Raw genomic sequence first — 48,358 nt, 5'->3', positions numbered from 1 at the left:
GAATGCCTGCGGGTCCGTGGGGGCCGGCCCTGTACGAGCTGGGCCGGCTAGCCCTTAGGCAGCGGCCTTGGGGGCGTTGACGTCGGCCGGGAGCGCCTTCTGCGCGACCTCGACGAGCGCGGCGAACGCGTTGGCGTCGTTGACGGCCAGCTCCGCGAGGATCTTGCGGTCCACCTCGATGTTGGCGGCCTTCAGACCCTGGATGAGGCGGTTGTACGTCATGCCGTTCTGGCGGGCAGCGGCGTTGATGCGCTGGATCCACAGCTGACGGAAGTCGCCCTTGCGCTTCTTGCGGTCGTTGAAGTTGTAGACCAGCGAGTGGGTGACCTGCTCCTTGGCCTTGCGGTACAGGCGCGAACGCTGACCGCGGTAGCCGGAGGCCGCCTCGAGGATCGCCCGGCGCTTCTTGTGGGCGTTTACTGCCCGCTTGACGCGTGCCACTTTTTAACTCCTTGTAGCGGGGCCGTGGGTGTCTTCACACGGCCCGAATTCGATGGGGTCCCGGTCCGACGTCCGCTCCCTGTCGGGAGCGGAGGACGTCAGATGCCGAGAAGCTTCTTGATCTTCGCGGCGTCGCCGGGGGCCATCTCCGCGTTGCCGGTGAGGCGGCGGGTGACACGGGACGACTTGTGCTCGAGCAGGTGGCGCTTGCCGGCGCGCTCACGGAGCACCTTGCCGGAGCCGGTGACCTTGAAGCGCTTCTTGGTACCGCTGTGCGTCTTGTTCTTCGGCATGGCGCCGTTATCTCCTCGTCGGTGGCGCTCCCGCCGGTCCTGGGGGACCGGCTGACGGGAGCGTCATGTTGTGTCGGTGATCCGAGACGGGCTGCCTCGGAATCAGGCCTCGGCGTTCGCCTCGTCGGCCGGCGCCTCGTCGGCAGCGGCCTCGGTGGCCTCGGCAGAGGCGACCTCGGTGGTGTCATCGACCTCGACGGCGGCGTCCTCGGAAGGAGCCTCGTCATCGGTGTGGGCGACACCCTGGCGCTCCGCCTTGCGGGCGGCCTGCGCCTCGCGGGCTTCGGCCATCGCCTCGGTCTTCTTCTTGTGCGGACCGAGGACCATGATCATGTTTCGGCCGTCCTGCTTCGGGTTCGACTCGATGAACCCGAGGTCCTCGACGTCCGAGGCGAGACGCTGCAGCAGTCGGTAGCCGAGTTCCGGCCGGGACTGCTCGCGACCACGGAACATGATCGTGATCTTGACCTTGTCGCCCTGCTTGAGGAACCGAACGACGTGACCCTTCTTGGTGTCATAGTCGTGCGGGTCGATCTTCGGCCGGAGCTTCATTTCCTTGATGACCGTGTGCGCCTGGTTCTTGCGCGCCTCACGGGCCTTCATGGCCGACTCGTACTTGAACTTGCCGTAGTCCATGAGCTTGCAGACCGGCGGGCGTGCGGACGCCGCGACCTCGACCAGGTCGAGGTCGTACTCCTGCGCGAGCTCAAGCGCCTTGGCAAGCGGCACGATGCCGACCTGCTCGCCGCTGGGACCGACAAGCCGTACCTCGGGAACGCGAATCCGGTCGTTGATGCGGGGCTCGGTGCTGATGGATCCTCCTCGGTAGCACCACACGGCTGCCTGGCAGACAGCCGCTGACGTGTATTTCCGTCAGACCGACCGCGGCGGGAGAATCAAAAAAGCCCCGCCGGGCACAGGCAGGGGCTCCAAAACAACCGGAACACCGCCGCATGCGAACGCGGGGCGTAAACTCGGGCAGCTTTCCATCGTCCGTACGGAACGATGGATGCCACCTGACCGGTGACCCGCCGCCCCGGAGGGCAGTCAGGTGGGAGAACGGAGCCTCCACTTGTGGGCCGGGCACAGAAGTGTCCGGCCGGTCGAAGTACATACTAGCACCCGTGCCGCAAGCCCGCCGCACGGCATATCGTGGGACGCATGACTGACGCGACACCCCCCACCGAACCCGCTGCCGACGGCGCCCCCGACTACGACACCATGACCCGCGACATCGCGGACGTGCCCGCCGTCGAGGTGATCACCACGGTGGCCGTGCACCTGCTGAGCGCCGCGGCGGTCAACCTGGGCCTGGACAAGCCGGACTCCGAGCACAAGGACCTCGACGAGGCACGCAAGCTGATCACGGCCCTGGCCGGCCTGGTCACCGCGAGCGCCACCGAGATCAGCTCCTTCCACGCCGCCCCGCTGCGCGACGGCCTGAAGTCGCTCCAGCTGGCCTTCCGCGAGGCCTCGATCGTCCCGGACGAGCCGGGCCAGGGGCCGGGCGAGAAGTTCACGGGCCCCGTCTTCGGCTGAGTCCGCACACGTAAGGACACGTGACGACGGCCGGTGCACCCCTCGCGGGGTGCACCGGCCGTCGTCATGTCCGGGGTCCGCGCGGCCGCCGTACGGTCAGGGCCGCGGGTCGAGCAGGTCGGCCCGGCGGTGCAGTTCCTCGGCCTCCTCGTCCCGGTCCGGGCCGAAGGCGAGGAGGTCGTCGGCGGCCTCGCGCAGCAGGGCCGCGTCGTGCGGGCGCTGCAGGCAGACCAGGCGGTAGGCGAGGTTGCGGGCGTACGGCGGCAGGCCCGGCCAGTACTCGCCGATCACCTCGCGGAGCGCCGCGAGCAGCTCGTCGGGGTCCGCGAAGGTGACCGCCTCGACGAACTGCAGGATCGCCCCCATGCATTCCTGCGCGGTGGCATCGGTTCGGTACTCGGGGACGGCCTGGCGCATCCGGTCCGGCAGATCGCTCACGGGACTCCCCCGGTCAGCGGGTGAAGAGGGGCTCGCCGGGCGGGGCCGGGGCGTCCGACGGGAGCAGCGCCAGGTCCAGGCCTCGGACCAGCCGGGCCCGCAGGGTGGTGTCCGCCGCCAGCGCCTCGGCGACGCTCCGGGCCGCCGCGGGCGCCTGCGCGCCCTCGGCCAACACGATCGCCAAGGTGCCGTCGGAGTCGGCGCCGCCCGGGACGAGGTGGGCGCGCAGCACGGCCGGCTCGGCGGACACGGCGGCGCGTACGGCCTCCCGTACGGCGGGGTCGGCCAGGGGGCCCGCGTCGGCGCGGCCCTCGGCGAGCGCGAGCAGCGCGGAGCCGGTCAGCTGGTAGGTGACGGGGCCGGCCAGGTCCAGGACGACGGTGTCGGCCTTCTCGTGCGCGGCCGCCGCCAGTGCCTGGTGCAGCGGGACGGCCACCGGCCGGGCCGCGGGGTCCCAGAGCGCGAGCGAGGCGATCGAGGTGAAGGCGGGCAGGGCCCGCCGGTCGCCCGCCCGCAGGGTCGGGACGGCCATGTCGCTGGTCTTCTCGCGCTTCAGGCCCGTCTCCGGGTCGGTCTCCACCTCGCCGAGGACGGCGACCACCGGGACGAGCAGGCGGGCGCCCTTGAGCGCGGCCAGCACCTCCGGCTCCTTGGCCCGGTCCTCGGACCAGGCGGCCAGGGCCGCGGTCAGCCGGGGATCGGCGGAGCCGTCGTCGTCGGAGAAGCCCGGGTCGGGAATGTTCTTGTTCGCCATGTTCGCCACAGTTACCCGACCCTACTGTGCCGGGTACGGGTCCTGGTCGCGGCCCCGGGTGCCCCGGCGCGGGCGCCTGGCCAGTACGGCGGCCAGTGCGAGCAGCACCGCCCCCGCGACGGCCGCCGCCGGGGCCCGTAGGCGGGCGCCGCGCTCGGGCGGGCGGACCGGTTCGGGGCCGGGGCCGAAGTAGGTGCTCCCGGCCGCCGCGGGCGCGGGCACCGGGGCTTCCGGGCGCACCTCGTCGGCGGCCTGGAGGGCGGCGACGGGATCGACCAGCCCGTGGCCGCGGGCGTCGTCGCGGCCGCCGGCCGGGGAGTCGGAGGCGGTCGCCTCCAGCAGCTTCTTCACCTGGGCCGGGGTCAGGTCCGGGTGCGCGGCCAGGAGGAGGGCCACGGCGCCGGAGACGAAGGCCGCCGCGGCGCTGGTGCCCCAGCCCTCGTAGTACGAGCGGTCGGGGTCGGCGATGACGACGTCCACGCCGGGGGCCGCGACGGTCGCGTACCAGTTGCGGGTGGAGAACGTGGCCTTCTTGCCGCGCCGGTCGACGGCGGTGACGGCGATGACCCCGGGATAGGCGGCCGGGTAGGAGACACGGTCGCCCGACTCGCCGCCGTTGCCCGCGGAGGCCACGACGACCACGCCCTTGGCGAGGGCGTACTGGACGGCCTCGTCCTCCCCCGCCTCGTGGTGGGCGGAGTCGCTGTCGTCGCCGAGCGACAGGTTGATCACGTCGGCGCCGTGGTCCGCGGCCCAGCGGATGCCCTCGGCGAGGGCTCCGCCCTTGCTGTCGCGGGCCTGGGCGCGCCCCGGGTCGCCCTCTTCGAGGATCACCCGGACGGGCAGGATCCGAGCCTGCGGGGCGATGCCGAGGACGCCCTGACCGCGGCTGGGGCCGTGGCCGTGCCCGGCGATGATGCTCGCCATGGCGGTTCCGTGGCGGGCCCAGGCGCGGTCGCCGGGGCCGGCGCCCATGCCGATGAGGTCGGTGCCGGCGAGGACCTGACCGGAGAGGTCGGGATGGGATGCGTCGACGCCGGTGTCGAGGACGGCGACGGTCACTCCGGCGCCCCGGGTGGTACCCCAGGCCTCCTCGGCGCGCAGGGTCAGCAGGCCCCACTGACGGTCGCGGATGTTGTCGGCGGCGGCGGGGGTCGCGGTGGCGGACACCAGGAGGGTCGCGGCGAGCAGCGCGGCGGCCGCCTGCCCGGAGGCCCGGCGGATCATCGGGTGGGCTCCGGGGTGGGTGTGGTGGCGACCGGCGTGGTCGGTGCGGGCGGTGCGGCGAGGAAGGCGAGGCCGTGGCCGACGCGGTCGGCGAGCGCCCGGGCCTCGTGGCCGAGGCCTGCCTGGGCGGCGGCTCCGGTGGCGTCCTTCTTCATCAGGTCCTCGGCGGGGCGGGGTGCGTCCAGGCGGCGGCCGTCGGCGAAGGCGGAGACGGTGTAGACGACGACGGGCGCCTCGGGGGGTACGAAGGTGGCCCAGGCGGCGCGCTGCGCGTCGGTGAACCCGTACGCGGGCGGGGCGGGGATCCTCGTCTTGAGGGCGGTCATCGTGGCGGCGTCGGCGGGGGTGAAGACCATGCCGACGGTGATCAGGGAGCTGCGGGTGGCGTCGGTGTAGGTGGCGCGCAGCACGCGGGTGCAACCGGCGGCGGCCAGCAGGGCCTGCCAGTCGGCGGCGAGGGCGGCCGAGCAGTCGGCGTCGGGGGCGAGCGCGACCCGGGTCCAGGTGCGGTCGGAGCCGCCGGGGCCGGCGGAGGGGCCTGTCAGGACGGGCGGGAACAGGCTGTCGACGGGGGCGGCGCGCCACAGCGACCCGGCCTTGCGGTAGGCGGCGTCGGCGGGGAGGGGGCGGGCGGCGGCGCGGTGTTCGGCCCAGGTGGTGAGGGCGGCCCCGCCGACGAGGCCGCTGCCGAGGAGGACGCAGAGCGTGGCGGCGAGGACCCGTACGGGGTGGCGGCGGGGGTGGGCGTGCGCGGGCTGTGGCTGTTCGGGCTCGCCCAGGATCTCGGTCCGCGGTGTCGTCGTGGTCATCCGGCGGCTCCGCCCCCCGTTCCGTACGGCTGCCTCCCCGTACTGTACGGCGTCGCCGACGCGCGATGCCCCCGGTGCCCGCACAACGCCCCAGCCCCGAACGGGCCCCGAAACAGCCCCACCGGGGACAACCCGGCCCCGCCGGCGTTCGAGGCGCGGGGCCGGGGGGCGGAGCCCCGATCCTCGAGCCGCACCGGCGCGGGCAACCGCACCACCCGAGGCCGTCCACCCCCGCCGGGCCCCGAAATAGCCCCGCCGGCGTGTGAGGCGCGGGGTCCGGGGCGGAGCCCCGATCCTTGAGCCGCACCGGCGCGCGCGGCCGCACCACCCCCGCCACCACCCCCCGGGGGGAAAGGGCGGGTGAGCGACCTCTACCCACCGGTAGATACCTCTGGCAAGCTGCCGCCCATGAACTCCGCCGCCACCGATCGCGCCCGGTACGACCGGGCGACCGCGCACCTGGACGCGCCGCTGGCCATCGTGGATCTCGACGCCTTCGACGCCAACGCCGACGACCTTGTCCGCCGCGCCGTCGGCAAGCCGGTCCGGGTCGCGAGCAAGTCGGTCCGGTGCCGTGCGCTGCTGGAACGGGTCCTCGCCCGCCCCGGGTTCGCCGGGATCATGTCGTACACCCTCGCCGAGTCGCTCTGGCTGGCCCGCTCCGGGTTCGAGGACGTGCTCCTCGCCTATCCCTCCGCCGATCGGGCCGGCTTCGGTGAGCTGGCGAACGACGCCAAGCTCGCCGGCGCGGTCACGGTGGTGGTGGACGATCCCGCGCAGCTGGACCTGATCGACGCGGCCCGGGACGGCGGCGCCGAGGAGATCCGGGTCTGCCTGGAGCTCGACACGGCGCTGCGGCTGCTCGGCGGCCGGGTACGGATCGGGGCCCGCCGGTCTCCGCTGCGCGAGCCCGCCCAACTGGCCGATCTGGCCCGGGCGGTGGCCGCCCGGCCCGGGTTCCGGGTCGTGGGGCTGATGGCGTACGAGGGTCATGTCGCCGGGGTCGGGGACTCGTTGGCTGGTCGCCCGCTGCGGTCCCGGACGATCCGGCTGATGCAGGGCGCGGCCCGCAAGGAGCTGGCGGCGCGGCGGGCCGAGGTGGTGCGGGCCGTGCGGGCCGTCGTACCGGATCTGGAGTTCGTCAACGGTGGCGGTACCGGCAGCGTGCAGCAGACGGCCGCCGAGGACGCGGTGACCGAGATCGCGGCGGGTTCGGGCCTGTACATGCCCCGGCTGTTCGACAACTACACGTCGTTCAGCGGGCGTCCGGCGGCCCTGTTCGCGCAGCCCGTGGTGCGCAGGCCCGGGGTGGGTGTGGTGACGGTGCTCGGGGGCGGGTATCCGGCCTCCGGTGCGGCCGGGGCGGACCGGCTGCCGGTCCCGTACCTGCCCCAGGGGCTGCGCTACGACCCCCAGGAGGGCGCGGGCGAGGTGCAGACCCCGCTGCTGGGGAGCCCGGCCGACGATCTGCTGATCGGCGACCGGGTCTGGTTCCGGCACGCGAAGGCGGGCGAACTGTGCGAGCGGTTCGACACCTTGCACCTGATCGAGGGCGATCGGGTCACCGAGAGCGTCCCGACCTACCGCGGCGAGGGGCGGACCTTCCTCTAGAGGGGTGCCTTGCCGATCAGGGCGGGCTCGCCGCGGCCGGCACCGCTCCTGATCCACCCTGATCGACAGGACTCCCCTAGTACACGGAGTCGATCTGGTCGGGGACGACGCTGCGGTCGTCCCGCAGGACCGGGCCCTTGGTGCCGTCGTGGTCGACGTAGCCGGTCGTCGCGCACGGGTAGGGGTCGGTCTTGTGCTTCTTGGGCTCGATGAACATGGGGTTGACGATCCAGCGGCCGTCGCTGTTGTCGTATGCCCGGCACATCAGCTCGTTCTTGTTGCGGTTCACGACGAGCCGTAGGGCGGTGGCGTCGCGCAGGAAGGAGATGTCGGTGTCGGAGTCGCCGGCGGCGAACACCTGGCGGCGGGCGGCGGGCCGGACCCGCTCGGCGGCCGCGCCGCGTACGCCGAAGATCTCCTTGTTGATCCAGCAGCGTTTACCGTCGATGTAGGTGATCATCGTGTCGGCGCCGTCCCGGACGGATCCGCAGCCCTGGAGGTGGGCGGTGAACCTGCCGCCGTACGTGGTGGTGTTGCGGATGCCGATGACGTGGTCGGCCTCGATGCCGGCGCCCTGGGCCCAGACCTCGACCACGGGCTGCGGGGAGGCGGAGCTGATCCAGACGTCGAAACCGGCCTTCTGCAGCCCCTTGATCAGGTTCTTCTGCTGGTCGTAGTAGCGGACCCAGCCGGTGGCGGTGGTCGTGGTGCCGACCCGCTGCGTGGCGCCGATGGGCGCGGCGAGGTTCTCGGTGCGGGCGGCGGCGGCGAAGCCGCGGATCTCGCGGGCGGTCCAGCCCTGCGTCAGCTGGGACAGCCAGGCGTACGAGGGTTCGGTGGTGCGGCGGTCCCAGCCGGTGAAGGCGGGGGCTCCGGCGCGGGTCGCGGCGGTGCCGTAGACGGCGTTGATCTCGTCGGCGCAGGCCGCTCCGGCGGGGGTGCCGGTGGGGAGGGGGGTGCCGGGGCGGGCGAGGGCGTCGCAGGCGTCGGCCAGGGCCTTCGTGGCGGCGGGGGTGAGGTGGCGGCTGGTGGTGGACCAGTCACCGGCGGCGGGCCGGCGGATCCGGCCGTTGCGCAGGAGCCAGAACATGGTGGCGTCGCCGACGTCGTTCTTGACGACGGTGTTGTCCCAGTCGAAGACGGCGACGGGCTTGGCGCGGCCGGGCCGGTACGGGCCGCAGCTGCCGTACCGGTCGATGAGCTCCTGGAGGCGGGTCCGGTTGTCCCCGTACCAGCCGGATCCGATGGTGACCCGGGGACAGGGTGTGTGCGCGGCCTCGGCGGGTGGGGCCGCCAGGAGGCCGGATCCGGTGATCACCACGAGTGCGAGGGGGGCTGCCCATGTTCTCTGCATGCTGCTCCTTCGAGGATCGGGACAGCCCGAAGGGGCCGGCCGGGATGCGGTGGTGGCGGGGCCTACAGCGGGGTCACGTACGCGCCGGAGATACCGCCGTCGACGAGGAAGTCGGTGGCGTTGATGAAGGAGGAGTCGTCGCTGGCGAGGAAGGCGACGGCGGCGGCGATCTCGGTGGGCTCGGCGAAGCGGCCCAGCGGGATGTGGACGAGGCGGCGGGCGGCGCGCTCGGGGTCCTTGGCGAACAGTTCCTGCAGCAGCGGGGTGTTCACGGGCCCCGGGCACAGGGCGTTGACGCGGATGCCCTCGCGGGCGAACTGCACGCCGAGCTCGCGGGACATGGCGAGCACCCCGCCCTTGGATGCGGTGTAGGAGATCTGGGAGGTGGCGGCGCCCATGATGGCGACGAAGGAGGCGGTGTTGATGATGGAGCCGCGGCCCTGGCGCTGCATGTAGGGCAGGGCGGCCTTGCAGCACAGGTAGACGGAGGTGAGGTTGACGTCCTGGACGCGCTTCCAGGCCTCCAGGCCGGTGGTCAGGATGGAGTCGTCGTCCGGGGGCGAGATGCCCGCGTTGTTGAAGGCGATGTCCACGGAGCCGTAGGTGTCGAAGGCCGTCTTGAACAGCGCCTCGACCTCCTCGGGGCTGGTGACGTCGACCTTGACGAAGGTGCCGCCGACCTCTTCGGCCGCGGCCTTGCCGGCGGTCTCGTCGATGTCGCCGCAGACGATGTTGGCGCCTTCGGAGGCCAGGCGCCGGGCGGTGGCGAGGCCGATGCCGCTGCCGGCTCCGGTGATGACGGCGGTACGGCCGACCAGGCGGCGGCAGATGATCTCTTCGTTGGACATGTGCTTCAGGCCTCCGTGCTGATGAAGACGTTCTTGGTCTCGGTGAAAGCGGTGAGGGCGTCGGGTCCGAGCTCGCGGCCGAGTCCGGACTGCTTGTAGCCGCCGAAGGGGGTCCAGTAGCGGACGCTGCTGTGGGAGTTGACGGACAGGTTGCCGGCGGCGACGGCGCGCGAGACACGCAGTGCGCGCCCGATGTCGCGGGTCCACAGGGAGCCGGAGAGGCCGTACTCGGTCGCGTTGGCCAGGCGTACGGCGTCCTCCTCGTCCTCGAAGGGCAGGACGACGGCGACCGGCCCGAAGACCTCCTCGGCGGCCACGGGCGCGGTGGGGGCGACGTCCGTGACGAGGGTCGGCGGGTACCAGAAGCCGGGCCCCTCGGGGGCGGTGCCGCGGATCGCGGTGAGGTCGTCGGTGACGAAGGACCGTACGCGGTCCAGCTGGGTCCGCGAGATCAGCGGGCCCATCTGCGTCTTCTCGTCGAGCGGGTCGCCCACGGTCACGGCCGCGATGCCGGGGGCGACGAGCTCCAGGAAGCGGTCGTAGGCGGAGCGCTGTACGAGGATCCGGGTGCGGGCGCAGCAGTCCTGGCCGGTGTTGTCGAGGAAGGCCATGGGGGCGGCGCCCCCCGCCGCTTCGAGGTCGGCGTCGGCGAAGACGATGTTGGGGCTCTTGCCGCCGAGTTCGAGGGTGACGCGCTTCACCCGGTCGGCGCACTTGGCCATGATCTGCTTGCCGACGCGGGTGGACCCGGTGAAGACGATCTTCGCGACGCCGGGGTGTTCGACGAGCGCGTCGCCGGCGACGTCGCCGTGGCCGGGGAGCACCTGGAAGAGGTGTTCGGGGATCCCGGCTTCGAGGGCGAGTTCGGCGAGGCGCAGCGCGGTCAGCGGGGTGGTCTCGGCGGGCTTGAGCAAGACGGCGTTGCCGGCGGCGAGGGCCGGGGCCAGGCCCCAGGCGGCGATCGGCATCGGGAAGTTCCACGGGGCGATCACGCCGATGACGCCGAGGGGTTCGAGGAAGGTGATGTCGATGCCGCCGGCGACGGGGATCTGGCGGCCGGAGAGCCGTTCCACTCCCCCGGCGGCGAATTCGAGGAGGTCGCGTACGTTGCCGGCTTCCCAGCGGGCGTTGCCGATGGTGTGCCCGGCTTCGCGGACCTCCAGCTGGGCCAGTTCCTCGATGTGGCCGTCGACGACCGCGGCGAAGCGGCGCAGCAGCCGGGCCCGGTCGGCGGGGGCGGCCGCCGCCCAGGCACGCTGGGCCGTGGCGGCCCGGGCGACGGCGGCGTCGACATCGTCCCGTGTGGCGGCCGGGACGATGGCGACGGTTTCCTCGGTGGCCGGATTCAACACTTGCAGATTGAAGGGGGCCAGCGCATCGGACACGTGGTGCCTCACAGTTTCGTTCGGTGGTGTGCGGTGGCTACAGGCGTTCGAAGGAGCGGCGCAGCTCCCAGTCGGTCACCGCGGAGTCGTAGGCGTCGAGTTCCACGCGGGCCATGTTCCGGTAGTGCGCGACCACTTCGGGGCCGAAGGCGGCCTTGGCGATCTCGCTGTTCTCCCAGAGCTCGGCGGCCTCGCGCAGGGTGGCGGGGACGTGGGCGTAGTCGGAGGTGTACGCGTTCCCGCCGCAGGCCTCGGGGAGCTCCAGGCGGTTCTCGATGCCGTAGAGCCCGGCCGCGACCAGCCCGGCGACGGCGAGGTACGGGTTGACGTCGCCGCCGGGGAGGCGGTTCTCGAAGCGCATGGAGCGGCCGTGGCCGACCACGCGGAGGGCGCAGGTCCGGTTGTCCACGCCCCAGGCGACGGCGGTCGGCGCGAAGGATCCCGGCCGGAAACGCTTGTACGAATTGATGTTGGGGGCGTAGAGAAGGGAGAAGTCGCGCAGCGCGGCCAGCTGGCCGGCCAGGAAGTGCCGCATCACCGGTGACATTCCGCCCGGGCCGTCCCCGGCCATCGCGTTGCGTCCGTCGGCGTCGCCCAGCGAGAGGTGGATATGACAGGAGTTGCCCTCGCGCTCGTCGAACTTCGCCATGAAGGTGAGCGAGACACCTTCCTGGGAGGCGATCTCCTTGGCTCCGGTCTTGTAGACGGAGTGCTGGTCGCAGGTGGTGAGCGCCTCGTCGTAGCGGAAGGCGATCTCGTGCTGGCCGAGGTTGCACTCCCCCTTGGCCGACTCGACGATCAGGCCCGCGGCCTGCATCTCGTTGCGGATCCGGCGCAGCAGGGGTTCGATGCGGCCGGTCCCGAGGACGGAGTAGTCGATGTTGTACTGGTTGGCCGGGGTCAGGTCGCGGTAGCCCGAGTTCCAGGCCTGCTCGTAGGTGTCCTGGAAGACCATGAACTCCAGCTCGGTGCCGACCATCGCGGTGTACCCGGCCTCGGCGAGGCGTTCCAGCTGGCGGCGCAGGATCTGCCGGGGCGCGGCGACGACGGGCGAGCCGTCGTTCCAGGCCAGGTCGGCCAGGAGGAAGGCGCTGCCGGGGTTCCAGGGGATCCGGCGCAGGGTGGCGAGGTCGGGGTGCATGGCGAAGTCGCCGTAGCCCCGGTCCCAGGAGGACATCTCGTAACCGTCGACGGTGTTCATGTCGGTATCGACGGCGAGGAGGTAGTTGCAGCCCTCGGTACCGTGCTCGAGGACCTCGTCGAGGAAGAACTGTGCGGCGAACCGCTTGCCCTGGAGCCGCCCCTGCATGTCGGGGAAGGCCAGGACCACTGTGTCGATCTCACCGCTGGCGACGAGGGAGCGGAGCTCCTCGGGCGCGAGCGGCGGCTTGCGGTCTACCACTGGAATCTCTCCTTCGGTGAGCCGAGGAGGCCTAAGGTATTGAATAGAACCATTGCTTGGGAAGGGGAGGAGCCGAGATGACCGATACGGCGAGCGAAGGCGACGCCATCGCGCGACTGAATCCCGTACTGCGACAGGTGCGGGCGGGCAACGGTTTCGAGGAGGCGCTGGAGCAGATCCTGCAGGTGGTCCGACTGGGTCTGGTGCCGGGCGGCGAACGGCTGCCGCCCGAGCGTGAGCTGGCCGAACGGATGGGGATCAGCCGCGTCACCCTGCGCGAGGTGCTGAAGGTGCTGCAGGACCAGGGGCTGGTGGAGGCCCGGCGCGGGCGGTACGGCGGAACGTTCGTGCTGCCCCGGCCCGACACCCCGGCCGGTGGCGCCGAGGAGGAACTGCGCCGGCGTGTCGCGGGGGTGGACATCGAGGACGTCCTGCGATTCCGCGAGGTCCTGGAGGTGGGGGCGGCCGGACTGTGCGCCTCCCAAGGACTGACCGAGGAGGGCACCGAACGACTGCTCGGCGCCCTGACCGCCACCCATGACGCCCCGCTCGCCGACTATCGCCGCCAGGACACGCTCTTCCACCTGACCCTGTGCGAACTGGCCGGGTCCGCCACCCTGACGGCCCAGTACGCGGCCGTCCGGGCCGGCGTGAACGACCTGTTGGACTGCATCCCGCTGCTCGTACGCAACCTGGAGCACTCCCAGCAGCAGCACAGCACGCTGGTGGGGGCGGTGCTGGCTGGCGACGCGACCAAGGCCCGGGAGACCATGCGCGAGCACTGCTGCGGCACGGCGGCGCTGCTGCGCGGATTCCTGACCTGAGCCGCGCCGGGAGGCGGCCCGAGAGGGTTTCGTAACTTCTGTTTAACGCAGAGGTCTTGCGCACTCCCCCGCTCTAAGGCAAAGGTACGCCCCACAACCATTGCCCTGAGGCAGGAGCGCACGATGGCCGACGACATCGAGGCACGGCTCGCCGCCGTACCCGCACCCACCACATCCCCCGACGGCGGGGACAGCCCCGACGAGTACCTCGCGCGCCGGACGCTGCGCCGTGGCAGCGCCGGCTGGCTGCTCCTCACCGGTCTCGGCGTCGCCTATGTCGTCTCCGGGGACTTCTCCGGCTGGAACGTCGGCCTCGACAAGGGCGGCTTCGGCGGCCTCGCCATCGCCACCGTCCTCATGGGCGCGATGTACGCCTGTCTGGTCTTCTCGCTCGCCGAGCTGTCCACCATCCTGCCGACCGCGGGCGGCGGCTACGGTTTCGCCCGCCGCGCGCTCGGCCCGTGGGGCGGTTTCCTCACCGGCACCGCCATCCTGATCGAATACATCCTGGCCCCGGCCGCGATCGTCATCTTCATCGGCGACTACGTCGAGTCCCTCGGCCTCTTCGGACTCACCTCCAGCTGGCCGGTCTACCTCGGCTGCTTCGTCATCTTCATCGGCGTCCACCTCTGGGGCGTCGGCGAGGCACTGCGCTTCAGCCTCGTCGTGACCGCGATCGCGGTCGCCGCACTGCTGATCTTCGCGGTGGGGGCCTTCACCGAGTTCGACGCCTCCGGCCTGAACGACATCCCCGTCGACGCGAACGCCTTCGGCTCCAACTCCTGGTTGCCGCTGGGCGTGCTGGGCATCTGGGCCGCGTTCCCGTTCGGCATGTGGTTCTTCCTCGGCGTCGAGGGCGTCCCGCTGGCCGCCGAGGAGGCCAAGGACCCGGTCCGCTCGATGCCGAAGGCCCTCTCCATCTCCATGGGCATCCTCGCGCTGCTCGCCCTGATCACCTTCTTCGCCGCGACCGGCGCTCAGGGCGCCGACGCCGTCAAGGCCGCGGGCAACCCGCTGGTCGTGGCTCTGGAAGGGGACGGCGGCCCGACCGCGCTCAGCCGCTTCGTGAACTACGCGGGCCTGGCGGGCCTGGTGGCCTCCTTCTTCTCCCTCATCTACGCGGGCTCGCGCCAGCTCTTCGCCCTCTCCCGGGCCGGCTACCTGCCCCGCTTCCTCTCGCTCACCTCGAAGCGCAAGGCCCCGTACCTGGGCCTGATCATCCCCGGCGCCATCGGCTTCGCCCTCGCCGCGGCCACCGGCAACGGAGCCCGCATGCTCAACATCGCGGTGTTCGGCGCCACCATCTCCTACGCCCTGATGGCCCTCTCGCACATCGTGCTGCGCCGCCGGGAGCCGGACCTGGAGCGCCCGTACCGCACCCCGGGCGGGATCCTGACCTCCTCGGTGGCCTTCGCGCTCGCCCTGTCGGCCCTGGTCGCCACCTTCCTGGTGGACAAGGACGCCGCGCTCATCGCGCTCGCCGTGTACGCCGTCGCCCTGGCCTACTTCGCGCTCTACAGTCGCCACCACCTGGTGGCCTCGGCCCCGGAGGAGGAGTTCGCGGCTCTCGCGGAAGCCGAGGCGGAACTGACCCGCGACTGAAACCCTGATCCTGCCCCGCTCCACCCCTGTTGGAGGTAACGAACGTGCCCAGGCCGCTCATCGGCATCACCACCTACGTCGAGGATTCCACCCGCTACGGCGTGTGGGACCTCCCGACATCCCTCGTACCGACCGGGTACTACGAACTCGTCCAGGCGGCGGGCGGCGCGGCCGTGCTGCTCCCGCCGGACGAACCCGGGTCGGCGGCGGAGGTGCTGAGCCGGGTGGACGGCCTGGTCGTCGCGGGCGGCCCGGACCTGGACCCGGTGCACTACGGAGCCGCGCGCGACTCCCGTACGGGAGCCCCCGCCACGGTTCGCGACCACTGGGAGCTGGCCCTGATCGCGGCGGCGCTGGACGCGGACCTGCCGGTCCTCGGAATCTGCCGGGGCATGCAGGCCCTGAACGTGGCCCTGGGCGGCACGCTCGTCCAGCACATCGACGGGCACTTCGAGACCCCGGGGGCCATCTCCTGGCACCCGGTCCACCCGGTCCCGGGCACCCGCTACGCGGACCTGGTCCCGGAGGAGGCCCAGGTCCCGACCTACCACCACCAGGCCGTCGACCGGCTGGGCCGGGGCCTGGTCGTCTCGGCCCACGCGGTCGACGGCACGGTGGAGGCGATCGAACTGCCCGACCCCGAGCGGTGGGTGCTGGGCGTCCAGTGGCACCCGGAGCGGGACACGGACACGCGGGTGATGTCCGCCCTCGTCGACGCGGCCTCCGTCCGTACCGCGGTACCGGTGGGCTGACGGCCCTTCCCCCTCCGCCCCCGTCCCCACGCGCCCGACCGGCGCCCGGGGACGGGGGCGTGCGGGGCAGCCGTGCTCGAATGGCCGGTCGTTCGCCGGGCGGGCAGGCTGGAAAGGTGCGGACCGAGGCAAAGGGCACGGCATCCGGCCCGGTGTCCGGGTTCCTGGAGAACCCGATCGTCGGAATGGCCCCGTGGATCGTCTTCTCACTGCTGGTCGGCCCGGGGCGGTTCGAGCTCTCGGTCGGACTGGCACTGGCCACGGCCGTCGCGCTCATCGCGGCGAGCCACCTGATCAACCGCGGCAGCAGCTGGAAACTCCTGGAACTGGCCGACGTGGTGTTCTTCGCGTCGATGGCCGTCGTCGGAGCCCTGGCGAGCGAGGGGACGCTGCGCTGGCTGGAGACGTACGCGGGCGAGGTCTCCAACATCGCCCTCGCCGTCATCGCCTTCGGCTCGATGGCCGTGGGCATGCCCTTCACCATCCAGTACGCCCGCGAACAGGTCGATCCGTCGCACTGGCACGCCCCCGGCTTCGTCCGCGCCAACTACGTGATCACCGGCGTGTGGGGGGCGGCCTTCGTGGTGGCGGCCCTCGCCGGCGCCTACGGGGACCTGGTCCTGCACAACCCGAACAACATCTGGACCGGCTGGATCATCCAGATCCTGGCCATCGTCGCCGCGCTGAAGTTCACCGTCTGGTACCCGGAGGTCGTGCGCGCCCGCGCGGTCCGCGAGGCCACCGGCGAGGGCCCCGAACCCCCGGGCCCGGCCGGGCTGCTGCTGCCGCTGGCCGGCCTGCTGGTGCCGATCGGGATCGCGGTCCTCATCTTCGACGACATGTGGTGGCTGGGCGTCGCGCTGATCGTGGTGGGCTCGCTCCTGACGAAGCGGCTCAGCTCGGAGAGCGGAACCTCCCCGCGCGGCTCCGGGCCCGGCAGCCGTTCCTCACTCGGGCCGGACGAAGACCACCGACCGCAGTTCGAGGCGCTCCGAGCCGTAGCCCGTCCGCGGCCGCAGCGCGAACTCCCGGCCCGTGCAGTCCGGCTCCGTGAACACGAGCGCCACCTCGTCGGTCCGGTTGCGGGGCGAGTGCGCCGGGGAACTGGCTGCGGGGTCGGCCACCTCGGGCAGCGTGATGCACTCCCCGCTCGGCGGGTTCTCCAGTACGACCCTCAGCGGCGTGCCGTCGAGACCGGAGACCGTGTACTGGAACTGTCCCTCCGCGGCCGAGGCCGACGTCGGAATCGTGAGCAGCAGGGTGACGGCGCCGAAGGCGGCGACGGCGGCATGGCGAAGACGCATCTGGGTTCTCCTCGGGAGAGCGACAAACGTGCACGAGCCACCTTTCCGGCGTCGCGCACCTCGGTCACCGACCGCACCGCGCCGAATCGATCCCTCCTCGCCCGAACGGACCAGGGCGGCGACCTAGATCCGCCGGTGGGTGAGGGACAGCAGGTCACGGGCCGGGCCCGCCGGCCGGGAGCCCGTCGGCCAGACCGCCCGTAGGGCCCGGTCGAGCGGCGCGCCCGACACCGGGACCTCCACCAACCGCCGGGCGCCCAGCTCGTCCCCGACCGCCAGCTCCGACAGCACGCACGGCCCCGCGCCGCTGAGCGCCGCCGCCTTCACCGCCGTGGTCGACGCCAGTTCCAGCAGCGGCTCGGCCAGCCCGCCGGCCGAGACCAGCGCGGCGTCCAGGACCTGCCGGGTGCCCGACCCCCGCTCGCGCAGGATCAGCGGGGTCGAGGCCAGCTCCGCCGCCGACACCCCCCGGGCTCGGCGCGCCCACGGGTGACGGGGGGCCACCGCCACCACCAGGCGGTCCTGCGCGATCACCGCCGAGTCCAGTCCCTCGGGCACGGTCAACCCCTCAACGAAGCCGAGGTCGGCCTCGTGCGCGAGGACCCGTTCGGCGACCACCGCCGAGTTCCCGGCGTGCAGGGACACCGCCGTGTCCGGGCGCTGCCCGCGCAGGGCGATCAGCCAGCCCGGCAGCAGGTACTCCGCGATGGTCATACTGGCGGCCACCCGCAGCCGCGAGTCCCGCCGTCCGCGCAGCGCCTGCGCCCCCGCGTCGAAGGCCTCCGCGGCCTCCACCACCCGCCGGGCCCAGTCCGTGACGAGCGCGCCCTCGGCCGTGAGCGTCGAACCCCGCGGGGAGCGGTCCACCAGGGCCACGCCGAGCCGGGTCTCCATCGCCCGGATCCGGCTGCTCGCGGCGGGCTGGGTGATACCGAGACGCCGGGCCGCGCCGCTCAGGCTGCCGACCCGCGCGACCGCGAGCAGCAGTTCCAACGCGCCCAGGTCCGGTACCCGGTGTGCCAGCGGAACCCACTCCTCATTACCCATAACATCAGTTTATGGCCTCATAGAGAGATGGCCTCTGCCGCCCCGTACGCCCCGGCACGAGGCTGGAGCCATGGCCACCACCCTCGTGCGACCCCGCACCCAGACCACACCCGCAGTCCGGGCCCACAAGGCCCCCGCGCTGCGGCATCTCGGCCCCAACTGGTACGCCTGCGTCATGGGTACGGCGATCGTCGCCAACGCCGGCACGACCCTCCCGTACCAGCTCCCCGGCCAACGCGTGGCCTGCCTGCTCGTCTGGGCGCTGTCCGCCGTCCTCCTCGCCGTCCTGCTCACCGCCCGGGCCGGGCATTGGCTCCACCATCGCGACCAGGCCCGCGCGCATCTCCTCGACCCGGCCGTCGCCCCCTTCTACGGCTGCCTCTCGATGGCCCTGCTGGCCGTCGGCGGCGGCACCCTCATCGTCGGCAAGGACCTCATCGGGACGGGCGCAGCCGTCGCCGCGGACGCCGTGCTCTTCACCGTCGGTACCGCGATCGGCCTGGTCACGGCCGTGGCCCTGCCCTACCTGATGGTCGTACGCCACAAGGTCGAGCCCCAGCAGGCCACCCCCGTCTGGCTGCTCCCCCTGGTGCCGCCCATGGTCTCCGCCGCCCTCGGCCCGCTGCTGATACCCCACCTGCCCGCGGGCCAGCCCCGCGAGACCCTGCTGCTCGCCTGCTACGCCATGTTCGGCCTCAGCCTGCTCGCCACCCTGCTGATGCTCCCCCTGATCTTCGGCCGGCTGATCGTGGGCGGCCCCCTCCCCCTGGTCCTGACCCCCACCCTGTTCCTGGTCCTCGGCCCCCTCGGCCAGTCCACCACCGCCGTGAACCAGCTCGCCGATGTCGCCCCCGGGTCGATCGACGGCACCTACGCGGGCGCACTGGGCGCCTTCGCCGTGGTCTACGGGGTCCCGGTGATGGGCTTCGCCCTGCTGTGGCTGGCCCTGGCCACGGCCATGCTGATCCGGGCGGCCCGGAACGGCATGGGCTTCGCGATGACCTGGTGGGCCCTGACCTTCCCCCTCGGCACCTGCGTCACCGGAGCCACCGGCCTGGCCCACCACACCGGCCTGACCGCCTTCGCCTGGCTCGCCGCCGCCCTCTTCCTGGCCCTGCTGACCGCCTGGCTCCTGGCCGCCGCCCACACCCTGCGCGGCCTGCTCTCCGGCCGACTGCTCGCCGGCTGACCGATCCCTCGGCGGGGCGGGCGGGTCCGAGTCGTCCTGCGCACCGGGATCCGGGCGCGGTGCGGGCCGGTCCGCGGGTGCCGGCGGTGCGGGCCGGTGCGCGGGGCCGGGGAGGGGTGTCTCCTCGGCTCGCGCGTGGCGGGCATGTCTCGGCTGTGCGCGGGGTTGCGCGCTCGTCCTGCGGGGACACCCCTCCCCGTCCCCGCTCCCCACGCGTCGGGGCGGCTTCGGGAAGGATCCTGGGCGGTCCGTGGGTCCAGGTCGCACTGTCGGAGCCCTGCCGTGGGGCGGGGACACGGTGGAGTGTCCCCGCAGGACGAGTGCGCACCACCGGCTACGGCCGAGACATGCGGTACCGCGCGAGCCGAGGAGACACTCCGGCGGGGCACCGCCCCACACCACCCAGCCCCGCCGGCGTTTGAGGCGCGGGTCCGGGCAGCGCCCGGCGGGGTCCGGGGCGGAGCCCCGGCAACGGCGCCGCACACGCCGAGCGGCTACAGCTCTTTGCGGAGGGAGGGGCCATCCAGGGGCCGCTTGCGCTTCTTGACCTTGACCTCCACGCCACCCCAGAAGGCGAAGCCCGTCACCACCACCCGCGGCGCGCCCGGCTCGGCCGGGCCGGGGTTGTCACGCTGGTCGAAGGCGCCCATGAAGCCGAAGCCCCGGACGTCCACCTCCACCCCCGGCGGCACCGTGATCTCGATGCCGCCCATGACCGCGACGCAGTTGATCACCACCTCGCGCTGCGCGAACTCCGCCTCGCGCAGGTCCAGCTCCCCGCCGCCCCAGAACGCCACCGCGTCGAACCGCGCCGGCACCGTCCAACGGCCCTTGCGCTGGAAGCCCGACATGACCGCGACGGCCGTCGCCGAGCCGCCCGCCCCGCCGATCCGGCCCGTCCAGGGCTCGGCGGCCGCCGTCGCAGGGGCCACCGACCCGCCCGCCGGGGCCGGCAGGTCCCGCGTCAACGGTTCCAGTTCCGCGTACGTCCGCGACTTGTAGGCCGCCTCCAGCCGCTCCTCGAATTCCTCCATGTCGAGCCGGCCCTCGGCGACGGCGTCCCGCAGACGCTCCACCACCCGGTCCCGGTCGGCGTCCGACGCCCTCAGCTCCGGCAACGGCTTCTCCGGCCGCTCGTCACTCATGTGGACCAGACTAGGCAGGGTTGTCCGGTAGTTGTATGGCTCGACCCCTGAGATCGTCCCCGGATCGTCCCGGGCTTTCCCCTGACCTTTCCCGCCCGACGCCCCTGGTTCGGGCACCCTCAGCCCCGGCCCGCGTACATCCGCGCGATCACGTCCTCGATGTCCGGCTCCCGCACCGACAGGTCCACCAGCGGATAGTCCGCCGCCACCGCCGCCACCAGCGGCGCCGCCGAAGCCCCCGCCGGGAACGCCAACCACTGCCGCGGCCCCTCCACCTTCACCACCCGCGCCCCCGCCACACTGATCGGCGCGAGCTCCCGCTCCAGGTCCACCACCAGCGTCCGCTCGCTCTCCCCCACCGCCCCCGCCGCGTGCAGCCCGCCCAACGGCCCGTCGTACATCAACCGCCCGTGGTCGATCACCATCACCCGCGCGCACAGCTGCTCGATGTCCTGGAGGTCGTGCGTCGTGAGCAGCACGGTCGTGCCGAGTTCCTCGTTCAGCTGCCGCAGGAAGCCCCGTACCTTCGCCTTGCTCACCACGTCGAGCCCGATCGTCGGCTCGTCCAGGTACAGCACCTCCGGGTCGTGCAGCAGCGCCGCCGCGATGTCCCCCCGCATCCGCTGCCCCAGCGACAACTGCCGTACCGGTACGTCCAGCAGCTCGGCCAGGTCGAGCCGCTCCACGCAGCGCTCCAGGTTCTCCTCGAACCGCGCCCGCGGCACCCGGTACAGCCGCCGCATCAGCCCGTACGAGTCCTTCAGCGGCAGGTCCCACCACAGCGTGGTGCGCTGCCCGAACACCACCCCGATCCGGTGCGCCAGCCGCATCCGCTCCCGCGCCGGGTCGATGCCCGCGACCCGCAGCCGGCCGCCGCTCGGGGTCAGGATGCCGGTCAGCATCTTGATCGTGGTGGACTTCCCCGCGCCGTTGGGCCCGATGTAGCCGACCATCTCGCCCCGAGCGACCTCGAAACTGATCCCGTCCACCGCCCTGACCTGGCGTTTCTCCCGGCGCATCAGGCTCACCCGGCGCCGTACGTCAAAGACCTTCTCGACCCCGTCCAACGAGATCAGCACATCCGCCACAGCTCTAGCTCCCCGTGCTTCGGTACGAACGGACTCCCGCGCGCCACGCCAGCGACGCGGGCAGGAACACCACGAAGGCCACCAGCGGGCTCAGGTACGCGACCCACCCGGGCAGTCCCAGCGGATCGGGCCGCCCCAACACGTGCAGCGCGGGCAGCCAGTTGACGAAGGCCAGCGGGACGATGAAGGTCACCCCGCGCAGCAGGTCCTTCGCGAACACCGTCGGCGGGTACTGCAGCATCGTGCAGCCCCCGTAGGTGAAGGAGTTCTGCACCTCCGCCGCGTCCCCGGTCACGAACTGGAAGGCCGCCCCGGTCACCATCACCGCCGCGAAGATGGCCGCACCCGCGATCACCATCACGGGCACCAGCACCACCTTCCCGACCGTCCAGTCCACGTCCAGGGTCCAGACCGCCCAGCCCATCACCCCGAGGCCCTGCCCGATCCGGCCCAGCCGACGCAGCGCGAACCGGTCCGCCGCGACCTGCGCGAGCACCGGGACCGGCCGCACCAGCATCGTGTCCAGCGAGCCGTCGCGGATCCGGGCGCCGATCCGGTCGGTGTTCCCCAGCAGCATGTCCGCCAGGCCCAGGGAGGCCGAGCAGGACCCGTACAGCAGGGCGATCTCGGGCAGTGTGAAGCCGCCGAGCGCGTCCACGTGGGAGAACATGATGGAGATCGCGACGAAGTCCAGGAGCGTGATCACCGCGTGCCCGACGGTCGTCAGGACGAAGGACGTCCGGTACGTCATCGTGGAGCGGATCCACATCGCCACGATCAGCCGGTAGCCGCGCAGCCCCTCCCGGACCGGACCGCCGCGCCGGGGCTCACCGGCCACCACGAGCTCCCGGACCCGCACGCGCACCGGTACCGCTGTCGCCTCCGGTACCGCCGTCGCCTCCGCTTCCGCCTCAGCCACCCTGGACCACCACCTTCCGCGTCGCGGCCGACTGCAACAGCCGCCCCGTCCCCAGCAGTACGAGCGCCCACCCGGCCTGGAAGCCCAACGCCTCGGCCGCGCCCCCGGCCCCGCTGTGCTTGCCCAGCAGGACGTCCATCGGCACCTGCAGCATCGCCGCCCACGGCAGGGCCCGGACGAACTCGCCGAAGCCGCCCGGGAAGACGGTCAGCGGCAGCAGCATCCCGGAGAAGAAGATCGAGGCGACCGTGGCCATGATGTTGACGCCGGCCCCGTCCATCAGCCAGAAGGCCACCAGCCCCACCATGTAGCGCAGCGCGAAACTGACCACCAGCGCCAGCAGGACGGACACCAGGAACAGCAGCCAGCGCAGCGGGTCGACGGGCAGCGCCAGCGGGAACGCCAACGCCCCCGCCACCAGCGGCACCACCCCGCGGCCCAGCAACTGGAAGACCGCCCGCCCCAGATCGGCCGCGAGCCACCACATCTGGAGGTCCGCGGGCCGGTACAGGTCGACCGCGATGTCGCCGGTCCGGATCCGCTCCTGGAGCTCCTCCTGGAAGCCTCCGCCGATCAGGGCGGCGGCGGCCAGCAGCGACTGGCTCACCCAGACGAACGTCAGCGCCTGCGCCTGGTCGTAGCCGCCGAGTCCGGGCCGCTCGTCCCACAGCGCGACGTACGTGTACGCCACGATGAACCCGAACACGGTATTGGTGAACACCCCGGCCGCTGTCGCCGTCCCGTAGGTGGCGTACCGCCTGAATCCGCCTGCCGCGACCGCCAGGTAGAGATCCACTCCGCGACGCACTCTCCGGCGCACCGTATCCCTCCGTTTCCCACGTCGTTCCTAGGTCGGCCAAAGCGCGCGAGCTTAGTGCGGAGGGGCGAGCCACGCGACCGATTTATGCCCGTCCGGAGCGGAATCAGCGGCCATCGGGTAGACACCATGAGGTACAGAAGTGGATATTTTGAACGGCGTCGAGGAGTCCTGGAGATGAGCGACCAGTCACCACCCCCGGGCTGGACCCCTCGTGACCCCGACACCCCGCCCGACGTACCGCAGCCGCGGACCGACCCGTCGGCGTCACAGCAGGCAGAGCAGGCACAGCGCGGGGCACCGCACCAGGGCCGCCCCGAGAAGAAGGCCCGGCGTAGGAGAACCGGCCGGCGCCGCTTCCTGCCCACCTGGCGCATGGTCCTGGGCGGCATCCTGCTCGTCGCCCTGTTGATCGGCGGGGCCCTCGTCGCCGGCTACCTGCTGGTCGACATCCCGCCCGCCAACGCCGCCGCCACCGCGCAGTCCAATGTCTACCTCTACTCCGACGGCTCCCAGATCGCCCGCGACGGCGAGGTCAACCGCGTCAACGTACCGCTGTCGCAGATCCCCCGGTCCGTGCAGCAGGCCGTACTGGCCGCCGAGGACCGGGACTTCTACTCCGAGCGGGCTGTCGACCCCAAGGCGATGATCCGTGCCGCCTGGAACACCGCGACCGGCAAGGGCACCCAGTCCGGTTCGACCATCACCCAGCAGTACGTCAAGAACTACTACTTGGGCCAGGAACAGACGATCAAACGCAAGGCCAAAGAGTTCTTCATCGCGATCAAACTCGGTCGCGAGAAGTCGAAGAACTACATCCTTGAGGGCTACCTGAACACCAGCTACTTCGGCCGCAACGCCTACGGCATCCAGGCCGCCGCCCAGGCCTACTACGGCAAGGACGTCAACAAACTCACCACCGCCGAGGGCGCGTACCTCGCCACCCTCCTCAACTCCCCCAGCGCCTTCGACGTCGTCTCCCACCCCCAGAGCCGCCCCCGCGCCCTCGCCCGCTGGAACTACGTACTCGACGGCATGGTCAAGAAGCAGTGGCTGACCCCCGCCGAACGCGCGACGACCCAGTTCCCCGAACCGGGCAAGGTCCGCGCCGCCGCCGGCCTGTCCGGCCAGCGCGGCTACCTCGTCGAAGCGATCAAGGACTACATCGTCGACAACAAGATCCTCGACGACAAGACCCTCGCCGAAGGCGGCTACCGCATCACCACCACCATCGACAGACGCCGCCAGACCGCCCTCGTCGACGCCGTCAACAGCCAGATGGTCAGCAAACTCGAACCCGAGACGCGCAAGGCCGACCGACTGGTCCGGGCCGGCGGGGTCTCCATCGACCCGGCCACCGGCAAGGTCCTCGCCATGTACGGCGGCATCGACTACACCAAGCAGTACGTGAACAACGCGACCCGCCACGACTACCAGGTCGCCTCCACCTTCAAGCCCTTCGTCTTCGCCGCCGCCGTCGAGAACGACTCCCGCACCCAGGACGGCCGCCGGATCACCCCGAACACGATCTACAACGGCGACAACAAACGCCCCGTCGTCGGCGGCCGCATCCGCTTCGCCCCCGAGAACGAGGGCCAGATCTCCTACGGCAACATCACCGTCAACACCGCCACCGACCTCTCCGTCAACGCCGTGTACGCGCAGATGGCCGTCGACGTCGGCACCGGCAAGGTCAAGAAGACCGCCATCGACCTCGGCATCCCCGAGAACACCCCCAACTTCGTACCCGGCCCGGCCATGGCACTCGGCACCCTCCAGGCCAGTGTCCTGGACATGACCCAGGCCTACGCCACCCTCGCCGACCACGGCCGCCGCACCCCCTACACCTTCGTGGAGAAGATCACCAAGGGCGGCGACACCATCGGCCTCCCCCAGCGCACCCCCACCCAGGCCATCAGCCGCGAAGCCGCCGACACCACCACGTCCATGCTGGTCAGCGTCGTGGACAACGGCACCGGTACGGCCGCCCTCGCCGCCGGCCACCCCGCCGCGGGCAAGACCGGCACCGGCGAACTGGACCGCTCGGCCTGGTTCGCGGCCTACACCCCCGACCTGGTCACCGTGATCTCCATGATGGGCCAGGACCCGGACACCGGAACCCTCGAATCCCTCTACGGCGCCCTCGGCGAGGCCCGCATCGGCGGCGGCGGCTACCCCGCCCGCATCTGGGCCGCGTACACCAAGACCGCCCTGGAAGGCACCGACCCCGTCGACTTCGACCTGGAACTCCAGCCCGGCGCCGCCCAACCCCCGCCACCGACCAGCCCGGAATCCGAACCGCCGCAGGAGACCCCCGGCGAACCCTCGCCCAGCACCCCCGAACGCCCGACCCGCCGCCCCTCACCGACCGACACGACGGGCGGGCGCAACCAGGGCGGCCAGAACAACGGAGGCCAGAACCAGGGCGGCCAGGACAACGGGGGCCAGAACCAGGGCGGCCAGAACAACGGCGGTCAGGACAACGGCGGTCAGGACAACGGCGGCACCACCCAGGGCGGCGACCAGGGCGGCACCACCCAAGGCACCCAAGGCGGCGCGCAGGGCAGCACCCAGGGCAGCGACGGAGGCCCGGCCGAAGGCCTGCGACCACCGTCCGCGTTCCTCGAATAGCGACGATCAGTGACCGGAGGTCGCCTTCAGCCCCACCACGGCGACCAACAGCAGACAGATGAAGAAGATCCGGGCGGCGGTGACGGGCTCACCCAGCACCGCCATACCGAGCACGGCCGCGCCGGCGGCGCCGATGCCCACCCACACCCCGTACGCGGTACCGATGGGCAGGGTCTTCGCGGCGTAGGACAGCAACACCATGCTCGCGACGATCCCGGCACCCGTGAACACACTCGGCCACAGCCGGGTGAAACCTTCGGTGAACTTCATGCCGATCGACCAGCCGACCTCGAGCAGACCGGCGACGAGAAGAAGAACCCATGCCATGACGGCACCTCCGAGACAACGAGCGATACGGGGTGCGTCGTCTTGTCGTACCCGGTACGGCGCGTCTCGTCGGGGTTCCCCTCCACCGTAGCAAAAGGCCGCGAAAAGGGCCGGTGACCTGCGCCACCAGCCCCTTTTCCCTCAGCTCAGAGGTACAGCCCGGTGGAGTCCTCCGACCCCTCCAGCCGCTCCGCGGCCACGGCGTGCAGATCCCGCTCGCGCATCAGCACGTACGTCGCACCCCGCACCTCGACCTCGGCACGGTCCTCGGGGTCGTACAGCACCCGGTCACCCGGCTCGACCGTCCGGACGCTCTGCCCGACCGCGACCACCTCGGCCCAGGCCAGCCGCTTACCCACCGCGGCCGTCGCGGGAATCAGGATGCCGCCGCCCGAGCGCCGCTCGCCCTCCGGCAGATCGGACTTCACGAGCACGCGATCGTGCAACATGCGGATGGGCAGCTTGTCGTGGGTGGTGTTCTCGCTCACGCCACGAACCTACCTGCCCACGCCCGCCCCGTACCGCTCAGGGTCATCCGCGCTTGCGGCGCGCCGACACCACGATCAGCCCGACCAGGCTCACCGCGACCAGCGCGACGGGCACGATCCGGTCGACGCGCGGAGCCCCGTCGTCGTGCCGCAGACCGTCCCGCAGATCCGTCACGATCCGGTTCACCGTGGCGAAGGCCCGCCCGGCGGTCTGATCGACGGTCGAGGCGACCCGTGCCTTCGCGTCCCCGATGATCGTCTTCGGGTGCATGCGCACACCGATCTCGTCGAGCGTCTCGGCGAGCTGCTCACGGCGGCGGACGATGTCCGCCTCGATCTGTGCGGGGGTCCTGGCTTCCGGCACCGCGCTGCCTCCGTCGTCGTGGTCGTGTGGGGCGTAGTCCGCCATGAACAGTCTGTCAGCTTAGTCTCATGGCATACCGATCCCCTCCCGAGGAGAGTGTCACGATGAGCGAGCGACTCCAGCCGGGCGACACCGCCCCCGCCTTCACCCTGCCCGATGCGGACGGCAACGAGGTCTCGCTCGCCGACCACAAGGGCCGCAAGGTGATCGTCTACTTCTACCCGTCCGCGCTGACCCCGGGCTGCACGAAGCAGGCCTGCGACTTCACGGACAACCTGTCCTTCTTGACGGGACACGGCTACGACGTCATCGGTGTGTCCCCGGACAAGCCGGAGAAGCTGGCGAAGTTCCGCGAGAAGGAGGACCTGAAGGTCACCCTGGTCAGCGACCCCGAGAAGGAGACGCTGACGGCGTACGGCGCGTACGGCGAGAAGAAGCTGTACGGCAAGACGGTGACCGGGGTCATCCGCTCCACGGTGGTCGTCGACGAGGAGGGCAAGGTCGAGCACGCCTTCTACAACGTCAAGGCCACCGGCCACGTAGCCAAGATCATCAAAGACCTGGGCCTCTGACCCCCGCCCCACTGAAATGGCCCGCACCATCCGGTACGGGCCATTCCGTTTATCGGACGTAACTACCCGCATATCGGTTCGTCAGTCCGTACGAGGCCACGAACGCGTGGCCGGAACGGAGGGGGCCGGGGTGCCGATCAGCCCGTACACGAAAGAACGCCTCGCGGAGGCGGCGCGTACGTCGCGCACGCTGTCGGAGGCACTGGAGAAGCTGGGGGTCGACCCGAAGAGCCGCTCGCGGCGCTATCTGCACGACCGCATGCGGAAGCTGGGCGTGGACACGTCGCACTTCGAGCGGCCGGCAGCCGTCAAGTGGACAAAGGAGGTCCTGACGGCGGCGGTCGCCGACTCGACGAACATGTGCCAAGTCCTGCGGCATCTCGGCCTGGAGGTCGTGGGTGGCCACCACACGCACATCAGCAGGCGGGTCAAGGCGTTCGGCATAGACACCTCCCACTTCGAACGGCCCTCGCCCGCCGGGCGGCCGAAGACCCGGCGCGCCCCGGAGAGCCTCCTGGTCAGGCGGGACGACCCGCACGCCCGGCGTGCACAGAGTGCGCACCTGAAGCAGGCACTGGCCGCACTGGGCGTGCCCGAGGTGTACCGGATGTGCGGCACACCTCCGACCTGGCGGGGCTATCCGCTGCCGCTGGAGGTGGACCACATGGACGGCGACTGGCGGAACAACCTGCCCGAGAACCTGCGGCTGCTCTGCCCCAACTGCCATTCGGCCACCGACACATACCGTGGTCGTGCGAAGCGGCGCCGCCGGTGAGCACCGGAGAACGCTATACGCGCGAAGTCATGGCCGAGGCGGCAGCACGGTGCGTCAGCATCGACGAGGTCATCGCTCATCTCGACATCAAGCCGTATGCGCGACTGAGCAGGTACCTCCTCTCTAGGTTCCGGCACTTCGGCATCGACGTCGCCCACTTCGAACGCCCGGACCGCAAGCGCCGGGTCAAGCCGGACCGGGAGACACTACGTGAGGCGGTCGCCGCGTCGCACTCGCTGGCAGAGGTCCTGCGGCGCCTCGATCGCAGCGTGTCCGGGAGCCACCACAAGGCTCTGAAGCGGTGGATCGACGAGGAATGCCTCTCCACCTCGCACTTCCTCGGACAGGGTCATCAGCGCGGCAAGCGGGGGACGGTACCGATGAAGCCCGCAGCCGAGATCCTGATCAAACATGACGGCCGGCGGCGAACGCGCACACACCTGCTCCGACGGGCGCTGCGCGAAGTCGGCGTTCCGGAGCACTGCGACATGTGCGGCACGGCGCCCGAGTGGGGCGGGCGGCCCATGACCTTGGAGGTCGACCACGTGAACGGCGACTGGAGCGACGACCGTAGGGAAAACCTGCGGCTGCTCTGCCCCAACTGTCATGCGGTCACCACCACGTGGTGCCGTGGAGGACGACGCGATCGATGATGCCGCTTCCCCCGAACGGCACTGTGCGCAGTAGAGTGTCCATGGCTCGCGCCCGTACGCGACCTGGTTAGCGGTGGTCTTTAGGTGGCCACGTATGTCGGTTCGAATCCGACCGGGCGTACCGAAGATGAGGCCTGGTTCCCCCACCCGGAGGGAACCAGGCCTCGCCGCGTCAGCCCAGGAGGGCGCGGACGAAGGGGACCAGGGCGCGGAAGGCCTGGCCGCGGTGGGAGATGGCGTTCTTCTCCGCCGGGGTCAGTTCCGCGCACGTGCGGGTGTCGCCCTGCGGCTGGAGGATCGGGTCGTAGCCGAAGCCGCCCGTACCGGACGGGGTGTGGCGGAGGGTGCCCAGGAGGCGGCCCTCGACGACGCGTTCGGTGCCGTCCGGCATGGCCAGGGCCGCCGCGCACGCGAAGTGGGCCCCGCGGTTCTCGTCGGCGATGTCGCCGAGCTGGGCCAGCAGCAGGTCCAAGTTGGCCTTGTCGTCGCCGTGGGTGCCGGCCCAGCGGGCCGAGAAGATGCCGGGGGCGCCGTGCAGGACGTCCACGCAGAGGCCGGAGTCGTCGGCGACCGCCGGGAGGCCGGTGGCGCGGGCCAGGGCGTGGGCCTTGAGGAGGGCGTTCTCGGCGAAGGTGACGCCGGTTTCCTTGACGTCCGGAATCTCGGGGTACGCGTCCGCGCCGACCAGCTCGTGCGGCAGGCCGGCGTCGGACAGGATCGCGCGGAGTTCGGAGACTTTGCCCGCGTTGCGGGTGGCCAGGATGAGGCGGCTGGGCGTCGAGGTCATGCCCCCATTATCCCGGGGGGCGGATCACCCCGGGGTGCAGACCTTCGACAGCTCGCTCGCCGCGTCCGCGACCGGCTGGATGTCCGGGGCGCTGTTGCCGCTCTCGATCGAGGAGCGAACGTTCTTGACGGCCGTGTTCATCGAGTCGATGGCCTTGCTCAGGTCGGCGTTGTCCGTCTGGTCGCCGATCTTCTTCAGGTTCGTCTCGATCTGGTTGAGCGCGTTCTGGGCGTCCTGGGGGCTGTTGCCCGCCTGGGAGACGGCCTGCTGGAGGTCGTTGGCGCCGTCCGTGATGGCCACGGCGGTGTTCGCGCAGTCCATGGCCGTGGAGATCGCGTCGCAGGCGGACAGGGCCGGGACGGTGAGTACGGCGGCCACGGCTACGGCCGCTATGCGGAGCTTCATGCGGTTCTCCCCCTGAGGGCTTGGGCGCTACGAGGACGGGCGCACGGTGGCGAAACCGTGCGCCCGTATCTTCCTGGACGCCGGGCCGGGCCCGGCGGTTGCCGGCTACAGTTCGAGCGCGCCCCGCTGGATGGCTTCGAGGTCCGCGCAGCCGCCGGCCGCGAGGTCGAGGAGGGCGTTCAGTTCCTTGCGGTCGAAGGGCTCGCCTTCGGCGGTGCCCTGGACCTCGACGAAGCGGCCGTCGCCGGTGCAGACCACGTTCATGTCGGTCTCGGCGCGGACGTCCTCCTCGTAGCAGAGGTCGAGGAGCGGGACGCCGTCGACGATGCCGACGCTGACGGCGGCGACGGTGCCGGTGAGGGGCTTGCGGCCGGCCTTGACGAACTTCTTCTTCTGGCCCCAGGCGACGGCGTCGGCGAGGGCGACGTAGGCGCCGGTGATGGCGGCGGTGCGGGTGCCGCCGTCGGCCTGGAGGACGTCGCAGTCCAGGACGATGGTGTTCTCGCCGAGGGCCTTGTAGTCGATGACGGCGCGCAGGGAGCGGCCGATCAGGCGGGAGATCTCGTGGGTGCGGCCGCCGATCTTGCCGCGGACGGATTCGCGGTCGCCGCGGGTGTTGGTGGAGCGGGGCAGCATCGAGTATTCGGAGGTGACCCAGCCTTCGCCGCTGCCCTTGCGCCAGCGCGGGACGCCTTCGGTGAAGGAGGCGGTGCAGAAGACCTTGGTGTCTCCGAAGGAGACGAGGACGGAGCCCTCGGCGTGCTTGCTCCATCCGCGTTCGATGGTGACCGGGCGGAGCTGTTCGGGCGTACGGCCGTCGATGCGAGACATGGCTGCGAGCCTAGTCGGTGCCCAGGTGCGCGAAGACCCCGTCCGGGGCTTCCGGGACGGGGTCCGCTGGGACCTGGCTAGGGGGTCCGGATCACATCATGTCTTCGATGTCGGCGGCGATGGGGTCGGCGTCGGTGCCGATGACGACCTGGATCGCGGTGCCCATCTTGACGACGCCGTGGGCGCCGGCGGCCTTGAGGGCGGCTTCGTCGACGAGGTCGGGGTTGATGACCTCGGTGCGCAGGCGGGTGATGCAGCCCTCGACCTCTTCGATGTTCTCGATGCCGCCGAGCCCGGCGACGATCTTCTCAGCCTTGGTGGCCATGTGTTTCTCCCTGAGTGTTTCGAAGAACGGGTCTCGGCGGCCGGTACATGGCTACCCACCTGCACGGTCCGCTTCGTCACGGTAACGCACGGTTGGCCCATCTACGCAGGCACATGACGGGCCTCTGCCGAATGATGACGATCAGCAGCAACCCGCCCACAACTGGTCTACACCAGTGTGCCGTAAGTGTTGCGGCAGCCAAAACGGGCCGGTCAGGGAGGACGCCGATGAGCGTGAGCAGCTCCAAAGCAGGGCCACAGCCGAATTGGCGGAACAACCTGTTCCAGGGGCTGCAGAAGATGGGGCGCAGCCTGCAGCTCCCGATCGCCGTGCTGCCCGCGGCAGGCATCCTGCTGCGGCTCGGGCAGCCGGACGTCTTCGGGGCGGACGGTTTGCAGTGGACGGACGTCGCCAAGGTGATGGCGGGTGCGGGCGGGGCGTTGCTCGACCCGGATCTCGGTCTGCCGCTCCTGTTCTGCATCGGGGTCGCCATCGGCATGGCGAAGAAGGCGGACGGTTCGACCGCCCTCGCGGCCACGGCGGGGTTCCTCGTCTACCGGGGGGTGCTGCACGCGTTCCAGAAGGCGTGCCCGGCGGGGACCAAGGACATCGGGGGTGGCTGTCTGGGGCCGAACGACACCTTCGTGGCGTACACGTACCAGAACCCGGGTGTCTTCGGCGGCATCATCATGGGGCTGCTGGCGGCCTATTTCTGGCAGCGGTACCACCGGGTGAAGCTGGTGGACTGGCTCGGCTTCTTCAACGGCCGGCGGCTGGTCCCGATCATCATGTCCTTCGTCGCGATCGCCTTCGCCGCGCTCTGTCTGTGGATCTGGCCGCCGGTCGGAGACGCGTTGGAGAGCTTCTCCGACTGGTTGCGCGGGCTGGGTGCCTGGGGTGGTGGCATCTTCGGTGTCGCGAACCGCGGGCTGTTGGTGATCGGTCTGCACCAGTTCCTGAACGTGCCGATGTGGTTCCAGTTCGGGTCGTACACGGCGCCGGACGGGAAGACGTACCACGGCGACATCAACATGTTCCTGCACGGCGATCCGAACGCGGGCCTGTTCCTGTCGGGCTTCTTCCCGATCATGATGTTCGCGCTGCCGGCGGCGGCGCTGGCGATCACGCATTGCGCGAAGCCGCAGCGGCGCAAGGAGGTGGGCGGCCTGATGCTGTCGGTGGCCCTGACCTCGTTCGTCACCGGGATCACGGAGCCGTTGGAGTACTCCTTCCTCTTCGTCGCGCCCGTGTTGTACGTGGTGCACGCGGTGCTGACGGGTGTGTCCATGGCGGTGACGTGGGGGCTGGGCGTCCACGACGGTTTCAGCTTCTCGGCGGGTCTGATCGACTACGTCATCAACTGGCAGCTGGCGACGAAACCCTGGCTGATCATTCCGATCGGCCTGTGCTTCGCGCTCGTCTATTACGTGGTGTTCCGTTTCGCGATCACGAAGTTCGACCTGGCGACGCCGGGTCGGGAGTCGGACGAGGAGATCGCGGCGATGGAGTCGGAGACGACCAAGGCCTGAGCCGGCCGGGCCGGCCGGCCCGGTCCCCGCAGGGTTACCGCACGGTCCGTCAAGGGCCCCCGGATCACGATCCGGGGGCCCTTCGGCACGCCCGGCTACATGTGATCCAGGCCACAGGAAATCGAAGGTTCCTTATCTAACCCTCACCGTGTTACAACTGGTCTACACCATGAATTGGTGTAGACCACGACCGCTTCCCCCGGCGGCGTGTCCCCCTTTCTGAGACGTCGCCGTCCCTCGTGGTTGCACCCCTTGGCGGCGCCTTGCTCCCCCCGGAGGAAGTTATGAGTACGGCTACTGACGCCGCTGCGCCGCCCGCCAAGAAGCGGGGATCCGGCCTGATCCAGGGTCTGCAGAAGGTCGGCCGCAGCCTCCAGCTGCCCATCGCCGTCCTGCCCGCCGCCGGCATCCTGCTGCGTCTCGGTCAGCCCGACGTCTTCGGCGCGGACGGTCTCGGCTGGGGCAAGGTCGCCACGGTGTTCGCCACCGCCGGTGACGCGGTCTTCAGCAACCTGCCGCTGCTGTTCTGCATCGGCGTCGCCATCGGCTTCGCCAAGAAGGCGGACGGCTCCACGGCGCTCGCCGCGCTCGTCGGATTCCTGGTCTACAAGAACGTCCTCACCGCCTTCCCGGTGACCGAGGCCGTCATCAACACCACCGAGAACAAGGGTGTCGACGTCGCCGCGACGTACAACAACCCCGGCGTCCTCGGCGGCATCATCATGGGTCTGCTCGCCGCGGTCCTGTGGCAGCGCTACCACCGCACCAAGCTGGTGGACTGGCTCGGCTTCTTCAACGGCCGCCGGCTCGTCCCGATCATCATGGCCTTCGTCGGTGTCATCGCCGGCGTGTTCTTCGGTGTGGTCTGGGAGCCGATCGGCGAGGTCATCTCCAACTTCGGTGAGTGGATGACCGGGCTGGGTGCCGCGGGCGCCGGCATCTTCGGTGTCATCAACCGCGCGCTGATCCCGATCGGCATGCACCAGTTCGTCAACACCGTCGCCTGGTTCCAGATCGGTGACTTCACCAACGCCGCCGGCGAGGTCGTCCACGGTGACCTGAACCGCTTCTTCGCCGGTGACCCGGAGGCCGGTCTGTTCATGACGGGCTTCTTCCCGATCATGATGTTCGGCCTCCCGGCCGCCGCCCTGGCCATCGCCCACACCGCTCGCCCGGAGCGCCGCAAGGCCGTCACCGGCATGATGGTCTCGCTCGCCCTCACCTCGTTCGTCACGGGTGTCACCGAGCCCATCGAGTTCTCGTTCATGTTCATCGCGCCGGTGCTCTACGCGATCCACGCCGTCCTGACCGCCCTCTCCATGGCGATCACCTGGGCGCTCGGGGTCCACGCGGGCTTCACCTTCTCCGCGGGTCTGATCGACCTCGGCCTCGGTTGGAGCAAGGCGACCAACCCATGGATGATCATTCCGATCGGTCTGGTCTTCGGAGCGATCTACTACTTCGGGTTCCGCTTCGCGATCGTCAAGTTCAACCTCCCGACGCCGGGCCGCGAGTCCGACGAGGAGCTGGCCGAGATGGCCAAGGCCGACGCCAAGTAGGCAGTCCCGTAGGCACGAAGAAGCCCCCGCTCTCCCGGAAGGGAGGGCGGGGGCTTCTCGTGCGTCGTGGCCGGGGTCAGACCTCGTAGACCGCGCCCGAGTACGCCAGGTCGACCGGGCCGTCGTAGACCGCGCGGGCGTCGGTGAGGTTCTGCTCGGGGTCGGTCCACGGCGGGATGTGGGTGAGGACGAGCCGGCCCACGCGACCGCCGGCCGCGTACTCGCCCGCCTCATGGCCGTTCAGGTGCAGACCCGGGATGTCCTCCTTGCCGTGCGTGAAGGAGGACTCGCACAGGAAGAGGTCGGCACCGTCGGCGAGCAGGCCGAGCTCGGGGCAGGTGCCGGTGTCGCCGGAGTAGGTGATCGAGCGGCCGCCGTGCTCGATGCGGATGCCGTACGCCTCGACCGGGTGGGAGACCCGCTCGGTGCGGACCTGCAGCGGGCCGATCTCGAAGGTCCCGGACTTCAGCGTGCGGAAGTCGAAGACCTCGCTCATCGAGCGCTCGTCGGGGACGTCGTCGTAGGCGGTGGTCAGCCGGCGCTCGGTGCCCTCGGGCCCGTAGACGGGAATGGTGCCGCAGCGGCCGCCCTCGTGCCGGTAGTAGCGGGCGACGAAGTACGCGCACATGTCGATGCAGTGGTCGGCGTGCAGGTGGCTCAGGAAGATCGCGTCGAGGTCGTAGAGGCCGATGTGGCGCTGCAGCTCGCCGAGGGCGCCGTTGCCCATGTCGAGGAGCAGCCGGAAGCCGTCGGCCTCGACGAGGTAGCTCGAACAGGCCGATTCCGCGGACGGGAACGACCCCGAACAGCCGACGACGGTGAGCTTCATGGAGCGTGAACCTCCGAGGACGGTCCGTGGACGGAATGCGGGCCGTGCGTGCGTCGAGCGTAAGGCGCGAAACGTCCGGTCGCTCCTCCGCGGCAGGCCGTTGTGGGGGGAATCACCTGCGCTGTCACCCGGGGGAGCGACGGTGGGCACGGGCGTTGCCATGCCGGGGCGTTCCCGCGCGGCTACGGTCGAAGCATGGACACGTCCTGGTGGCCCGCGGTGGCCGCGGTGGTGGCCGTGGCGCTGCTGGTGCTGGTCGCCGGGGGCCGCTTCGGGCTGCCGCGCCGGGCCCCGCCGGCGCACGGGGCCGGTCCGCCGCCGCAGCCGCGGGCGGGCGAGCTGTGGTGCCTGGCCGACGGGCGTACGTGCCTGGTCCTGGCGGTGGGGTCGGTACGGGGCCACCGGGCGCGGGTCGCGTGGATCACCGGGAAGTACGACGATCGGCGGGCCGGGGTGATTCCGCTGCCGCCGGGGACGGTCGGCGGGCAGGGCCGGGCGAGCTTCCTGGAGGCGGACCGGCCGGCGGAGGTGTCGCTGTGGGAGTTCCGGACCCGGCTGGGGATGCTGGACCCCGCGGTGTGGGACGAGATCAAGGGTCTGGGAGGCGCGCGGTGAAGCGGGAACCGGTGATCCGTCTGCGGCGGGTGTACGACCCGCCGGAGCCGGGGGCCGACGGGCCGGGGGTCCCCCCGGACGGAGTCTGGGGGAGGATCCTCGTGGACCGGCTGTGGCCGCGGGGCCTGGCGAAGGCGGTGGCCGGGGTCCGGGGGCACCTCCCAGCGGTAGCTGGGGGAGAGTGGCCGAAGGCGGTGACGCCGTCGACGGAGCTGCGGAGGTGGTTCCACGACGGGGGGTCGGCGGGGGAGTTCCGGGAGCGGTACGAGGCGGAGCCGGCGGAGCCGGCGGAGCCGGGGGCGGTGGCGGAGCCGGGGGCGGTGGCGGAGCCGGCGCGGCTCCGGTCGCTGGCCGAGGCGGGCCCGCTGACGTTGCTGACTGCGGTCAAGGACCCGGCGTCCAGCCACGCGGCGATCCTGGCGGAGCGGCTCGCGGACTAGCGGTGCGGTGTGGTGCCGCTGCGCGGAGCCTCTCCCCGCCCCGCCCTCTCGCCGTTTCCCGGGCTCTGCCCGGACCCGCGCCTCAAACGCCGGCGAGGCTGATTTCCAGCCTCGCCGGCGTTTGAGGCGCCCGGGTTCGGGGGCGGCGACCCCGCAGGGGACACGGCAGGGGGCTATGCCCAGAGCTGGCCCTGGAGGGCCTCGATGGCTTCCTCGGTGGTCGCGGCCGTGTAGACGCCCGTCGAGAGGTACTTCCAGCCGCCGTCGGCCACGACGAAGACGATGTCCGCCGATTCGCCCGCGGCCACCGCCTTGCGGCCGACGCCGATCGCCGCGTGCAGGGCGGCTCCGGTGGAGACGCCCGCGAAGATCCCCTCCTGCTGCAGCAGCTCCCGCGTCCGCGTCACCGCGTCCGCCGAGCCCACCGAGAAACGGGTGGTGAGCACGGAGGCGTCGTAGAGCTCCGGGACGAAGCCCTCGTCCAGGTTGCGCAGCCCGTAGACGAGGTCGTCGTAGCGCGGCTCGGCCGCGACGATCTTGATGCCGGCCACGTGTTCGCGCAGGTAGCGGCCGACGCCCATGAGGGTGCCGGTGGTGCCCAGGCCCGCGACGAAGTGGGTGATGGAGGGGAGGTCCGCGAGGATCTCCGGGCCCGTGGTGGCGTAGTGCGCGCCCGCGTTGTCCGGGTTGCCGTACTGGTAGAGCATCACCCAGTCCGGGTGCTCCGCGGCCAGTTCCTTGGCCACCCGGACCGCGGTGTTCGAGCCGCCGGCGGCCGGCGACGAGATGATCTCGGCTCCCCACATGGCCAGCAGGTCACGCCGCTCCTGGCTGGTGTTCTCCGGCATCACGCACACGATGCGGTAGCCCTTGAGCTTGGCCGCCATCGCCAGCGAGATGCCGGTGTTGCCCGAGGTGGGCTCCAGGATGGTGCAGCCGGGCTTGAGCCGGCCGTCCTTCTCGGCCTGCTCGACCATGTGGAGCGCGGGGCGGTCCTTGATCGAGCCGGTCGGGTTGCGGTCCTCCAGCTTCGCCCAGATGCGGACGTCGTCCGAGGGCGACAGTCGGGGCAGCCGGACCAGCGGCGTGTTGCCGACCGCGGCCAGCGGGGAGTCGTAGCGCATTACTTCGATCCGCCGGCCACGGCCGGGAGGATGGTGACGCTGTCGCCGTCCTTGAGGGCGGTGGAGATGCCGTCGAGGAAGCGGACGTCCTCGTCGTTGAGGTAGACGTTGACGAAGCGGCGCAGCTGGCCGCCGTCGACGATGCGCTCCTCGATGCCCTTGTGACGGGTCTCCAGGTCCGCGAAGAGGTCGGCGAGGGTCGCGCCCTCACCGGAGACGGCCTTCTCGCCTTCGGTGTAGGTGCGGAGGATGGTGGGGATGCGGACCTCGATGGCCATGGCTGTCTCCAGTCGTCGGGGAGTGCGTGAAAAGCGTGGAAGCGTGCGGCGCGCGGTTCGTCGGCCCTCCGCGCGGAAGGGCTCCGGTACTCAGAGCGCAGGACAGATGGCGCTGGCGAGGCGGCACAGGTCGACGTGCAGCCGCGCCACGAGCAGCAGCCTGCCGGGCGTCTCGATGCTCACGTCGTGGGAAACCATGCGGTCATGTTAACGATTCCCGGTCCCCCGTTTGGAGTGTGATCCCGCATCGTGGACGTCCGTCGCTCACATACTGGTCAGTAGGCGTCGACGACCTGCACTTCTTCCTCGGTGATCACTCCGTCGACGATCCGGTACGAGCGGAACTGGAACTCTCCGAGGCCGTCCTTGTCCGCCGTCGAGACGAGGACGTAGTGCGCGTGGGGCTCGTTCGCGTACGTGACGTCCGTGCGCGAGGGGTACGCCTCGGTCGCGGTGTGCGAGTGGTAGACGATCACCGGCTCCTCGTCGCGGTCGTCCAGATCGCGGTAGAGCTTCAGCAGATCCTTCGAGTCGAACTCGTAGAACGTGGGCGAGCGGGCCGCGTTGAGCATCGGGACGAACCGCTCGGGGCGGTCGGTGCCCGCCGGGCCGGCCACGACACCGCACGCCTCGTCGGGGTGGTCCTGGCGGGCGTGCTCGACGATCCGGTCGTACAGGTCCTGGGTGAGGGTCAGCATGAGCGACAGGATAAGCAGACGGGCCCCTACGTACCGAGGAGTGGTACGCAAGGGCCCGCATGGTGGACACAAGGTCCGTGGGAGTGCGGTTCCCGGCCGCGGCGGGCGGCCGGGACTCGCGGTGTCCGGGTGCTACGAGGCCTTGGTGAAGGCCGCGCCGCGCGGGTCGCGGGACTTCATGACCAGGTAGGAGACACCGAGGATCAGACCCCACAGCGGGGCGCAGTACAGCGAGACGCGGGAGACCTTGTCGGCGCCCATCATCACGATGACCATGCCGATGAAGAGCAGCGCGAACCAGCTCGTGTACGGGGCGCCGGGGGCGCGGAACGCGGACTGCGGCAGCTCGCCGCGGTCGGACTTGGCCCGGTAGCGGATCTGGCAGACCAGGATCATGATCCAGGCCCACATGCCGGAGATGGTGGCGAAGGAGACGACGTAGTCGAAGGCCTTGCCCGGGGCGACGTAGTTGATCCAGACGCCCACCAGCATCAGCGCGGCGGAGAAGGTGGTGCCGACGAGCGGGGTGCCGCTCTTGGTGAGCTTGGTGAAGACCTTCGGGCCCTGGCCGTTGATGGCGAGGTCGCGGAGCATGCGGCCGGTGGAGTACATGCCCGAGTTGCAGGAGGACAGGGCGGCGGTCAGCACGACGAAGTTGACGATCGCGGCGCCGATGCCGAGGCCCATGCGCTCGAAGGCGGCGACGAAGGGCGAGACGCCCGGCTGGAAGTGCGTCCACGGGACGACCGACAGGATCATGATCAGCGCGCCGACGTAGAAGACGGCGATGCGCCACGGCACGGTGTTGATGGCCTTGGGCAGGGTCTTCTCGGGGTCCTTGGACTCGCCGGCGGTGACGCCGACCAGCTCGACCGCGAGGAAGGCGAACATCACGATCTGCAGGGTCATCAGCGTGCCGCCGATGCCCTTGGGGAAGAAGCCGCCGTCGTTCCAGAGGTTGGAGACGGTGGCGGTGTCGGCCGCGTCGGAGAAGCCGATGGTGAGGATGCCGGCGCAGATCAGGATCATGCCGACGATGGCGGTGACCTTGACCATGGAGAACCAGAACTCCAGCTCACCGAAGAGCTTCACGGAGATCAGGTTGGCGGCGTAGAGGATGACCGTGAAGATCAGCGCGTAGGCCCACTGCGGGAAGCTGTCGTGGGTCCAGTACGACATGTACTGCGCGGCCGCGGTGACCTCGGTGATGCCGGTGACCACCCAGAACAGCCAGTACGTCCAGCCGGTGACGTATCCCCAGAACGGGCCCAGGAACTCGCGGGCGTAGTCCGAGAAGGAACCGGAGACGGGGCGGTACATGAGCAGCTCGCCCAGGGCCCGCATGATGAAGAAGATGACCAGGCCCGCGATGGCGTACGCCAGGATCAGGCTGGGTCCGGCCTTGGAGATGGCCTTGCCCGCTCCGAGGAACAGGCCGGTGCCGATGGCCCCGCCGATCGCGATCATCTGGATCTGACGGGCGCCGAGCGTGCGGTGGTAACCCTCGCCGCCTTCGCCCGAACCGCCCTCGCCGGGCGTCTTGTCGTGCTGCTCGACCTGCACAGAGGTCATGTCTGGTGCGCCTTTCTCCACGCCGACCCGCGCCTTCGTTGGCTGCGGATCGGGTCCTCGATCCCCCCGGATACGGATGGAGTTGCACGCCGGCGATCAGCCGGGCCAAGCCAGCCGGGGGACATGGGTGGCGTCCCTTCGGCAGTCGTGAAGATTTATCACGGCCTTACGGCTGCCCGAGGGGGAGAAATGTGGCGCAGGGCATCAAAAATTCACCCCATAGACCTAGAAATGGATCAGATCACCGCATGGCGGTGATCTGATCGTTATCCGGATTTGAGCGTCCGCTGAGCGAACAGTGTTCCCCTTTGAGGATTCTCAGAGGGTTTCGATCAAGGTTTCCTGGAGGCCGCCGAGCCAGAGGTAGGCCATCACCATCGGCTTGCGCGGGTCCTCGTCCGGCAGTCGGAACAGCACCGCGCTCTCGTCGTCCTCGGTGATGTCGAGCCGGGCCGCGATGGTCAGGCGCAGGTCGTTGAGCGCGCCGAGCCAGCGCAGCGGCAGCTCGCCGGACAGCTCCAGCACCGCCGCCTCGTCGCCGGCCGGGGTCAGCCCGTCCAGGCTGCGTACGACGGCCAGCGCGTCCTCGCGCTTGCGGGCGCGCAGGTCGTTCTCGGTGAAGCGGCGGAACTCCGCGGAGCGGGCCGCGAGCTCCTCGGGGTCCACCCCCTTGTCACCGGCCCCGTCGGGGGCCCCGTAGGCGTCGGGGAAGAGCCGGGCCAGCGCCGGGTCGGACGGGGGCTCGGAGGGGCCCTCCGCGAACAACGCGGCGAGCGGGTCGGCGTCCTCGGCGGGCTCCGGCGCACCGGGGCCGATCAGCTCCAGCAGTTGGACGGCCAGGGAACGCAGGATCGAGATCTCGATCTCGTCGAGCGCGATGGCGGCGCCGCCGCCCTTCAGGGACTCGAAGGTGCCGCCCATCAGTTGCGGTCCTGCGAGAGGGTCGCCCACAGGCCGTAGCCGTGCATGGCCTGCACGTCGCGCTCCATTTCCTCGCGGGTGCCGCTCGACACGACCGCCCGCCCCTTGTGATGGACATCGAGCATCAACTTGTGTGCCACGTCCTTCGAGTAGCCGAAGTACGCCTGGAACACGTACGCCACGTAGCTCATGAGGTTGACCGGGTCGTTGTGCACCAGGGTCACCCAGGGGACGTCGGGTTCGGGGACCGCGAAGGTCTCTTCGGCGGATTCGGTGCGTTCGATCTCAACAGGAGCAACACTCACTCGTCCCATGCTGCCACCTCGACTGCGCCGCCGCCCAAACAGGGGTCGGACGACCCCCGCGACCGACCGCTCATGTGCCCCGCGACGGCCCGGTCCCACAATCGCCCCCTACATCTCGTCACTTTGACGAAATGTGCGCTAGCATCCCAGCCATGAACCCTGCGGACCTGGGCCTGCCGGTGGACGTGCCGTCGACAGCGCTCTTCACGGATCACTACGAGCTCACGATGCTGCAGGCCGCCCTGGCCAACGGCACCGCCGATCGACGCTCGGTCTTCGAGGTGTTCACCCGCCGGCTGCCCGAGGGCCGCCGCTACGGGGTGATCGCCGGAACCGGGCGGGTGCTGGACGCGGTGGAGAACTTCCGCTTCGACGGCGCGGTGCTGGAATTCCTGCGCGAGCGGGCCGTCGTCGACATGCGGACGCTGGACTGGCTGGCCTCGTACCGCTTCTCCGGCGACATCTGGGGCTACCCGGAGGGGGAGGTCTACTTCCCCGGCTCCCCCGTCCTGCGGGTGGAGGGCAGCTTCGCCGAGTGCGTGCTGCTGGAGACCGTGATCCTGTCGATCCTGAACCACGACTCGGCGATCGCCGCGGCCGCCTCCCGGATGTCCTCGGCGGCCGGCGGACGCCCGCTGATCGAGATGGGCGCCCGGCGCACCCACGAACTGGCGGCCGTCGCCGCTTCGCGGGCCGCGTACGTGGGCGGCTTCACCTCGACCTCGGACCTGGCGGCCGGATTCCGGTACGGCATCCCGACGGTCGGCACGAGCGCGCACGCCTTCACCCTCGTCCACGACAGCGAGCGGGACGCCTTCACGGCGCAGGTGGACTCGCTGGGGCGGGGCACCACCCTGCTGGTGGACACGTACGACGTGGCCGAGGCCGTCCGCACGGCGGTGGAGATCGCCGGACCGGAGCTGGGCGCGGTCCGGATCGACTCCGGAGACCTGCTGCTGGTGGCCCACCGGGTGCGGCAGCAGCTCGACGAGCTGGGCGCGACCTCGACGAAGATCGTGGTCACCTCGGACCTCGACGAGTACGCCATCGCCTCGCTGGCGGCGGCCCCGGTCGACACCTACGGCGTGGGCACCCAGCTGGTGACCGGCAGCGGGCACCCGACGTGCTCGATGGTCTACAAGCTGGTGGCGCGGGCCACGTCGGCGGATCCGAAGGCGGCGCTGGCCCCGGTGGCCAAGAAGTCCTCGGGCGGCAAGACCTCCATCGGCGGCCGCAAGTGGGCGGCGCGGCGGCGGGACGCGGAGGGGGTCGCGGAGGCGGAGGTCATCGGCGTGGGCCCGGTGCCGGCGGCGCTGGCCGACGACCAGCTCCTGACCCAGCTGGTCAAGTCCGGCGAGGTGGTGGCCCGCGAGCCGCTGGAGGCCGCCCGGGACCGCCACCGCGCGGTGCGGGCGAGCCTGCCGCTGTCCGCGACGCAGCTCTCGCGCGGCGAGGCCGTGATCCCGACGGAGTACGTGTAACCCCGCGGCGCCGCTGCGGGGTCCGGAGCAGGGCCCCAGTTTCGGGAAGGGGCGGGGTGGGGGAAGAGCCCCCCGCAGGGCCCGCCGCAGCACACCATCGAGCCGAAGGGCACGCGAAATGCACCGCGCACTGATCGTCGTCGACGTACAGAACGACTTCTGCGAGGGCGGCAGCCTCGCGGTCACCGGCGGAGCCGACGTCGCCGCCGCCGTCACCGAGTACATCGGCCAGGCCACGCCCGCGTACCGGCACGTCGTCGCCACCCGCGACCACCACGTCGACCCGGGGTCGCACTTCGCGCACCCGCCGGCCGAGCCGGACTACGAGACCTCCTGGCCCGTCCACTGCGTCGCCGGGACCGAGGGCGTGGGCTTCCACCCGAACTTCGCCCCCGCCGTGGCCTCGGGAGCCGTCTCCGCCGTCTTCGACAAGGGCGCGTACGAGGCCGCGTACAGCGGCTTCGAGGGCGCCGACGAGAACGGCACGACGCTCGGCCAGTGGCTGCGGGACCGGAACGTCACCGAGGTGGACGTGGTCGGGATCGCCACCGATCACTGCGTGAAGGCCACCGCCCTCGACGCCTCCCGCGCCGGCTTCGGCACCCGGGTCCTGCTGGACCTGACCGCCGCCGTGGCCCCGCACACGACCGCACGGGCCCTGGACGAGCTCCGTACGGCCGGTGTGAAGCTCGTCGGCGGCCGCGCCGACCAAGCCCCCTAGGCACCCCCAGGCGCTCCTGGAGGGGTCCTGCCGGTCGGGCCCGGCCCGACCGGCAGGACGCCCCTACGTGCCCAGCAGGGCGCGGATGGGGTGCCAGAGCTCCTGCGCGCGGTCCGGTGCGCCGCGCCAGAGCAGGCCGTCCGGATGGTGCAGGACGGCCGTGACCTCGTCCGGGGTCGGCGGGTGCGCGTTGCCCCGCAGGTACACCGCCCGCATTCCGAGGTTCCGCAGCCTGGTCAGGGCGCGGGCCCGGTTCGCGGCGTGCACCAGCACGCGGACATTTCCGCCTTCTCCGGACGGCCTCGGCAGTGTGAGCGCAACCACCACACTGCCGCCCGGCAATCTCACGAAACCGCCGCCTGGCATCGCTGTCATCTCCCCCGTCAATAAGAAACTCGTACCGGGCATCTAAACGCGAACGGCCGCCGCCCGCTAGAGGGCGACGGCCGATCATGCTCTGACCTGCGGTTTTAACGAGTTACTTCGAGGAGGGGCCGACCTCGATGGTCATGACCTCACCGTCGTAGGTCTCCTTCAGGATCTTGATCTTGGTGTTGGTGTCAGTGACCTTCACCGATCCGGTCGGGTTCTCGTCGTAGTAGTACTTGCCCTTGTGGTCGTCGAAGACCAGGTTCGCGGGCTTCGGCTTGAGGAAGAGCTCCTCGCCGTTCTTGTGCAGGGTGAACGCATCCGTGGAGTACGCGCTGAAGGTGGCGTCGTACGGCTGGATCTTGTTGCGGAGCAGCGTGCCGTCCGCCCACTTCATGGGCTTGGCGTTGGCGTCGATCGGGAGGATCAGACCCTGGCCCGGGTGGACGCTGGTGTTGTTGTCCTTCTGGCTGGTGTCCCACTGCCAGATGAGCAGACCGTCCTGGTACGGGTAGTGCTCGACCCAGTCCGGCTTGGTGTTGCCGAAGCCGAAGTTGTACGGGCCCACCTTGAGGGTGGAGTCGTACGACACGTAGCGGCGGTTCTCCGCGATGTAACGCTGCGCGTACTCCTTGGAGAAGTCGGCGCCGATGCGCGAGAAGCCCTTGCCGGTCCAGCCGTTGTCGCCGTTCTCGGCGCCGTCGGTGAACAGCGCGGAGCCGTCCGCGGTCAGGGAGATGGCGTCGGCCGCGAAGCCCTTGCCGCCCGCGCCGCCGTCCGTCTGGTAGCGGAAGCGGAGGTCGACCTTCTTGCCCGCGTAGGCGTCGAGCGGGAAGTTCAGCGACTTCCAGGCACCCGAGACACCGGTGAGCGACGGGCTGCCGGAGGCGTCGACCGGGAGGGCCGTGCCGTCGGCGGTGCCGGCCAGCGCGGTCCAGGTGGCGCCGCCGTCCGTGGACACCTCGGTGTAGAGGTAGTCGTAGTCGGCCTCGATGTCCCACCAGCCCTTGAGGGACAGGGCGGCGGACTTCTTGCCGGTCAGGTCGACCGAGCGGGTCAGGGTGTTCTTGAGGTCGTCACCCATGTTGCTCCACCACTGGGTGGAGCCCTCGGCCGGCTTGACGACCTCGGTCTTGACCTGCTTCTTCGGCAGCTCGACGACCAGCGCCTGCTTGTCCTTGGTGTTGAACGCCGACACACCCAGCTTGTGGGTGGACTTCGTCGCGGCCTTGGCCGTGTCGTAGTTCAGCCAGCCCAGCTGGAGCTTGTCCCAGGCGGTCATGTCGCCCGGGGTGTCACCGATGGAGTCCTTGCCCTTGCCGAGCCAGGAACCGGCCGACATCAGGGACCAGAAGCCGACGCTGTTGTCGCCGCCACCGGTGGTGTCGTAGAGGTCCGGCAGACCGAGGTCGTGACCGTACTCGTGCGCGAAGACACCGAGGCCGCCGTTCTCGGGCTGCATCGTGTAGTCGCCGACCCAGATGCCGGTGCTGCCGATCTGGGTACCGCCGGCCTTGTTGTTGTCCGGGCCGGTCTTGCCCGCCGCGGTGCCGTAGGCGTACCAGCGGTGCGCCCACAGCGCGGTCGTGCCCTGAACGCCGCCACCGGCCGACTCGTCCTCGCCCGCGTGGACGATCTGGAAGTGGTCGATGTAGCCGTCGGGCTCGTTGAAGTTGCCGTCGTTGTCGAAGTCGTAGCGGTCCCACTGGTCGTACTGGGACAGCTGCGCCTTGATCTGCGCGTCGGTCTTGCCGGCCTTCTTCTGGGCCTCCGACCATGCGGTGACGCCGTCCTTGACGGTGTCCCACACGTTGGAGCAGTTGGTCTGGCCGCAGTAGTTGGAGCCGTAACGGCCCTCGTTGTACGGGACCTTGACCCAGTCGGCGACCTCACCCTCGACCGAGTAGCGGCCCGAGGAGGTCTTCTCGTAGTAGGTCTTCAGCGACTCCTTGCCCTGACCCGTCGCGAAGTACAGGTCCTGGAAGTACTGACGGCTGAAGTCCTTGCGCCAGGCGGTGCTGTTGTCCTTGGCGCGGTCCGGCTGGGCGATCGTGTTGTGCAGCGGACCGGGGGTACCGCCGTACTTGGGCGCCTCGGGCCTGGGGCCCGGGCCGTCCGGGTCGTACATGGTCGTGCTGTCGACCTGGTCGCCGAACTCGACGAGGATCGTGAAGATCTTGTCGGTCTTCTCGCGGCCGAGCTCGACGTACTTCTTGTCGTCGAGCTTGACGACCTTGGAGGCGCCGCGCTGCTCGACGCCCTTCTTGCCGGTCAGGACCTGATCCAGGGCGGCCGCGCGCTGCTTGGCCTGCTGGTCGCTGAACGGGCCCTTGAGGTCGTGCTCGACGACCTTCGAAGGCGACGTCGGGTCCTGCCGGTCGGCCGCCGGGGCGGCCGGAGCCTTACCCTCGGCCTGAGCCGCGGTAACGGTGAAGAAGGTGGCGCTTGTCGCACAAGCGGCCATGGTCACGGTGACAGCGGCAGCGCGTATCGCACGCCGTCTGGCGGAATTGCTGGTCACTTGATGTCGTTCCCCTCCCGCGGCCGCAACGTTGGTCGGAACTTCTCCATAGGAGCGGGGGGTTCCGCGCGGCGCGCGTCTCAAGTGACGACATTTGACCGGAGGGAAGCAAGAAAAGACAGACCTTGACTTGACCCTTACAACTGCACTATGCGGTCAGGGAGTTCCGCTATCCGGACGTTCCGCAGCCATACGGGGCGAAGGGCCCTTCCTGACCCCGCCGGCGGTCCGTCCCGTCCCCCTTTCTCCCCCTGCCGTCGCCCGGAAAATGATCCTGTGCGCCCCCTGTGCTCCGGCACCGTGTGTTAGGTCACGCTTACCGGCGGTCCGACTCGGGCATCTCCCGTCATAGAGTCACTTGACGCGCGAACTGGTTGAGCCGACTCCCCCTCCCCTCACCGAGGACGGATATCGCCATGCCGCGTCCGACTGCCGCACAGCTCGCGTACGGGTCCGCCACGGTCGTCGTGTCGACGATCGCCATGCTGCTGCTCTCGCAGACGAGCACCGGGCTCGGCGTCGCGGTCATCTCCGCCGCCGCGCTCGCCCTGGGTCTGCTCGTCGCGCTCACCGTGCCCCTGCCGCGCCGCCGTGGCCGCCACGCGGCGCGTACGGGCGCCTCCCGGGCCGCCGCCACCCCCACCGCCCAGGAGGGCGCGACAGGGGGCGCCCTGGTGCCCGAGCCCCGGACGGCTTCGGCCGAACACCCCGTACATCACTGACGATCGACGCCGGACGCGGCGCGGGCGGCCTCCCCGGAGGGAGGCCGCCCGTGTGGCGATGCGTCATGTCCAGTGCTGTGGCCCGGTGGACCTTTCCGGTCGGAGCACTAGCCGGTGGCCTGGACCACCACGGTCTTGGCGACCTTGTCGTGCAGGCCCTGCTTGTACGGCTTGTCGACCAGGATCGAGACGATCAGCGCGATCGGCCACAGGCAGGCGCAGCAGATCAGGGTCGGCAGCCAGAGCACGGCGGCGCGCGACAGGGCGGCGTTGGAGTTCGGCACGCTGCCGTCGTTGAGCATCGCGACGCGCAGGCGCATGGCCTTCTTGCCGACCGTCTGGCCGTTCTTCTTGGTGAACCACCAGTCGTAGCCGACGTACGCGACGATCGAGATCAGGGTCATGATCAGGCCGCTGCCGCTGTAGGACTTGCTGAAGACCTCGCTGATGTCCTCGCCCTGGTCGGTGTCGTACCGGTAGCGGTTCGCGCCGAACGCCCACTGGATGAGGGCCAGCGGGATGGCGATGATCACGACGTCGATGATGCGCGCGAGGAGCCGCTTGCCGAAGTCGGCGAGCGGGGGCATCCCGGCGAGCGGATCGGGCATGCCGCCGCCGCTCCCGCCGTACGGGTCCCCGCCGCCGTACGGGGGCGGCGGGGGCGGGTATCCCCCGCCGGCGCCCGGACCGCCGGGCGGGCCTCCGGGCGGGGGCGGCGGACCACCGCTACCGGGGGGCGGCGAGCCGTACGGCGAACCGCCCGACGGAGGCGTCGGTTCCTGGGGCTTCTTGAGGAACGGGTCGTCCTCGGGCGGCTGGCCCGGCGGCTGGTCGGTACTCATGGCCCGAGTCGAACCCGGCTCCGACAGCCTCGCAACGGGACCGCGTCCATTCGGGGGCAGGGGTGGGCCCAGGGGCGCGGCCGGGCCCTCCGGGCGCGCTCAGCGGGCCACGTACGTCCGGGCCGCCTTGTCGTGCCAGGCCTGGCGGCGCGGGCGGTCCACGAGGCACCAGAGGCTGCCCGGAAGGCCGAGGAAGGCGTACACCAGCCACCGGCGCAGGGCCGCGCCGAAGGTGGGCGGGCGCAGGGTGGCGGTGGCCAGGACCCGGACGCCCAGCAGCTTCTTGCCCGGGGTGCGGCCCCAACGGGCCGTGGGCAGCGCCTCGTAGAGGATCCCGAAGAGGAGGACGGCGCCGAGGACCACGCCCAGGTGACCGGCGATGGTCCCGTCGAGGAGCCAGACGGTGGTGGTGCGGCCGCTCGCCCGGGCGGCGGCCACCTTGGCCTCGACGTGGGCGGTGGCCCCGGGCAGGAGGGGCCGGGCCACGGCCACCGCGACGGCGGCGTGGACGAGCGAGTCCAGGACGCGGGCCATGGCCCGGCGCGGCAGTCCGGCGGGGCGCACGGCCCGCTCGGCCATCCGCTCGAACACCTCCCGGGGCGTACGGGCCCCCGCGGGGCGGGAGCCGGAGCCGGCGGGGCGGACCTCCTCGGGCCCGAGCGGCTCCCGGCTCTGCGGCTGGGGCCGAGCCTCCGGCCGGGGCTCCGACGGGGCCGGCGCCTCGGGCCGGGTCGCGATCCTCGGGCGCACTCCGGCGGGGCGCGGCGCCCACACCTCGGGCCGGTCGGCGGCCGGGGCCTCGGGGGTGAGGGGCCGCGGCCGGGACGGCGCACGGTACGGCTGTGGGATCTTCGCAACGGTCAGCAGCTCCAGCAGTGGAACGACT

Annotated in this window: 52 protein-coding genes, 1 tRNA gene, 1 pseudogene and 1 riboswitch; of the genes and pseudogenes, 19 read left to right on the top strand and 35 right to left on the bottom strand. The window is 70.9% G+C overall.

Going from position 1 to position 48,358, the window contains the following annotated elements:
- Positions 1–54 precede the first annotated feature (54 nt).
- The 3 genes from rplT to infC all read right to left on the bottom strand — a co-directional run bounded on the left by rplT (position 55) and on the right by infC (position 1,571).
- Complete coding sequence (rplT, locus tag AB8A24_RS17890) at positions 55–441, bottom strand: 50S ribosomal protein L20 (protein ID WP_007263143.1); 387 nt, start codon at positions 439–441, stop codon at positions 55–57.
- Positions 442–539: 98 nt separating this feature from the next.
- On the bottom strand, positions 540–734 hold the full coding sequence (gene rpmI / locus AB8A24_RS17885; protein ID WP_030012385.1) for a 50S ribosomal protein L35: 195 nt from the start codon (positions 732–734) through the stop codon (positions 540–542).
- Positions 735–836: 102 nt separating this feature from the next.
- Entirely contained in the window at positions 837–1,571 is a 735-nt protein-coding gene (gene infC / locus AB8A24_RS17880) for a translation initiation factor IF-3 (protein ID WP_030387120.1), read from the bottom strand.
- A gap of 324 nt (positions 1,572–1,895) precedes the next feature.
- Here infC and AB8A24_RS17875 point away from each other — a divergent pair, with 324 nt between their 5' ends.
- Positions 1,896–2,273 (top strand): DUF1844 domain-containing protein, encoded by a 378-nt coding sequence (locus AB8A24_RS17875; protein WP_030723460.1) that lies wholly within the window; start codon positions 1,896–1,898, stop codon positions 2,271–2,273.
- 96 nt (positions 2,274–2,369) lie between these two features.
- Here AB8A24_RS17875 and AB8A24_RS17870 read toward each other — a convergent pair whose 3' ends face one another.
- From AB8A24_RS17870 to AB8A24_RS17855, 4 genes are read right to left on the bottom strand one after another with little or no spacing between them, the layout of a single operon-like run.
- Positions 2,370–2,711, bottom strand: coding sequence for a hypothetical protein (locus AB8A24_RS17870; protein ID WP_328964003.1), 342 nt, complete (start codon positions 2,709–2,711; stop codon positions 2,370–2,372).
- Between the two features lie 13 nt (positions 2,712–2,724).
- Entirely contained in the window at positions 2,725–3,465 is a 741-nt protein-coding gene (locus tag AB8A24_RS17865; RefSeq protein ID WP_369476559.1) for an SseB family protein, read from the bottom strand.
- A gap of 21 nt (positions 3,466–3,486) precedes the next feature.
- The gene (gene mycP / locus AB8A24_RS17860; RefSeq protein ID WP_328964001.1) at positions 3,487–4,692 is read right to left on the bottom strand and encodes a type VII secretion-associated serine protease mycosin; all 1,206 of its coding nucleotides are present in this window, start codon (positions 4,690–4,692) and stop codon (positions 3,487–3,489) included.
- On the bottom strand, positions 4,689–5,501 hold the full coding sequence (locus AB8A24_RS17855) for a hypothetical protein (protein WP_328964000.1): 813 nt from the start codon (positions 5,499–5,501) through the stop codon (positions 4,689–4,691). The genes mycP and AB8A24_RS17855 overlap by 4 nt, the downstream gene beginning before the upstream one ends.
- A gap of 408 nt (positions 5,502–5,909) precedes the next feature.
- Here AB8A24_RS17855 and AB8A24_RS17850 point away from each other — a divergent pair, with 408 nt between their 5' ends.
- Complete coding sequence (locus AB8A24_RS17850) at positions 5,910–7,112, top strand: amino acid deaminase/aldolase (RefSeq protein ID WP_328963999.1); 1,203 nt, start codon at positions 5,910–5,912, stop codon at positions 7,110–7,112.
- Between the two features lie 76 nt (positions 7,113–7,188).
- Here the strand turns inward: AB8A24_RS17850 and AB8A24_RS17845 are convergent, their stop codons facing one another.
- The 4 genes from AB8A24_RS17845 to AB8A24_RS17830 all read right to left on the bottom strand — a co-directional run bounded on the left by AB8A24_RS17845 (position 7,189) and on the right by AB8A24_RS17830 (position 12,101).
- On the bottom strand, positions 7,189–8,466 hold the full coding sequence (locus AB8A24_RS17845) for a haloacid dehalogenase-like hydrolase (RefSeq protein WP_328963998.1): 1,278 nt from the start codon (positions 8,464–8,466) through the stop codon (positions 7,189–7,191).
- A gap of 62 nt (positions 8,467–8,528) precedes the next feature.
- Positions 8,529–9,314: a 3-oxoacyl-ACP reductase gene (locus AB8A24_RS17840; RefSeq protein WP_052877158.1), complete on the bottom strand. Its 786-nt coding sequence runs from the start codon at positions 9,312–9,314 to the stop codon at positions 8,529–8,531.
- A gap of 5 nt (positions 9,315–9,319) precedes the next feature.
- The gene (locus tag AB8A24_RS17835; protein WP_369476555.1) at positions 9,320–10,666 is read right to left on the bottom strand and encodes an aldehyde dehydrogenase; all 1,347 of its coding nucleotides are present in this window, start codon (positions 10,664–10,666) and stop codon (positions 9,320–9,322) included.
- 70 nt (positions 10,667–10,736) lie between these two features.
- Complete coding sequence (locus AB8A24_RS17830; protein WP_328963996.1) at positions 10,737–12,101, bottom strand: glutamine synthetase family protein; 1,365 nt, start codon at positions 12,099–12,101, stop codon at positions 10,737–10,739.
- A 77-nt stretch (positions 12,102–12,178) separates the two neighbouring features.
- Here AB8A24_RS17830 and AB8A24_RS17825 point away from each other — a divergent pair, with 77 nt between their 5' ends.
- The 4 genes from AB8A24_RS17825 (at position 12,179) to AB8A24_RS17810 (ending at position 16,787) form a co-directional block, all read left to right on the top strand.
- Positions 12,179–12,925 (top strand): FCD domain-containing protein, encoded by a 747-nt coding sequence (locus AB8A24_RS17825; protein WP_328963995.1) that lies wholly within the window; start codon positions 12,179–12,181, stop codon positions 12,923–12,925.
- A gap of 123 nt (positions 12,926–13,048) precedes the next feature.
- Complete coding sequence (eat, locus tag AB8A24_RS17820; RefSeq protein WP_266389544.1) at positions 13,049–14,527, top strand: ethanolamine permease; 1,479 nt, start codon at positions 13,049–13,051, stop codon at positions 14,525–14,527.
- Between the two features lie 44 nt (positions 14,528–14,571).
- Complete coding sequence (locus AB8A24_RS17815) at positions 14,572–15,279, top strand: gamma-glutamyl-gamma-aminobutyrate hydrolase family protein (protein ID WP_328963994.1); 708 nt, start codon at positions 14,572–14,574, stop codon at positions 15,277–15,279.
- Between the two features lie 116 nt (positions 15,280–15,395).
- Entirely contained in the window at positions 15,396–16,787 is a 1,392-nt protein-coding gene (locus AB8A24_RS17810; RefSeq protein ID WP_369476552.1) for a hypothetical protein, read from the top strand.
- On the opposite strand, the gene AB8A24_RS17805 is transcribed toward AB8A24_RS17810, so the two are convergent.
- Positions 16,707–17,630: a LysR family transcriptional regulator gene (locus AB8A24_RS17805; protein WP_328963991.1), complete on the bottom strand. Its 924-nt coding sequence runs from the start codon at positions 17,628–17,630 to the stop codon at positions 16,707–16,709. The two genes, AB8A24_RS17810 and AB8A24_RS17805, sit on opposite strands and share 81 nt — an antisense overlap.
- Before the next feature lie 70 nt (positions 17,631–17,700).
- Here AB8A24_RS17805 and AB8A24_RS17800 point away from each other — a divergent pair, with 70 nt between their 5' ends.
- A complete protein-coding gene (locus AB8A24_RS17800; protein ID WP_369476550.1) occupies positions 17,701–18,819 on the top strand; it encodes a TDT family transporter in 1,119 nt (372 codons plus the stop codon).
- A gap of 494 nt (positions 18,820–19,313) precedes the next feature.
- On the opposite strand, the gene AB8A24_RS17795 is transcribed toward AB8A24_RS17800, so the two are convergent.
- The 4 genes from AB8A24_RS17795 to AB8A24_RS17780 form a co-directional block, all read right to left on the bottom strand.
- On the bottom strand, positions 19,314–19,964 hold the full coding sequence (locus AB8A24_RS17795; protein WP_369476548.1) for a DUF1707 domain-containing protein: 651 nt from the start codon (positions 19,962–19,964) through the stop codon (positions 19,314–19,316).
- Positions 19,965–20,083: 119 nt separating this feature from the next.
- The gene (locus tag AB8A24_RS17790; protein WP_328963216.1) at positions 20,084–21,052 is read right to left on the bottom strand and encodes an ATP-binding cassette domain-containing protein; all 969 of its coding nucleotides are present in this window, start codon (positions 21,050–21,052) and stop codon (positions 20,084–20,086) included.
- 4 nt (positions 21,053–21,056) lie between these two features.
- Positions 21,057–21,911, bottom strand: a complete 855-nt coding sequence (locus AB8A24_RS17785; protein ID WP_328965964.1) for an ABC transporter permease — start codon at positions 21,909–21,911, stop codon at positions 21,057–21,059.
- A 52-nt stretch (positions 21,912–21,963) separates the two neighbouring features.
- Positions 21,964–22,767, bottom strand: coding sequence for an ABC-2 family transporter protein (locus tag AB8A24_RS17780; protein ID WP_328963215.1), 804 nt, complete (start codon positions 22,765–22,767; stop codon positions 21,964–21,966).
- Between the two features lie 198 nt (positions 22,768–22,965).
- Here AB8A24_RS17780 and AB8A24_RS17775 point away from each other — a divergent pair, with 198 nt between their 5' ends.
- Positions 22,966–25,419: a transglycosylase domain-containing protein gene (locus AB8A24_RS17775; RefSeq protein WP_369476545.1), complete on the top strand. Its 2,454-nt coding sequence runs from the start codon at positions 22,966–22,968 to the stop codon at positions 25,417–25,419.
- A 6-nt stretch (positions 25,420–25,425) separates the two neighbouring features.
- Here the strand turns inward: AB8A24_RS17775 and AB8A24_RS17770 are convergent, their stop codons facing one another.
- The 3 genes from AB8A24_RS17770 to AB8A24_RS17760 form a co-directional block, all read right to left on the bottom strand.
- Positions 25,426–25,746, bottom strand: coding sequence for a multidrug efflux SMR transporter (locus tag AB8A24_RS17770; RefSeq protein ID WP_030158619.1), 321 nt, complete (start codon positions 25,744–25,746; stop codon positions 25,426–25,428).
- Between the two features lie 31 nt (positions 25,747–25,777).
- A riboswitch (guanidine-III (ykkC-III) riboswitch) is annotated at positions 25,778–25,849 on the bottom strand.
- 43 nt (positions 25,850–25,892) lie between these two features.
- The gene (locus AB8A24_RS17765) at positions 25,893–26,234 is read right to left on the bottom strand and encodes a co-chaperone GroES (protein WP_266391759.1); all 342 of its coding nucleotides are present in this window, start codon (positions 26,232–26,234) and stop codon (positions 25,893–25,895) included.
- A gap of 43 nt (positions 26,235–26,277) precedes the next feature.
- Complete coding sequence (locus AB8A24_RS17760; RefSeq protein WP_328965963.1) at positions 26,278–26,598, bottom strand: DUF3618 domain-containing protein; 321 nt, start codon at positions 26,596–26,598, stop codon at positions 26,278–26,280.
- Positions 26,599–26,702: 104 nt separating this feature from the next.
- Here AB8A24_RS17760 and bcp point away from each other — a divergent pair, with 104 nt between their 5' ends.
- The 4 genes from bcp to AB8A24_RS17740 all read left to right on the top strand — a co-directional run bounded on the left by bcp (position 26,703) and on the right by AB8A24_RS17740 (position 28,719).
- Entirely contained in the window at positions 26,703–27,170 is a 468-nt protein-coding gene (gene bcp / locus AB8A24_RS17755; RefSeq protein ID WP_030009033.1) for a thioredoxin-dependent thiol peroxidase, read from the top strand.
- Between the two features lie 130 nt (positions 27,171–27,300).
- The gene (locus AB8A24_RS17750; protein WP_369476542.1) at positions 27,301–27,945 is read left to right on the top strand and encodes an HNH endonuclease; all 645 of its coding nucleotides are present in this window, start codon (positions 27,301–27,303) and stop codon (positions 27,943–27,945) included.
- Between the two features lie 29 nt (positions 27,946–27,974).
- Entirely contained in the window at positions 27,975–28,598 is a 624-nt protein-coding gene (locus AB8A24_RS17745; RefSeq protein WP_266391763.1) for an HNH endonuclease, read from the top strand.
- Positions 28,599–28,646: 48 nt separating this feature from the next.
- A tRNA-Leu gene (locus AB8A24_RS17740) sits at positions 28,647–28,719 on the top strand.
- Between the two features lie 51 nt (positions 28,720–28,770).
- On the opposite strand, the gene rdgB is transcribed toward AB8A24_RS17740, so the two are convergent.
- From rdgB to AB8A24_RS17720, 4 genes and pseudogenes are all read right to left on the bottom strand, one after another.
- The gene (gene rdgB, locus AB8A24_RS17735; RefSeq protein ID WP_328963213.1) at positions 28,771–29,385 is read right to left on the bottom strand and encodes an RdgB/HAM1 family non-canonical purine NTP pyrophosphatase; all 615 of its coding nucleotides are present in this window, start codon (positions 29,383–29,385) and stop codon (positions 28,771–28,773) included.
- Between the two features lie 24 nt (positions 29,386–29,409).
- Positions 29,410–29,790, bottom strand: a complete 381-nt coding sequence (locus AB8A24_RS17730; protein ID WP_266391765.1) for a hypothetical protein — start codon at positions 29,788–29,790, stop codon at positions 29,410–29,412.
- 105 nt (positions 29,791–29,895) lie between these two features.
- Positions 29,896–30,621: a ribonuclease PH gene (rph, locus tag AB8A24_RS17725; protein WP_030724328.1), complete on the bottom strand. Its 726-nt coding sequence runs from the start codon at positions 30,619–30,621 to the stop codon at positions 29,896–29,898.
- Between the two features lie 91 nt (positions 30,622–30,712).
- Positions 30,713–30,955 (bottom strand): annotated as a pseudogene (locus tag AB8A24_RS17720) (glucose PTS transporter subunit EIIB); the annotation flags it as partial.
- Between the two features lie 218 nt (positions 30,956–31,173).
- On the opposite strand from AB8A24_RS17720, the gene AB8A24_RS17715 reads away from it, so the two are divergent.
- Both AB8A24_RS17715 and AB8A24_RS17710 read left to right on the top strand, forming a co-directional pair.
- The gene (locus tag AB8A24_RS17715; protein WP_369476537.1) at positions 31,174–32,475 is read left to right on the top strand and encodes a PTS transporter subunit EIIC; all 1,302 of its coding nucleotides are present in this window, start codon (positions 31,174–31,176) and stop codon (positions 32,473–32,475) included.
- A 284-nt stretch (positions 32,476–32,759) separates the two neighbouring features.
- The gene (locus tag AB8A24_RS17710) at positions 32,760–34,034 is read left to right on the top strand and encodes a PTS transporter subunit EIIC (RefSeq protein WP_328963210.1); all 1,275 of its coding nucleotides are present in this window, start codon (positions 32,760–32,762) and stop codon (positions 34,032–34,034) included.
- 76 nt (positions 34,035–34,110) lie between these two features.
- Here the strand turns inward: AB8A24_RS17710 and AB8A24_RS17705 are convergent, their stop codons facing one another.
- Positions 34,111–34,863 carry an MBL fold metallo-hydrolase gene (locus AB8A24_RS17705; RefSeq protein WP_328963209.1) on the bottom strand — a complete coding sequence of 251 codons (753 nt, stop codon included), beginning with the start codon at positions 34,861–34,863 and terminating at the stop codon, positions 34,111–34,113.
- Between the two features lie 195 nt (positions 34,864–35,058).
- On the opposite strand from AB8A24_RS17705, the gene AB8A24_RS17700 reads away from it, so the two are divergent.
- The gene (locus AB8A24_RS17700; RefSeq protein WP_328963208.1) at positions 35,059–35,478 is read left to right on the top strand and encodes a hypothetical protein; all 420 of its coding nucleotides are present in this window, start codon (positions 35,059–35,061) and stop codon (positions 35,476–35,478) included.
- A complete protein-coding gene (locus tag AB8A24_RS17695) occupies positions 35,475–35,918 on the top strand; it encodes a DUF488 domain-containing protein (RefSeq protein ID WP_369476534.1) in 444 nt (147 codons plus the stop codon). The genes AB8A24_RS17700 and AB8A24_RS17695 overlap by 4 nt, the downstream gene beginning before the upstream one ends.
- A 173-nt stretch (positions 35,919–36,091) precedes the next feature.
- Here AB8A24_RS17695 and AB8A24_RS17690 read toward each other — a convergent pair whose 3' ends face one another.
- From AB8A24_RS17690 to clpS, 7 genes are all read right to left on the bottom strand, one after another.
- Positions 36,092–37,042, bottom strand: coding sequence for a cysteine synthase (locus tag AB8A24_RS17690; RefSeq protein WP_328963206.1), 951 nt, complete (start codon positions 37,040–37,042; stop codon positions 36,092–36,094).
- Positions 37,042–37,320: a MoaD/ThiS family protein gene (locus AB8A24_RS17685; RefSeq protein ID WP_030010597.1), complete on the bottom strand. Its 279-nt coding sequence runs from the start codon at positions 37,318–37,320 to the stop codon at positions 37,042–37,044. The genes AB8A24_RS17690 and AB8A24_RS17685 overlap by 1 nt, the downstream gene beginning before the upstream one ends.
- 90 nt (positions 37,321–37,410) lie before the next feature.
- Positions 37,411–37,518, bottom strand: coding sequence for a putative leader peptide (locus AB8A24_RS17680; RefSeq protein WP_314252769.1), 108 nt, complete (start codon positions 37,516–37,518; stop codon positions 37,411–37,413).
- A gap of 77 nt (positions 37,519–37,595) precedes the next feature.
- Complete coding sequence (locus AB8A24_RS17675; RefSeq protein ID WP_266357140.1) at positions 37,596–38,018, bottom strand: M67 family metallopeptidase; 423 nt, start codon at positions 38,016–38,018, stop codon at positions 37,596–37,598.
- Positions 38,019–38,150: 132 nt separating this feature from the next.
- Complete coding sequence (locus tag AB8A24_RS17670) at positions 38,151–39,590, bottom strand: amino acid permease (RefSeq protein WP_369476530.1); 1,440 nt, start codon at positions 39,588–39,590, stop codon at positions 38,151–38,153.
- A gap of 318 nt (positions 39,591–39,908) precedes the next feature.
- Positions 39,909–40,511: a DUF2017 domain-containing protein gene (locus tag AB8A24_RS17665; RefSeq protein ID WP_328963204.1), complete on the bottom strand. Its 603-nt coding sequence runs from the start codon at positions 40,509–40,511 to the stop codon at positions 39,909–39,911.
- Positions 40,511–40,825 carry an ATP-dependent Clp protease adapter ClpS gene (gene clpS, locus AB8A24_RS17660; protein WP_030010601.1) on the bottom strand — a complete coding sequence of 105 codons (315 nt, stop codon included), beginning with the start codon at positions 40,823–40,825 and terminating at the stop codon, positions 40,511–40,513. The genes AB8A24_RS17665 and clpS overlap by 1 nt, the downstream gene beginning before the upstream one ends.
- A gap of 143 nt (positions 40,826–40,968) precedes the next feature.
- Here clpS and AB8A24_RS17655 point away from each other — a divergent pair, with 143 nt between their 5' ends.
- Both AB8A24_RS17655 and AB8A24_RS17650 read left to right on the top strand, forming a co-directional pair.
- Positions 40,969–42,297: a nicotinate phosphoribosyltransferase gene (locus AB8A24_RS17655; protein WP_328963203.1), complete on the top strand. Its 1,329-nt coding sequence runs from the start codon at positions 40,969–40,971 to the stop codon at positions 42,295–42,297.
- 118 nt (positions 42,298–42,415) lie between these two features.
- On the top strand, positions 42,416–43,018 hold the full coding sequence (locus AB8A24_RS17650) for a nicotinamidase (RefSeq protein ID WP_030724296.1): 603 nt from the start codon (positions 42,416–42,418) through the stop codon (positions 43,016–43,018).
- 63 nt (positions 43,019–43,081) lie between these two features.
- Here AB8A24_RS17650 and AB8A24_RS17645 read toward each other — a convergent pair whose 3' ends face one another.
- Both AB8A24_RS17645 and AB8A24_RS17640 read right to left on the bottom strand, forming a co-directional pair.
- On the bottom strand, positions 43,082–43,384 hold the full coding sequence (locus AB8A24_RS17645) for a hypothetical protein (RefSeq protein ID WP_033226620.1): 303 nt from the start codon (positions 43,382–43,384) through the stop codon (positions 43,082–43,084).
- A gap of 112 nt (positions 43,385–43,496) precedes the next feature.
- Positions 43,497–45,851 carry an immune inhibitor A domain-containing protein gene (locus tag AB8A24_RS17640; RefSeq protein ID WP_369476586.1) on the bottom strand — a complete coding sequence of 785 codons (2,355 nt, stop codon included), beginning with the start codon at positions 45,849–45,851 and terminating at the stop codon, positions 43,497–43,499.
- Positions 45,852–46,324: 473 nt separating this feature from the next.
- On the opposite strand from AB8A24_RS17640, the gene AB8A24_RS17635 reads away from it, so the two are divergent.
- Positions 46,325–46,630: a hypothetical protein gene (locus AB8A24_RS17635; protein ID WP_369476527.1), complete on the top strand. Its 306-nt coding sequence runs from the start codon at positions 46,325–46,327 to the stop codon at positions 46,628–46,630.
- A gap of 107 nt (positions 46,631–46,737) precedes the next feature.
- On the opposite strand, the gene AB8A24_RS17630 is transcribed toward AB8A24_RS17635, so the two are convergent.
- Positions 46,738–47,472 carry an RDD family protein gene (locus AB8A24_RS17630; protein ID WP_369476525.1) on the bottom strand — a complete coding sequence of 245 codons (735 nt, stop codon included), beginning with the start codon at positions 47,470–47,472 and terminating at the stop codon, positions 46,738–46,740.
- A 99-nt stretch (positions 47,473–47,571) separates the two neighbouring features.
- Positions 47,572–48,358, bottom strand: a 787-nt coding sequence (locus AB8A24_RS17625) for an RDD family protein (protein WP_369476524.1), incomplete at its 5' end; no start/stop codon positions are given.

Origin of the sequence: Streptomyces sp. BF23-19 (assembly GCF_041106355.1) — a bacterium.
In the GTDB taxonomy this organism is placed as follows: domain Bacteria; phylum Actinomycetota; class Actinomycetes; order Streptomycetales; family Streptomycetaceae; genus Streptomyces; species Streptomyces virginiae_A.
The sequence above is the reverse complement of the archived record's forward strand: the minus strand, read 5'-3'. Positions and strand labels throughout refer to the sequence as shown.

What these genes read in the sequence shown, in the direction of transcription:
- AB8A24_RS17875 (WP_030723460.1), top strand. Translation starts at nt 1,896, where the DNA reads ATGACTGACGCGACACCCCCCACCGAACCCGCTGCCGACGGCGCCCCC.
- AB8A24_RS17715 (WP_369476537.1), top strand. Translation starts at nt 31,174, where the DNA reads ATGAGCGTGAGCAGCTCCAAAGCAGGGCCACAGCCGAATTGGCGGAAC.
- AB8A24_RS17850 (WP_328963999.1), top strand. Translation starts at nt 5,910, where the DNA reads ATGAACTCCGCCGCCACCGATCGCGCCCGGTACGACCGGGCGACCGCG.
- AB8A24_RS17640 (WP_369476586.1), bottom strand. Translation starts at nt 45,851, where the DNA reads ATGGCCGCTTGTGCGACAAGCGCCACCTTCTTCACCGTTACCGCGGCT.
- clpS (WP_030010601.1), bottom strand. Translation starts at nt 40,825, where the DNA reads ATGGGACGAGTGAGTGTTGCTCCTGTTGAGATCGAACGCACCGAATCC.
- AB8A24_RS17675 (WP_266357140.1), bottom strand. Translation starts at nt 38,018, where the DNA reads ATGCTGACCCTCACCCAGGACCTGTACGACCGGATCGTCGAGCACGCC.
- AB8A24_RS17770 (WP_030158619.1), bottom strand. Translation starts at nt 25,746, where the DNA reads ATGGCATGGGTTCTTCTTCTCGTCGCCGGTCTGCTCGAGGTCGGCTGG.
- rpmI (WP_030012385.1), bottom strand. Translation starts at nt 734, where the DNA reads ATGCCGAAGAACAAGACGCACAGCGGTACCAAGAAGCGCTTCAAGGTC.
- AB8A24_RS17840 (WP_052877158.1), bottom strand. Translation starts at nt 9,314, where the DNA reads ATGTCCAACGAAGAGATCATCTGCCGCCGCCTGGTCGGCCGTACCGCC.
- AB8A24_RS17845 (WP_328963998.1), bottom strand. Translation starts at nt 8,466, where the DNA reads ATGCAGAGAACATGGGCAGCCCCCCTCGCACTCGTGGTGATCACCGGA.
- eat (WP_266389544.1), top strand. Translation starts at nt 13,049, where the DNA reads ATGGCCGACGACATCGAGGCACGGCTCGCCGCCGTACCCGCACCCACC.
- AB8A24_RS17650 (WP_030724296.1), top strand. Translation starts at nt 42,416, where the DNA reads ATGCACCGCGCACTGATCGTCGTCGACGTACAGAACGACTTCTGCGAG.
- mycP (WP_328964001.1), bottom strand. Translation starts at nt 4,692, where the DNA reads ATGATCCGCCGGGCCTCCGGGCAGGCGGCCGCCGCGCTGCTCGCCGCG.
- AB8A24_RS17665 (WP_328963204.1), bottom strand. Translation starts at nt 40,511, where the DNA reads ATGGGCGGCACCTTCGAGTCCCTGAAGGGCGGCGGCGCCGCCATCGCG.
- AB8A24_RS17825 (WP_328963995.1), top strand. Translation starts at nt 12,179, where the DNA reads ATGACCGATACGGCGAGCGAAGGCGACGCCATCGCGCGACTGAATCCC.
- AB8A24_RS17680 (WP_314252769.1), bottom strand. Translation starts at nt 37,518, where the DNA reads ATGGTTTCCCACGACGTGAGCATCGAGACGCCCGGCAGGCTGCTGCTC.
- rdgB (WP_328963213.1), bottom strand. Translation starts at nt 29,385, where the DNA reads ATGACCTCGACGCCCAGCCGCCTCATCCTGGCCACCCGCAACGCGGGC.
- AB8A24_RS17670 (WP_369476530.1), bottom strand. Translation starts at nt 39,590, where the DNA reads ATGACCTCTGTGCAGGTCGAGCAGCACGACAAGACGCCCGGCGAGGGC.
- AB8A24_RS17690 (WP_328963206.1), bottom strand. Translation starts at nt 37,042, where the DNA reads ATGCGCTACGACTCCCCGCTGGCCGCGGTCGGCAACACGCCGCTGGTC.
- AB8A24_RS17705 (WP_328963209.1), bottom strand. Translation starts at nt 34,863, where the DNA reads ATGAAGCTCACCGTCGTCGGCTGTTCGGGGTCGTTCCCGTCCGCGGAA.
- AB8A24_RS17730 (WP_266391765.1), bottom strand. Translation starts at nt 29,790, where the DNA reads ATGAAGCTCCGCATAGCGGCCGTAGCCGTGGCCGCCGTACTCACCGTC.
- AB8A24_RS17700 (WP_328963208.1), top strand. Translation starts at nt 35,059, where the DNA reads ATGGACACGTCCTGGTGGCCCGCGGTGGCCGCGGTGGTGGCCGTGGCG.
- AB8A24_RS17685 (WP_030010597.1), bottom strand. Translation starts at nt 37,320, where the DNA reads ATGGCCATCGAGGTCCGCATCCCCACCATCCTCCGCACCTACACCGAA.
- AB8A24_RS17630 (WP_369476525.1), bottom strand. Translation starts at nt 47,472, where the DNA reads ATGAGTACCGACCAGCCGCCGGGCCAGCCGCCCGAGGACGACCCGTTC.
- AB8A24_RS17865 (WP_369476559.1), bottom strand. Translation starts at nt 3,465, where the DNA reads ATGGCGAACAAGAACATTCCCGACCCGGGCTTCTCCGACGACGACGGC.
- AB8A24_RS17795 (WP_369476548.1), bottom strand. Translation starts at nt 19,964, where the DNA reads ATGAGTGACGAGCGGCCGGAGAAGCCGTTGCCGGAGCTGAGGGCGTCG.
- rph (WP_030724328.1), bottom strand. Translation starts at nt 30,621, where the DNA reads ATGTCTCGCATCGACGGCCGTACGCCCGAACAGCTCCGCCCGGTCACC.
- AB8A24_RS17805 (WP_328963991.1), bottom strand. Translation starts at nt 17,630, where the DNA reads ATGGGTAATGAGGAGTGGGTTCCGCTGGCACACCGGGTACCGGACCTG.
- AB8A24_RS17775 (WP_369476545.1), top strand. Translation starts at nt 22,966, where the DNA reads ATGAGCGACCAGTCACCACCCCCGGGCTGGACCCCTCGTGACCCCGAC.
- AB8A24_RS17710 (WP_328963210.1), top strand. Translation starts at nt 32,760, where the DNA reads ATGAGTACGGCTACTGACGCCGCTGCGCCGCCCGCCAAGAAGCGGGGA.
- AB8A24_RS17635 (WP_369476527.1), top strand. Translation starts at nt 46,325, where the DNA reads ATGCCGCGTCCGACTGCCGCACAGCTCGCGTACGGGTCCGCCACGGTC.
- AB8A24_RS17655 (WP_328963203.1), top strand. Translation starts at nt 40,969, where the DNA reads ATGAACCCTGCGGACCTGGGCCTGCCGGTGGACGTGCCGTCGACAGCG.
- AB8A24_RS17645 (WP_033226620.1), bottom strand. Translation starts at nt 43,384, where the DNA reads ATGCCAGGCGGCGGTTTCGTGAGATTGCCGGGCGGCAGTGTGGTGGTT.
- AB8A24_RS17855 (WP_328964000.1), bottom strand. Translation starts at nt 5,501, where the DNA reads ATGACCACGACGACACCGCGGACCGAGATCCTGGGCGAGCCCGAACAG.
- bcp (WP_030009033.1), top strand. Translation starts at nt 26,703, where the DNA reads ATGAGCGAGCGACTCCAGCCGGGCGACACCGCCCCCGCCTTCACCCTG.
- AB8A24_RS17800 (WP_369476550.1), top strand. Translation starts at nt 17,701, where the DNA reads ATGGCCACCACCCTCGTGCGACCCCGCACCCAGACCACACCCGCAGTC.
- AB8A24_RS17745 (WP_266391763.1), top strand. Translation starts at nt 27,975, where the DNA reads ATGGCCGAGGCGGCAGCACGGTGCGTCAGCATCGACGAGGTCATCGCT.